The sequence below is a fragment of the Algoriphagus namhaensis genome, from assembly GCF_042649705.1.
GTDB classification, from domain to species: Bacteria; Bacteroidota; Bacteroidia; order Cytophagales; family Cyclobacteriaceae; genus Algoriphagus; species Algoriphagus namhaensis.
The window spans coordinates 1,956,691-2,014,361 of the sequence record NZ_JBHRZS010000007.1; the positions used below are offsets into that span (position 1 = coordinate 1,956,691).

The following is a 57,671-nucleotide window of genomic DNA, read 5'->3' on the forward strand; positions in this document are numbered from 1 at the left end:
TCGGGAGCTACCCAAAGCTTCTTCAAAATGGAACTTCGTCGTATCCTGAATGAGATTAAGATTAATTCACCTTACAAGGCTGTGCGATTCATCATCGATGTGGATCCCAACTAGGCTAATCAAGCTTTTCTACAAAGTCAAGAATATCATCAAACCCTTGAGACCAAGTCCAAAAGTACTGGGTGATCATGGGAATGTGCTTTTTCTTGGGGTGAAAACTGTAATCAATCGGAATCCCAAGTGAATCAGCTTTAGCTCTGAATCTGGCAACTGCCATTCGAATTCCTGGGTAGGTTCGCTCCCCCTCCAAAATCAATGTAGGTACTTCTGGGTTATCTAGGTAATAAATGGTGCTATACTTCTCCCAAACATCTGGCTGGTCCGTGAAGGCATTGTAATAGCGCTCTCCTTCTCCCGATTCCCTAGTCTCCTCTAAAAACCACTTCATGTCCAGTCCGGCAGGATCATTCAAAATCGCGCCTGCAATCGGGTTTCCCATACCAAGGGAGTCCCAAATTTCATCTTTCAGCGCCAAAAGCGACGCCAAATGCGCTCCTGCTGAGTGTCCATTCACAATGATCTTATCTGGATCGCCTCCATACTTTGCCACATTATATTTTGCCCAAAGTAAAGCCTCTACCCCGGCATTTTCCATATCATTGATCTGATAATCAGGAGCCAAAGGATAATCCGGAATCACTACCACCAAGCCTCTCCTCGCCAATCGACTCCCCATGAAGTCGTATATCTCCTTTTTCCCGCTCTCCCAACTTCCACCGTAATAAAAAATCAAGACTGGGTGATCAGTCCCTTTCTTAGGCGAAAAAACGTTCAACTCCTTCTGAGGCAAAGATCTATCCATCACCCCGTTGGTATAGGTGATTTCCTTGTCTCGAAGGATGGACCTGAAGGCGCAACTAGTGAAAAATAAAATGCTGATGAGGATAAGTAATGCTCGATTCATTCAATACTATTTCTTTGATAAAGTCAATTTTAGAGGCTAATGTTTTAGAAAATCGAAAGGAGAAAATAGTGCGAATTTATTTTCATTAACCGTGCAAAAATGATAATTATCACCAAATCTCTGTCGAATAATGTCTTTATTTGATCAAAGGATCAAAATCTAAGCATCGTGGATTATCTAAAGATTCGAAAACTATTTTTGCTTCCCCTTTTGGGTCTGATGGTGGTCAGCTGCGGCACCGAAGATGGGGAAACGACCTTTCCTCAGCGCGCTGATATCACCGAGTCGGTGTATGCTTCAGGTAGAATCAAAGCCGTGGATCAATACCAAAGCTATACTTCTGCGACTGGGCCTATTCAGGCTATTTTTGTAGAGGAAGGTGATACCGTAAGTGTGGGCCAGCCCCTTCTTGCTGTTTTTTCGGAGCGGGAAAAACTGAGTCGTGAAAATGCCGAAATCGCTAGCGCTTATGCTGACCTACAAGCCAACCAAAGTCGACTTCGCGATCTGGAGTTGAATATCAATTTTGCAAGAAGCAAAATGCAAAATGACTCCTCTCTCTATGCCAAGCAGCAAAATCTCTGGGAGCAGAATATTGGGTCCAAAATAGAATTGGAACAAAAAGAATTGGCCTACAAAAACTCCAAAACCACTTACGAAACAGCACTTTTGAAATACGAGGACTTAAAAAAGGAAATCGAGTTCAACGAAAAAAGTGCTCGGAAAAATCTGGCCATCAGCAGAGTTCTCGAGAGCGAGTATGTCCTGAAAAGCAAAATAGATGGAAGAGTTTATGCCATTCTGAAAGAAAAAGGCGAAATGGTCACCCCACAAACTCCTTTGGCTGTTTTGGGAAGTGCTGATGAATTCTTGCTAGAGCTGGTCGTGGATGAATATGATATCTCAAAGGTGAAGGTGGGACAAACTCTAGTCGTGACCATGGATAGTTTCAAAGGAGAAACCTTCGAAGCCATAGTCACCAAAGTTTATCCACTGATGGATGCCGCCACTAAAAGTTTTACCCTGGAGGCTAAGTTTACTAAAGAACCAAACCCTCTCTATCCCAACCTGAGTTTGGAGGCAAATATCATTTTAGCTCGTCGAGAAAATGTCTTGATTATTCCACGCACTTTCCTGATCGAGGACCAATTTGTCCTGAATGCCGATGGAGACACTCTTTCTGTAGAAATAGGAATTAAGAATTATGAGTCGGCAGAAATCCTTTCCGGTATTGATGAAAGCACCGAATTGATGAAACCTGGAAAATGAAAACAGGCCTAATCATAGAGATAGCAAGAGCCCTGATGTTTGCCCGAGTCAAGCAGACCTTAGTAGCAGCTGTGGGAGTCACCTTCAGCATTACCATGTTTGTCTCCTTGCTAGGCTTTATGAATGGGCTCAATTCACTTTTGGATGGCTTGGTATTGAACCGTACGCCCCACGTCCGTTTTTACAATCAGATTAAGCCTAATCCAAATCAACCCATCGATCAATCCGTACTTTTAGGTGGTGACTTTAATGTCATCCGATCCATCAAACCCAGCAACTCGCGGCTAGCCATATACAACTCAGAATCCATCATCAAGACCCTTTCAAATGACGAGCGGGTCAAAGGCATCAGCACCAAGGTTTCTGCACAGGTTTTTTATAATGTGGGCTCCATTGATTTGACGGGAATGGTCAATGGAATCGATCCGGAAAAAGAGAGTGAACTTTTCGCTTTTTCGGACTATGTCACCACAGGCAACCCTTTGGATCTGAATCAAACCAATAGTGTCATTTTGGGAAAAGGAGTGGCGGATCGAATGCTCGCCGATATCGGAGATGTGGTGCAAGTCACCACCGCCCAGGGAAACCGACTTCAACTAAAAGTAGTGGGCTACTACCAATCCGGTCTTGCCGAATATGACAATGTCAATAGCTTTGCCTCGATCAGCACGGTTCAGAAGATGCTTGGCGAATCCAATTCCTATCTTACCGATATTCAAGTCAAGCTCTGGGATTTCAACGAGGCTCCCATGTTTGCAAATGACTTCCGGGATATCTTCAATATCGAAGCCGATGATATTCAAACGGTCAATGCACAATTTGAAACAGGTTCGGACATTCGATCCCTGATCAGCTATGCAGTCGGGATCACCCTTCTAGTCGTCTCCGGCTTCGGGATTTACAATATTCTGAATATGATGATCTATGAAAAGCTGGATACCATCGCCATTCTGAAGGCCACAGGTTTCAATGGAACAGATGTCAAGTGGATTTTCATTACCATTGCTTTGTCCATTGGTTTTTTTGGAGGGGGTTTAGGATTGATTTTTGGCTACTTCACCTGTTTGGGCATAGATCAAATCCCCTTTGAAACCGAAGCCCTTCCCACGATTAAAACCTTTCCAGTGGATTACAGCCTGAAATACTACACCATCGGCGGAGTCTTCAGCATTATCACGACCTACTTTGCCGGATACTTACCTGCTCGAAAAGCAAGTGCTATCGATCCTGTGGACATTATTCGAGGAAAATAATCATGGAAAAGCAGGCCGTTCTCGAAGCAAAAAATATTGACAAATTCTTTCACGTCCCGAAGGAAACTCAAGTTCTGAAAGAAGTGAGTTTCACCATTAATCGTGGTGAGTTTGTCTCTGTTGTGGGTAAAAGCGGCTGTGGGAAATCCACTTTGCTGTACATTCTATCCACCATGGATACCGACTATAAAGGAGAGCTGATCATAGACCATGAGCTCATCACAGGCAAATCTGCCAATCACCTCTCTCGGCTGAGAAATGAAAAAATTGGCTTCGTTTTCCAATTTCACTACCTCTTAAATGAATTTTCCACCCTAGACAATGTCTTAATCCCTGGGCTGAAATTAGGCAAGCTCACACGAGAGGAACTGGAACATAAGGCTATGGAAAAGCTGAAAATCTTTGATATGCAAGATCATGCGCTCAAAAAGCCCAACCAGCTATCAGGTGGTCAAAAACAGCGCGTAGCCATTGCCCGGGCTTTGATCAATGATCCATTGCTCATCATGGGAGATGAACCTACGGGTAATTTGGATAAGAAAAACTCGGATATTGTTTTCGGTATATTCCAAGAGCTCGCGGCCGAGTTTCACCAGAGTATGCTCATTGTCACACACGATCCTGAGTTTGCTGCCGGCACCGACAGGACCATAGAAATGGAAGATGGTCGAGTGATTCGTCAGTAGCCCAGTTTTCAGAAGTAGTGGCAGTCATTAGCTCCGCAAACCCAGGGCAGTCAAAAAGGGGAAACGCCAGTTGAAATTTTTCAACTAAAAAAGATTGGCATTAGCAAAGGTTCCCCTATTTTAGTGAGGTAGATAAGAGGGAGCACAAGTATTTTTGAAAGCAAAAGCCGGAACTGGAAAACAATTAAAACCGATAAACCCGTTTTTAGCGATCCAAATGAAGAAAATAAGCAAGAAAAGCCCCTACATATAAACAAGCTCTATATAATAAAGCATGGATCTATACAAAAGCATTTGGCTTAATCCCAAAGCTACTTTTGAAGAATTGGCATCTAGAGAAAAGCAACCATTATTGGTTTTACCAATCATAGCAGCCGGTTTCATTTCCGGGCTGGACTCATATCCAGATATAGCCTCAATTTTTGATGAAGGAGAAAAAGTTTGGGCTTTCATTCTAGCAATGGCTTCAGGTATTGGATTTTCTTTCTTGATGCTTGGCTTAATTATCCCTGGACTTATTAAGCTATTTGGAAAGATTTGGAAAGGAGAATCCACCCTAAGAAAAATGGTAAATGTTTGCTCCCTTTCGTTATTCCCATTATGCCTAGTCCTAATTTATCAATTTTCAATTTTTGTTTTCGGAATTGAACCAAGTCTTGAAAATCTTAATTACGGAATCATTTATTTGGTCTGGCTTTGGTCTTTTGGTCTACTAATTATCGGAGTAGCTAAAATTCAACGATTTAATTATGGCATGGCTTTATTAAATGTTCTGGTAGGTTATTTACCGCTTTTAATTTTTGGATTGTTAAGAAGTTAAAACAGGCAAAATGTTCCTAACAAACTAAATTATTTGACCGATTTTGGGCCTTTTAATAGAGCTCGGTTCAAATCTAATCCAGCAGCCCCTACCTCCTCCGCCAATCTCAGGACTTCAGAATTCATCCTTAAAAACTGCCTCCTGAGAACTGCGACTGCCTACTGCCACTGCCTACTCTCTTGCTATTTCAGCCTTCATACTTTTTAAACCGCTGGTTCCTGCTGACTCAAACAGTGAAAAGACCCCAAGCCCCAAATAATATCTGTGCTGTCGATTCCAATTACCCGTCTGTCTGGAAAGCAATCCGTAAGGATATCTAGTGCTTTTTGGTCATTGTTATCCCGAAAAGTTGGTACCACCACCACGTCATTTCCAATGTAGAAATTGGCATAGGAAGCTGGAAGTCGCTGATCTTCCCAGATAACAGGACTCGGCATGGGAAGCTCCACGATATTGAGCTGCTTGCCGTTTTCTAGCCTCATTTTTTTAAGTAAATCCAGATTTTCGGCCAGTATTTCGTGATTCTCGTCGGACTTATTTTCCTCCACCACCGTCACCACGGTGTCGGCATTCACAAAGCGGGTGATATCATCGATGTGTCCATCGGTATCATCACCTATAATCCCATCTCCCACCCAAAGAATATTCGACACGCCATAATAATCACAAAGGTATTGCTCGATTTGAGCTTGGTTGAGCTGAGGGTTTCTATTCTTGTTTAGCAGGCAAGCAGTTGAGGTAAGGAGAGTTCCCTGCCCGTTGAATTCTACCGAACCTCCCTCCATGACGATTCCAGGTTTGAAATATGGAATCCCTAAATTCTCCGCAATACGAATCGGAATCTGATTGTCTAGATCGTACGGAGGGTATTTATCTCCCCAGGCATTGTAGTTCCATTTGACGATCGCCTTTTTTTGTTCCGCGTTTGGATTGATCACAAAAGCAGGTCCATGATCTCTACACCAAGCATCATTGGTGGGGAAAAAGTGAAAGAAAACCCGATTTAGATCCACTCCTGCTCGTTCTAAATGGCCCATCGCAAAGGCTTTCATGGCCTCATCGGCCACGTTGATATTTACCTTTTGTCCCTTGGCCACCTCTTTCACAAACTGTGCATAGGGGGCATAGATTTTCTCAATTTTACCTGGCCAAGACTCTTCCTTATGCGGCCAAGAAAGCCACATGGATTCCTGAGGGGCAAATTCGGCAGGGAAATGATACCCCAGTTCTACCGGAGTAGCTTCCCCATTTTTAGCTATCGCAAAGATGTCTTTCATACTCAGCCCTCGTCAAGAAAACGCTTGGTAATCGGCTCGTAAGAGTCTATTCTTCGGTCTCTCAAGAAAGGCCAATGGGTACGATAGCGATCCGATCCGGTCAAATCCAATTCCTCCACATGAATTTCTTCTTCGAGATGGGGGGCTTTATAGGTTACTCTACCAAAGGCATTAGAGACGAAGCTACCTCCCCAAAACTGCATGGGACCTTCTACTCCGGTACGATTCACAGAGACTACGGGAATACCATTGGCAACCGCGTGCGATCGCTGAATCGTTTGCCAAGCTCCATACTGCTCATCATTGGTGGCCTCATCTTGTGAATGCGCCCAACCGATAGCCGTGGGATAAACCAAAAAATCTGCTCCTTTCAAAGCGGTAATTCTTGCCGCTTCAGGATACCACTGATCCCAGCAGATGAGTACGCCGATCTTTCCAAATTTGGTAGGAAAAACTTTGTAACCGAGATCTCCAGGGGTAAAATAAAACTTCTCATAATATCCCGGATCATCCGGAATATGCATTTTTCTGTACTTGCCCAAATAAGAACCATCTGCATCAAGCACCGCTGTGGTGTTATGATAAAGTCCTTCGGCTCTTTTCTCAAAAAGTGAGGCAACGATGACCACTCCAAGCTCTTTTGCGAGAGCTCCAAGACTATCTGTAGATGGGCCTGGGATGGCTTCTGCTAAATTAAAATTGTCATAATCCTCCACATCACAGAAGTACAGCGAGCGAAATAGCTCCTGAAGTACCACAACCTGAGCTCCTTTGGCGGCCGCCTCACGGATGCCTGCGATGGTTTTTTTCATATTCTCAGCCACATCAGCTGAGCAACTTAGCTGTACGAGACCGACTTGGACAGTTTTTTTATTCATGCTTTTTGAGAGAAATTTCAAGCAAAGATAAATGAATTTGGACTAATGAAAATCAAAAACCCAAATGACTCCTGAGAGGAACTAAAAGGCAACTGAAACGTGTCCCACAGCATTCACTGTGACATTTAATCCTGAAGCCTTAAGAACTTCTGCTGCCTTGGTATTCAGCCCTGCATCATTCAATCCTTGAAGTAAACTTACAATCCCTCCCCACATGGCATGAGGGCCCATATTCGGGTCTGGTCCGCCGTAATAGCCATTTTCATCTCTTGCACAGATATTTAGTCGCTTTCTATCCGCATCGTGAAGGGCGTAAAACTCCTGCATGAAAGCATCATCGCTTCTGATCCTGCTTACATAATCCATGAGTTCCTTAGTCTGCGCATCATCATCATGATTGGCATACCAGGGTATTATCGCGAAAGGTGCAATGCAGTCCAAACTAAAGGCAAACTCTGATTTAATAAGTTTGCCTTTCAGCTTACGGTATATAGAATAATACGACTCCGATGAACCAGTCCAATTTGCACCGATCAGCAGCATACCTCCTTCTTTTAGATGGTCCGAAAACCAACTTAAGGCTCTTTCAAAAAAGGGATTATCAAAGTAAATCAGCACATTGAAGCAACGGATCACATCTTGGGGCTCAATATCCACTTGACCTATTCCCCCATTTTTAAATCTGAGTTTAGCAGTTTCATGTTGAAGGATAGGATTTATTTCCACCCTAGGCAAAGCATAGCGGCAAGTAGTTGGGTTTTGGAGTAGCTCTTCGAGCAAAGCTTCAAATCTTCGCTTGGTGCCTTCGTAGTCTGAAAGCAATTCATTCCAATTTTCTAGAGAAGGCAAAGCCGGTTGAAAATAAACCGTTTGTTTGTTTTCATCAAGGGTGGCATAGTTGCCCTGATCATCATAGAGCAAGTAAAGTGGCAGTGAAGGATCTACTCCTGTGATGTTCCAGTTCGGGAAGAGTTTTGCCGTATCCAAGGTAGTGTAGGGAGGAAAACCACAGCCAATATCGAGCATATCTACATTCTCCTTTTGACCAAACTCGGAGTTTTTCAAGAGCTCATCCATCGCAATATGCCTTCCAGGGAGGGTGACTGGCGGTACCTTCCCTTCCCAGCCTCCAGGCAAAATCCTAGCCATCAAGGTTCCAAGTGCCTGCGCTGTAATGAGAGAAATATCTTTTGCTGAAACCTTCCCCATGTGCATAAAACGAAAGGTACGCTCAACAAACTCCAAGACATCCTTCCGGTCTAATGGTAGCTGTTTCAGCTCGGTTTTAAATGGCGCAGATAATTGGTTTTGGAAAAAACGCTGATCTAAATCTGCTATATAATCTTCAATGCTCATGCTAAAAATGGTTTATCCCGCTAGCTAATCTCGCATCACGGAAAGTGGAAAAATAGAAGTCCAGAGGCCCCGTTGATTTGCTTAAGAAGATAACAATTTTTTTTCACTATTCACAAATACGTAATTCATTGACTATGAGACTACTTTGGGCGAAAAAAGCGTTGCCCCCATATTGCAATCCCCTTTAAAATTGAATTGCAAAGCCCTTTGGGATTCAAAACTCTCAGTTTGGCTAATGGAATTTAACAGCCAGGTAAGGTGAAGTTGGGGCTTGCCGTTGTAACTTGTGTACGTCAAAGTCAATGAATAACTTAGGCTGCTTCATATATTTCTTTAGGTTCTTATACCCATTTGAGGTGGATTGTATTTAGGAAATGCTTTCGGGAAACTGTCTAAAGGAATACCCGTGTATTTCATTTTGACCAAGCGATAATTAATGCTAAAATTCTTTAGAAATATCAGATTGAACTTACTTTCGGAAGGAAAAACCGGCAAACCTGCCCACCGAACTGTAAAGTATTTGAAATATGCTTTGGGAGAAATTATTCTCGTAGTCATCGGGATTTTGATCGCCCTGTCGATAAATAATTGGAACGAAAACCGAAAACTGGTCAATCAATCCAATCAGGCACTTCAGAATCTTGAAGATGAAATAGTAGAAGGCAAAACGGAATTAGAAGATGTAATTTCCTATCTAGAACAAAAAGTGGAGCAGCGAATTACCTTTTTAAATAACAAAGGTGAAAACCTTGCGGACTCTCAGAAGATTCAGAGGATTAATAGAATGATATTTTTTTATACCCAGGCCATTAAACTCCCCATCGTGGAGAGTGAATTAGGTCCAGAAAAGAAGATTATTCATTGGCCCGAATTAACAGAAAACATGCAAGATCTTGTCGAATCTATCGAATACTACAACAAGGGGTTAGATTATCTTGAGAACGACATGTACTCCAATGTCATCCCATACTCGGTCCAACAAGGACTTATCGTGGACATCATGAAAAGCGATGGCCTGATCGAATCTAAAGACTATCAGGCTGCCGACACCTATTCGAGTGAAAACTTTCAGAATGTAGTGGCCATAAGTACGCTAATGATAACAGATCTTCTGGAAGCAGCCAATAGAATAATGGAAAACTACGATCAATTGCTGCTTTCAATCAGAGAAAAAAATTGAACTATCCCTTGAAGAAGATCCTGATTTATTCAATTGGAGCCGTATTCCTTTTGCTTGCGGGATTTATAATTTTTAAAAAAATCTCACAAACCCTTGACGACAAAAGGCTGGAAGAGCGACTGGCTCAGATGGAATCCACAGCTTCACCAAATGTGCAAATCCTATCGAAGGCTATTCCAATCGACGCGCAAGATCAAAATAGAACTATAGCCGTTTATTTGCCTGCAAACTATGATGCCGACACCCTGCACTATTCAGTGCTCTACTTTTTGGATGGACAATTTCTTTTCGATCAAAAGATCTTTGGCGGGACCGAATGGCAATTGGACGAGGTCATGGATAGCCTAGGTGACAGACCCCAAGAGCAATCGATTATCGTTGGACTTTATCATTCGGATAACCGCGGGCAGGAATATAAACCCCTACCCTCATCGGAGTGGTTTTCAGACAATTCTTTTAGTGGAGACCAACATGCAAAATGGATCGTGGAGCAAGTCAAACCATGGATCGATCAGCGGTATAGAACCAAAAAAGACCCGCAATCCACAGTGATTGGCGGAGCTTCCTTTGGCGGGCTAATGTCATATTTTATGCTTATGAAATACCCAGACACCTTTGGTTCGGCTGTAGTCTTATCTCCTTCATTTTGGGTCAATGATGAGGTATACACCTTGCACCTTGAAAATGAAAATCTTCTGGATCAAAAAATCTATTTCAACGCCGGGGAACTAGAACCTTCTACCATTCAAAATATGGAAAAGATGAAGGAAACCCTCTTGAACCATGGGGTGCCCGAAAGCAATATCAGATCAAATGTGGTAAAGGGCCTTGGTCACTCTCACAGTGCTTGGCGTCTAGGTTTCAGAGATGCCTATCCTTGGATAATTCAAGCAGATAAGTAGGAGATTTCTAAAATCAAGGAGGCTTGTTTTGGCCTTAAACCCAAATAATTAGCGAAAAGCTGGGGACTCCTCAAGTTCTTGATCTACATCCTTGTGAGTGGAATACATGGATATGGAACGCATAAGAAATTTGTCCGAATTGTAGATTTCCCGATTCACCCGCAAAAGCGTGGAAACTTGTTCTTCATTAATCACTCCATCGCTAATGTCTTGATAAATCTGTTTTGTAAAAGACATATACCGACCCTTACTTTTTTGCATTAAGTTCTGAATATCTGTCCATTCTGCAGTCCGGTTTGCTTCAATCGAAATTCTATAGGCCTCATGGTAAAATTCCTCTTGGAACTGCTGGATTTCTATCAATTTATCTTGAATCGCTACTTTATCAATATTGTCCAGTTCATCAATATTATGAAGGATATCCTTCATGCTTTTTGCCGAATAAACCAAGTTGCGAATCCCACTCATGAGGTCTGCCAATCGTGTAGCCTCGGCTTCGTTGATGGGTTGCTTTTGGAGCTCCGCAAAGAAATGTAGAATCTCCACTTCAAGTTTTTTGACATCTTGATAAATAGAGATGAAACTTCTTTTTTCCATCCACTTCTTTTTCTTCCCCAATGGTAAACCCTCATTCTTTGGTTTCAAGATACCCTTCCCACTGAGTTGCAAAGCGAGAGCATTCAGCTGAATGACTATTTCCATCATGTGTTCCAATTCCTGCTCCAAAGCAACTATGGCCGCCTCTGCATCATTGGGAAGTAGTTGGCTGATATACTCCGCAACGGTTACACTTTTGTCTTTGACCATTCTTTCGAGCAAACGAGCAAATGGTTTGATGAAAGGAAGAAAAAGCGCAACACCTATCAGATTAAAAATGGTATGAAATGAGGTGAGCGCATAGAGTGGGTTCTCTACTTCTAAAATGTCTTGGATAAACCAGACCATCAAAGTCAAAATAGGAAAGGCAACGGCTGCAGTGATTATATTGAAGAAAAGGTGAGCAAATGCCACACGCTTTTTAGCCACCAGGCCCTTGCCCAAAGAACCGATAATGATCGTTACGGTGGTCCCCAAATTAGCCCCGATCACCAAGCTACCTGCTGCCGCAAATGAAATGAGTCCAGCATTCAATACACTTAGGGCTATGACGATAGTTGCAGAGCTGGATTGCACAATAGCCGTAAAAACCAAGCCTACCAAAAGAAATGCAAAATTACCATAACCAGTAAACTGTGTAATATCCAATTGAGCAGCAACTTCATCGATACTCGATTTCATATAGTCTAGCCCAAAAAACAAAAAACCAAATCCGGCGATCAATTGAAAAGTGCTGATCAATCGTTCATTACTTGTAGTGAAGGCTCTTCCTAGAGAACCCACAGCAATAAGCGGAAGTGAAAAGGCCTCGATTTTGAAAGAAAAACCAAAAATCGCCACCAGCCAAGCGGTGAAAGTGGTACCAAGGTTCGCTCCTAAAACAACTCCTATGGAGTTTTGAAAGGTGATAATCCCAGCTCCCACAAAAGCCAAGAGCATCAAAGTGACAACAGAACTACTTTGTAGTATGGCTGTGGAAAATGCACCGGTAAATACTGCATAAATGGGCTTATTGGTTGAAGTTCTTAGATACCTCCGGAAAGTTTTTCCACCCAAGACTTCTAAGCTAGTCTCCAACTCATGCATCCCAAATAGGAAAATGCCCAAGCCGGCCAAGAATTGCCAATGATCAAACAGTGCCCACATTACAGAAAAGTAACATTATGTTTATCATAAAGCAACCTGCCCCACACAAATAGATCCCAATGCAAAGGCTTCAAAAGTATAAGACATTGAAAGTCAGAAATAAGAACTATTCCAATTGAGCAAAACTAGAACCTTGATCTACTTCCTACACAACCGCTCCTCAAAAACAATTTGTACTCTGATCTGCTCTGCTTAAATTCCAACTTTAAGTCACTCAAATTATGAAAATCAAATCCCTCCTCCTTTTTGGAGCACTCATCCTATCCGGAAGCGGTTTTGCCCAAAAACTCACCAGTGAACTCCTTAACGGTCTTCCTCTCAGAAATATAGGTCCTGCCACCATGAGCGGCAGAATCGTGGACCTGGCTGTTTTGGAATCCGATCCCTACACTTTTTATGCAGCCACGGCAACTGGAGGCATCTGGAAAACTACCGACAATGGAATCTCTTTTGAACCAGTTTTTGAAAATGAAGCGACCCACTCGGTTGGCGCCATCGCTTTGCACCAAAATCATCCAAATATACTGTGGGTGGGTACTGGTGAGCGTGCCAATAGACAGAGTTCCTCCTGGGGAGACGGGGTCTACAAATCTCATGATGGCGGAAAAACCTGGAAAAATGTTGGATTAAAAGAGTCACATCATATAGGGAGAATAGCCCTACATCCTACGGATACGCTTGTTGCCTATGTGGCAGCCATGGGCCACCTGTGGGGTCCAAATGAAGAAAGAGGCTTATACAAAACTGAAGACGGTGGAGAGACTTGGGAGCGATTGATTTACGTGGATGAAAATACCGGCGTAGTGGACGTGGCTATGGATCCTGAAGATCCAAATATCCTTTATGCAGCTACTTACCAAAGAAGAAGAAAACCCTATGGCTTTCACGGCGGCGGACCGGGAAGCGGTTTGCATAAATCCACAGATGGAGGTAAGACCTGGAAAGAATTGAGCAATGGCTTGCCAGAAGGAGATTATGGACGAATCGGTATTTCTATTTACCGAAGCAACCCTGAAGTGGTGTTTATCTCTTTGGAGCAAGGATACCAATACAATGCCTCCACGGCTTATAATGAGCGAAGAGCAGGACTCTATCGAAGCAAGGACCGAGGCGAAAGCTGGGAGCTGATGAGTGACTGGAATCCTCGTCCTATGTACGCTTCTCAACCCCTCGTAGATCCAAGTGACGAGTCCAGAATCTACATGATGAATCAGTATAGCTATTCTAGCGATAGTGGACGTACCTTCACAGCTCCTCGTCAGTCACTTCATGGGGATGATAGAATCCTTTGGGTCAACCCAAAAGATTCCCGCCATGTGATCAAAGGTGACGATGGAGGTATCGGTATTTCGTACGACAGAGGGATCAAGTGGCTATTTATCAGCAATTTACCCGTAAGCCAATACTATCGAGTGGCGGTAGATAACGCCAAGCCTTACAATGTCTACGGAGGACTTCAAGACAACGGCAGCTGGGTAGGCCCAAGTGAAACCTACCGAGCGGATGGTATTCTGAATGAAGACTGGAAACGTCTTGGAGGTGGTGATGGCTTTTTGAATTTGGTAGACCGAAACGATCCAGACGTAGTATACACGGAATCACAATACCTGGGGCTTTCCCGTCTGAATATGAAAACCGGTCAGCGCCAAGATATTCGTCCAGGTGATCCCAAAGGCCGAATTGGTGCCAGAAGAAATTGGGATGCTTGGGGCCCCGGAATTCCTGAACCAGAATTGGGAAATGCCATGGCACCCGGCAATTGGGATGGGCCTTTCTTCCTTTCTTATCACGATGATAATACCATTTACGCGGGAACGAATGTCCTTTGGAAAAGCACCGATAATGGAGCCACTTGGACTTCTTTAGGCGATCTAACCACCAAAGTAAATCGAAGAGAACTTCTCATTATGGGCCAAAGGCCGGATGAAAATACCGCCTCCTTAGATGATGGAATTCCATACTACCCTACCCTTACGGCCATTGCTGAGGATCTCCATACTCCAGGAATGCTCTATGCCGGAACAGACGACGGACTCTTGCAGGTTTCATGGGATTATGGACAAACTTGGAATGATGTAACGAGCCAATTATCTGGGCTTCCTAAAGAGACTTGGATCAATACCTTTGAGCCGTCTTCTCATCAGGCCGGAAGAGCCTATGTTGCTATCAATAATTACCGAAACGATGATTTCAACAATTACATCTACCGAACAGATGACTATGGTAAAACCTGGAAATCTATAGCAGGTGATTTGCCTGCAGATCGTGTTGCAAGAACTTTAAGAGAAGACCCTAAAAATCCTGATTTGCTCTATCTCGGTACCGAATTAGGTCTATTTATCAGTATCGATGCTGGACAGCATTGGGTGGAGTTGCGCAGCAATATGCCTATGCTGCCTTTCAATGACCTGGTTATCCATCCTCGTGACAATGATCTGATTCTTGGTACGCACGGTCGTGGAGTTTGGATCTTGGATCACTTGAATGCACTTCAGGAAATAAGTCCAGAAGTTCTGAATCAATCAGCTGCTTTATTCTCCATTTCCGATGCCGAAATCATCAATTACTCCAGAGATGGAGCACATACCGGAGATATGTATTATCGAGGTGAAAATCCAGCGTTTGGCGCAGCCATAGATTACTATCTGAAAGATTCTGTGGCAACCGACGCAATCAAACTCCAAATCTTTGATGCCGCAGGGAAGCTCGTAGATGAAGTAAAACCCGAACAAGAGGCAGGAGTTCACCGCGTGATGTGGGATCTCAGACACCAAATCGAAACCGGCCCGAGATCGAGAATGCGCGGCCCATACGTGGTGCCGGGACTCTACACCGCTAGACTCGAGGTCAATGGAGCTGTGCAGGAGCAGAAATTCAGAGTAAGTGATGACCCTAGGCTAGATGTATCACTGGATGTGAGAAAAGAATGGACTGCCTCGCAATTCGAAATTTTAGCTTTATCCAATCAAATTTCAACAGACAGCGAGGATATTCAAAAGCTTGCTCAGCAACTGAATAAGCTTGAAAAAGACAAGGTAAGTTTGGATGCTAAGACTGTCGCTCCGCTCAAGGAGATCAGCAGAAAATATGGTGAATTATCCAGTCGTATCCGCTCGCTGTACTCTGAGGTGGGAGATTATATTGGTCCTTGGACTACTGACCAAAAACTACAATTTGAGTACTATACTTCAATGCAAGGGAAACTACTTACCGAGCGGGATTCAGTAATAAAAAACGCCCTCCCAAAAATTAACCGAGGACTTAAAAAAGATCAACAACTTAAATTAAGTGAATAGCCATGGCTTATGAATAGAAAGGCCGAGGCTAGATCAATTCATATTTACAATTAACCTATTAAACCCCAAGACTATGAACAAACGATTATTTCTCAGTGTATTCTTCCTTTGCGGACTGATTTTAAGTTCCAATGCTCAGGAAGCGCTCTTTGGAGGGCAAAATATTACATCACCAGAAGTCCACGAAGACGGGTCTGTTACCTTCAGGCTTTTTGCTCCGGAGGCAGATGTGGTGCAAGTCACTGGAGACTTTCTTCCTAGCGTTAAAATTGAAACCCAAATGGGGCCAATGGACGGTCCCGGTAAGGCTGATTTAACAAAAGACGATAAAGGAGTTTGGTCGTTTAAAAGCGAGCCTTTACCCTCGGAACTTTATGGCTACTCATTTATCATTGACGGATTTAAAACAACCGATCCTAATAACCCTTTTCTCATTCGTGATGTGGCTTCTGTGACCAATATCTTTATTGTGGGAAATGGTCAAGCCGATCTTTATCGCACGCAGGATGTTCCGCATGGCACTGTTACAAGAAGATGGTATGATTCTCCAGGATTGGGTATGGATAGAAGAATAACCATCTACACTCCACCTGGATACGAAACTTCAAAGGATGACTACCCTGTGCTTTATCTTCTACATGGAGCTGGGGGAGATGAGGAAGCTTGGATTTCTTTGGGCCGTACTGCTCAAATTTTGGATAACCTAATTGCAGAAAAAAAAGTAAAACCAATGATCGTGGTGATGCCGAATGGAAATGTAATTCAAGATGCGGCTCCAGGTGAAGGCAATAAAGGTTATTACAAACCGCAATTTATGGTTCCAAAAACCATGGACGGTACCTACGAAGGCGCTTTTGAGGATATTATCAAGTTTGTAGAAAGTAACTACCAAGTAAAGGCTAATAAAGAAAATAGAGCCATTGCGGGCCTTTCGATGGGTGGCTATCATTCTTTGCATATTTCCAGATACTACCCAAACACATTTGATTATGTAGGCCTATTCTCAGCCGCTATCATGGCTCGTGAAGATGCAACAGGCAAAGTCTACAGCGATTTTGACCAAACCCTCAAAACCCAAATGGATAATGGCTACAAGCTCTATTGGATTGCTATTGGAAAGACAGATTTTCTCTATGATGCCAACAAAGAATATAGAAGCAAATTGGATAGCATGGGTATGGAGTATAACTATGTAGAGAGCGAGGGTGGACATATTTGGAGAAATTGGAGAGTTTACTTGACCCAATTTACTCCAATGCTTTTCCAATGATCAGCAAATCAAAACGATCAATGTATGAATCGCAATCCTCTTAGGATTGCGATTTTTTTGTACCCCATCAACTCATCTTTCCCAAAGGATCTTTAACAAGATTTACTCTATGCTAATTCAAAATCCAACCGAATATGATATTAGCATAGAAAAAACAATGGTCAACAGACGTGCTAAACTCTAATTTATCGAAGTAGAATCGGCTGGGATTGAAAGCATATCATAAGTGATTTTAAAAATAGGATAGGCTCCAATATTTTCTGGAGCTTCCGGATCACCCATTTCAATTTTTATCTCCGTGGTGGGTTTTTCTTCTTTGAGATGATCGTTCACATATTTGAAGAGTAGATCAGTTCGAGCCCTTCGAATACTGTCAATATTTTGATCCTTCGTTAGGAATCTAATTGCCTCTTCAAACGACAATGAATCTGAACCTACCTTACCAATGACGAATTCTTGAAACTCCTCTTCATCTTTTTGATAGTCCTGTTTTTCCCCATTGAATTCTGCCCCGATTAGATTTTTTGCAATTGCTTCATTTTGAAGATCCTGATCTACATAGTAATTCAGGGTAATCGCCAAACCATCTTTTTTCTGTTCCAAATCAACCAACTTGGCAAGCTGTCTAAACTGTTTATTGCCAGGAATAGTATCGGTATAGTCGAATACAATTTCTTCAAGTTCCTTTGGGTCTCCGCCAACCAAACCCACCAAGAAATCAACAGGAGCCAAGACAACTTTGTCAATTACATTTTTGAAGGTATTCCAAATGATAGTACTCAGTTTCAAGGTTGGATCATTTAAGTCTCCACGTACCGGAATCTCTAAGTCTACATCACCATTGCGATCAGTCAAAAGGAAAAAGGCAAATTTCAACGGTAAACTATAAAGTCCCCCTTCTGTAGTCTCTAGCTTAGCATCCTTCACAAGAAGTCGATTCTCGCTAACGATCTGTCCGTCCACAATTTTTGAGTTGGAATAGTAATACATATCCCCTCTCACCACACTATGCCCCATATAGTAATTGGTATAGATATTCAGATCAGGTAGCAGGAATTTCTCAACAGTAATATCCAAATTGAGATTATCGTAGTCAGAAGGGTTGATCCCTAAAGCAGCGGTCAGATTGCCTCTCCCATTTAGAATCATGGTAGAATTGATCGTCAACCAATCGGAATCACTATTCAATTCCTTAGAATCTATCTCAATTTCCGTCAGCTTATATTCAAAGGGCTCACCTGTAAGATTATCCGTATAGTCTAGCGCTCCTTGATGCAGTATCAACTCACCTATCCGGTATTCAATACTTTCTTCAGTCTCTGCCTCTAGATTTCTACTGGTCGAATCTTGAGTACTTTCTTCATCCAAGCGGAAGATTCGAAAGAAATTATTTGACGCCGAATCCAGCTGGAAGAAGGTATAAGAGTTCAGGACTTCGATCTTATCGATCTGATAGAATGAGTTGTCATAATCTATCTTACTGGCCACGAAATGGGCTTCCTCGGCACCTAAAAATCTTTGATCAGTTGTATCTGTCATTTCAAAATCGAAAGCTCTCGCATCCACTGCCACTATAGTCTTTATGGGATCAAAGGCATTTCCAATCAAAGAAACCTTCGCATCCACATATCCCTCAAAAGAATTGATGTCAGCATATTCTTTCACGTATTCAAAGAAGGGATCCAAATAAAGCTTCGTCACGGTAACCTCCGCGTCAAAATCTCCAGATTCAGGATCAAAATTAAAACTGGATTGGAATGATCCGCCTCGATCTAATTCAAAAGCTATATCAGCATTACTTTTAGCATTTTGATCCCAGGCGATAAATGGAATTATCACATCGGCATCACGTATTTCGGTGACTTTTTCTACAGTTTTATCCTCAAACTTAAAATCGACATCCTTGAATTCTATATTTGAGATTTCATATTTAAAAGCCTCAGATTCTTCCTCTACTACGGTACTATCCTCTGCCAAATGGAAGGCTAAAAGATCATCAAAATTGAAGGAGGACTCCTCCATTACGATTTCACCAAAAAGTCCACTTACATAAAATTGCTCAATGGAAATCGTGTTTTGAAGAAACTTTAGTGGCTCCAAATCCAGCAACAGCGTATCAAAAGACACAAAAACATCCTCCCCATTTGCCTCAAACATTTTGAAATCATGAGCACGAACCGTACTGGTGAAATAATTATAGCGTAAATTTTCAAGCGCTACCTGGCGACCTATTAACTCAGGGCTATTTTTGACCACATATGACTTAATCAGAGTTGGTACAACTAATAAGGCAATTATCAGAACTAAACCAATACTGATAAAAATAATTTTTAACCGATTTAACTTCATCAAACTTCGGCGGGGATCTTCTTAAAAAAATACAATTTACAATTGTCGCATTGTAAAAAAAATCAAACTTTAGAGTAGGGCCTAAATTAGAAATAGTCAAAAGAGATTAAAGATCTTTCCTCTCCGCAGAATCAAAAAATTTAACGATGTAGATTGAACCTGAATTAATTCGAGTTTGTCTTTTCAAACCCCGCCTCAAAATCCTTAGTTTTATAATTGATGAATACAAAGCTGATCAAGCGCATTCTACTAGGGACCTTTGCCCTGACTTTACTTGTGATTTCTACTCTTTTGCTTGTGGCGTATACGAGACAAGATGCCATCGTGCAGTCTCAACTTGTGGAATTAAACAAGACTTACAGCGGGCAAATTAGTGTGGGTAAGGTTCATCTCGCACCATTTAAGAATTTCCCCTATATCTCAGTAAGAATAGATGATGTAGTCATAAGGGAAAATAAAGATCCTAATTCACCACTCATTTTAGATGTGAAGGATATCTATGTTGGCTTTTCCATTTGGGATTTGGCAGCAGGAAACTATGATATCCAATCCCTCATTATCGAGGATGGCTATCTGGATATTGTCCTACACACAGATGGTACAACGAATCTGGTAAATGCTATTTCAAGTCCTTCACAAAGTGAGAGTTCGCCTGCTTTAGATATCCATTTACGAAAAATTAGCCTCAAGAATTTAGACATCCATCAGCGAGAAGAGGCTACCAACCTAGATATTCAAACTTTGATTTATTGGGCAGAAGGCGGATTTAATTCTAATGATGCCCAGATCGCTGCACATGTGGATACAGAGTTTGAACTCAATGTGATCGATGATGGCGATACCACCTATTTCAAAGACAAGCATTTTGAGTTTCATACCGATCTTACTTATGACGAAAGTAGTGGCATGCTCAGATTTGAACCCTCAGGAATAACTCTAGAGCATGGTGATTTTGAGCTAGAAGGAAGCATAGACACCAAACAGGAGATGACTGTAGACATTTCGATAAAAGGCACTAAGCCCAGCTTTGATATGTTTATCGCTTTTGCTCCTACTGAGATCATCCCGGTTTTGGAGCGCTACGAAAATGCCGGAAACATCTACCTAAACGCCAGTCTGAAAGGTCCTACGACAAACGGTCGGCAGCCACTGATTAATGCCGAATTTGGGGCAAGTGAGGCCTATCTGGAAAACTCCTCTGTAAAAAAACGAATCAATGAAATGGGCTTTTCAGGTCATTTTACCAATGGAGAAAGCAGGGATTTCAGCACTATGGAGTTTTTGCTGGAAGGCATGAGTGCCAATTTGGAGCAAGGACAGTTTAAAGGCTCTCTCTTGGTCAAGAACTTTGAGGCTCCAGACATTGACATGAGCTTGGATGCAGATTTCGATTTAGGATTTATTGCAAGTTTTCTTGAGTTAAGTGGAATCCAAAATGCCAGCGGCCGTGTAGCGATGCAACTCAGATTTCACGATATCATCGATTTGGACTATCCCGAACGAGCATTGGATGAGCTAAATCAAGCCTATTTTGCAGAACTCAAAATCGAAGATCTTTCTATTGATTCTGATGAGCTTCCTGCCTCAATTTCGGATTTAGATGCTCATCTGATCATGAATGGAAATAAGGCAGAACTTGACCAATTCGACCTCATTTTGGGTAATTCAAATCTCTCAATCACAGGCTTTTTGTCTGATCTCCCAGCCATCGTCCATCATACCCCCAATCCAGTTAATGCGCATTTGGAAATCAAAAGTGACCTTCTCGATATCAAAGAATTGAGCAATTACAGTGAAAAAGACAGCTCAGGCATCGATGAACAAATCGAGAATCTGAGTCTGGCATTTTCATTTGATGCGCTGGGAAATGCTTTTACGGAGTATAAACACCTTCCTGTAGGTGAGTTTTTCATAGATGATTTCTATGCTGACCTCAAACACTATCCACACACCTTGCATGACTTTCATGCGGATATTTTGGTGAAAGATGAAGATTTAAAAATTGTGGACTTCAGTGGTTTTGTTGATGATTCCGATTTCCACTTTAATGGCTTGATCCGAGACTATAGCTTTTGGATGCAAGATCAGTTAAATGGTGATGTGGAGGTAGATATCACGCTAAAATCTAACCTACTGAGACTAAAAGACCTTTTTGCCTATCAAGGGAAAAACTATGTACCTGAAGACTATCAGCATGAAGAATTTGATAAGCTTGAGATTCATATGACTAGCAGGATGAATTACAAACAAAACACTCTTCAAGCAATTGATATACAGATGGATAAGCTATTGGGTAAAATGAAAATTCATCCCTTGCGATTCGAAGATTTTAGCGGCCGATTTCATTTTGAAGATGAGCAACTCAGAGTAGAAAATTTTCATGGAAAAATGGGAAAAACGGTCTTTGATATCTCCATGGATTATTACCTCGGTGAAAATCCCGAAAAAGCCCAAAGGCAAAACTCTTTCAGTCTGACTTCAGCATTTATTGACTTTGATGCACTCTCTAATTTCACTCCTGAGCCACCAAAGGAGAAAAATCCAACTGATGAAAGGAGCACTGAAGATGTGATTGAACATGCCGAAGCTTTCAATCTTTATGAGCTTCCCTTCTCGGATATGAGGTTCCAGTTGGACGTGGATCACTTCATGTATCATCGCTTGGATCTCAAAAATGTTGTTGGACAATTTCGAACGACAAGGGATCATTTTATCTATGTAGACTCACTTAGTTTGGATGCCGCAGGCGGAAATATTGCGATGAATGGCTATTTCAATGGGAGCGATCCCAAGCATATTTATCTCAAGCCGAATATGACCCTAACCAATGTAGATTTGGACAAGCTTCTATTCAAGTTTGAAAATTTCGGTCAGGACGCCATAGTCTCTGAAAACCTGCACGGTCAACTCTCCGCCGATATCACAGGAAATATTCGCGTCTATCCTGACTTTGTTCCTGACCTGGATCAATCCGAGGTGCATATGGATGTGAAAGTGGTCAATGGACGCCTAGAAAACTACGATCCCGTGATGATGCTTTCTGACTATTTTGGAGACAAGGATTTGACCAATATCCGGTTTGATACTCTTCAAAACCACATGGACATCACCAATGGGATCATCTCGATCCCCAATATGACCATCGCATCTACCTTAGGACAAATGGACCTTTCCGGTACTCAGGACATGAATAATACCATCGACTACTATGTGAGAATCCCCTGGAGTTTGGTCAAGCAAGCCGCTCGAAATAAAATTTTCGGAGTAAAAAAAGAGGATGGATCTCAACAAGATGAGATCATCGAACTCGATCCAAATAAGAAAGTGAGATACCTAAATCTGAATATAACGGGAACGCTAGACGAGTACGACATAAAAGTAAGAAAACCCAAAAAGTAGATGTGCGAATGGCAGGGAGTACAGTCTATCAGAAGATAAACATCTTAAAATAGACCGTTTTAATTAATTTACTTCAGAGTCACTAAGAATCAAGATGTTTTCTGAAAGAGCAAATCAAACTAATCACAGAATAAATCATCATGGAAAAGAAACTGAAAGTGCTTGAATTCAACAAAAAGCAAAAGCTGATAGATTATGTCAACAGCAATTCATACAAATTGGAAATTTTCACAATCACCACAAGTCAGTCTAACTCCTCCTTTCAACACTTTCTGTGGTATTATGATGCTTGATTCTATCCCATTTTATGTCAGCAAAACCTGATCTGTCCTAGATTTCGGGGCAGTTCTGAATACTTTCTGACTGGGATAGTATTTTAAGCTATTTTGAAGGCCCTAGCTTTCCTTCTGCCCCTTCCAATAATGTTTTGGAATCGAAGATTTTCCCTGCTTTGACTACGGTATGAACTGATCGAGTTCGATTGATATCTTCCAATGGATTTCCTTGGATAATCATCACATCGCCCCACTTTCCTGTCTCAATACTCCCCGCTCTATCCTCAATCCCAAATGCCTCCGCATTTTGTCGAGTGGCTAGGTATAGAACTTCCGCAGCAGGAATTCCAATCTCAACCATTGCAGCCATTTCTCTGTGAATAAAGAATCCACCGATCCCTCCACCTAAATAATTATCCAATAATAAGGGGCGATCGGTTCCCACAGTAATCAAACCACCAGCTTGATAATAGCGCAATAGCGTTCCCTGTTTTACGGGATAGATCAAGGCACAAAGTTCATTAAACGCGGATGGTTTTACATTCCCAATTACATTTTCAGTAAAGGGTGTGAAGTATTGATTTTCATTTGCCCAATCCTCAAAAATTGGAGAATCTATCATTCCAATCGCCCCATATGTTCCGAGAGTAGCATCGAAATACACTCCATTTTGGATATACAATTGAATAATTTCTTCCAATCTAGGGTCTGCTGGGTCTAGGTCTTTCAAACTAGTATAGGCGCTCATGGTAGGCACAAGTAAATCTCCTCCTAAAAAGTGTTCTACTCGATCTATACCTATTTTGATCGCATCCTGAGGATTCACTGAGTTTCTAAATCCAGAATCCAAATGTCCTGTGACGGTAAGCTTATGCTTATGAGCTTGATCAATTAGGATGGCGAGTTGTTCTTTTGTAACCCCTTTGGCTTTGAAACCGAGTGCGCCTCGCTTTGCCCAATAATCCACTCGATCTCGGATTTGCTGCTCCGTAAAATCAGCGTTCCAATCTGGTGCCGCAGTCCCAAAATACGGACCCGAATGAAGAATTCTTGGCCCAGGTCGTTCATTGGCATCGATAGCCTCTTGAAGGTCCCACATTTTCTCTGGCTCGATTTCTCCGGCTGGAAAAGTGCTGGTAATGCCATTGGCGAGAAAAATCTTGGGCATAGCTACCGTATCATCGAAGGCTAAGTTGTTATAACTAACCCGATAATGAGCATGTAAATCAATCAAACCGGGAAGGATATAATCTTCATCGCCTAGACTGAGAACTTCATGATTATTAGCTTCTGAAACTTTCACAAATAGACCATTTTCAATAAACACCCCGTGATTCTTTTGGAAGCTTTTGCTCTCCGTATCAAATACCCATCCGCCTGTGATATGTAAGTTTTGTGAGAAGGATTGAAAACTCACAAAAAGGAAAACAAGGGCAGTAAGAAAATGAGATTTTCTCATGTTATTAAAAAAGGGTTTGGTTGAAGTCAGTCCTGAAGATACTGATTTTCTTCGCCAGTTAATACCTTTGTAACTCTTGAATAATTGCACCGATAAAGCCTAATTCAAGCACTACTCAGTAAAAATAGGTACGCACAAAATATAAAAGGATGAGCTTCAAAAGCTCCGAAGAGAATTCTTAGAAGCTAAAACCATTCAACCAAGAATTTTAGAAATGTTGGGTCAAAAAATCTATTTAACCTGAGTCAATACATATCCTTTTTTATCGTACCCTTTGTTCAATTCATTGTATTTTCAACTTTTCTTAATTCTTTAGCGCTTACCATGAGCATTTTCAATATAATCACCATCCTGATCGTCCTGTCGGCGATCTTTGCTTTTATTAATACCAAGTATCTGAAGCTTCCATTTACCATTGGGCTGATGATTATCGCTATTGTATTCACTTTGGCAATAACCATCCTTGGGAGTTTCAATCCATTCATTCTCCAAGAGGCAGATCTTTTGATCAATTCGATTGACTTTGAAACGGTACTCTTAGACGTCATGCTGAGCTTTTTGCTTTTTGCAGGTGCGCTTCATACGAAACTAGATTCCTTGAAAAAGCAGCGGGGGCCGATTGCCCTTTTTGCTACTATGGGAGTGGTGGTATCCACTTTTCTGATCGGTACCATGATGTATTACCTATTTGGGCTTTTTGGTCATCCGATCAACTATATCTATTGCCTACTTTTTGGAGCGCTTATCTCCCCTACTGATCCTATCGCTGTTTTGGGTATTTTGAAAGATGCCAATGCTCCCAAAAAACTGGAGACCAAAATCGTCGGTGAATCCTTGTTTAATGATGGTGTGGGCGTAGTTGTATTTTTGGTGATTTTCCAGATTGCACGTCAAGGAATTGGCGCTGTGGATGCAGGGGATGTGGCAATTTTGTTTTTGGAAGAAGTTGTCGGAGGAATTGCACTGGGTCTGTTGGGTGGCTATTTGACTTTCAGGTTGATGAAAGTCATCGATCACTACGAAACCGAGGTAATGATAACGCTAGCCTTGGTCATGGGACTTTCTGTTTTGGCACATACGCTACACGTTTCTGGTCCACTCGCTGTCGTGGTGGCAGGGATTTTCATTGGAAATAAATCCCCTGAAATCGCTTGGTCGGGCACTACTCAAACCTATGTAGACAAGTTTTGGGAACTAATAGATGTCCTGCTCAATGCTATTCTTTTTGTACTAATCGGACTGGAGTTGTTGATCATCACTGTGAACAGCGAATATATTATGTTTGGCTTACTCGCGATACCGGTGGGCTTATTGGCTCGCTATCTGGCTCTGTCAGGTCCTGTAGCTTTGTTCCAAAAGAAGCTCGACTTTATACCAAAAACCACCACCATCATGACTTGGGGAGGAATCCGAGGAGGTATCTCGATTGCTTTGGCACTTTCGCTAGAAGCACAAATGGAACGAGAGCTGTTCCTTACGGTCACTTACATCGTGGTCGTATTTTCCATTATCGTTCAGGGATTGACTATAGGCAACTTGGTGAAGCGTGTGGTTTCAAAATCCAACCTTCAAGATTAAATCCAAATGCTCAGTGATACCGCCATCGTCGTTATAATCGGGATAATTGATCTTCATTTTTTGATTGGCTTTGGCTATCTGATTTATAAGATTTTTGGGAAGAAAGGCCCGAAATAATCCTTCACCCAGACTGAGTTCTGTTCCATAAACAGAATGTTAAATTTTCCGCTTGGCATATCGGATTACGAGAATTTATATTTACTTTGTAATTCAAAGTACTTTGAAAATGACAAACCCTCAACAAGAATTAGCTGAAATCAAATCCATGATGCAGCGGAGCTCCAAGTTTCTTTCACTCAGTGGCTCATCTGGGATATGGATAGGTCTTCTTGCATGCATCGCCACTGCTCTAGCCTATTACTGGATCTACTATCCCAATGCACCATGGGAAACTGTGACCATGGAACAGCTCCACCCTTCCATTGTATTGCACATGATTCTTCTGGCGTTCGCAGTGGCAATCATCTCTCTATTTTTTGCCTACAGGCTGACCAAAAAGAGAAGCAAAGTCTCATCGGAAAACCTGTGGTCACCATCCAGTCGCCGATTTCTATCCGCATTATTTTTTCCTATGGCTATCGGAGGCTTCATGTGTTTGGGCAGACTTTGGACGCAGGACTATGAATCATTAGCATCCCTTATGCTAATTTTCTATGGTTTAGGATTAGTCAATGCCTCTTATTTTACTCTTGGTGAAATTAAATATCTGGGGTTTGCTCAGATCATCTTAGGCTTGCTAGCTATGATCTTTCCCTCTTTTGGATTGATTCTTTGGGCGCTAGGCTTTGGCATTTGCCATATATTCTATGGAGGATTGATCCACTACAAATACGACAGATAAGGTGAAGGGAACTTACGATAAGGCCTTTGAAAATGTGATCCGGCTCCGTGTCATGTCCATTCTAATGGTGAATGAAAGTTTTGATTTCAATTCATTTAAGGAAGTGATGAAAGTGACTGATGGAAATCTATCTACACATCTGCGGAAGCTTGAAAAGGAAGGTTTTCTGGAAGTGGAGAAAACTTTCCTAGGGCGAAAGCCCCAGACCAACTATAAAGCCACAGTAAATGGAAAAAAAGCATTTCAGGCGCACCTGGATTTCCTGGAAAGTCTGATCAATGAAAATAAATCCTAAAAAATTTACTCCTTCCAAATGCCCTGAAAATATATACCCCACTTAACATGTTCGGCCCTACTAAAATCAACGCTTTATTCGTCCAAACCAGAGAAAACAAATGGCACTGGCTCTTTTATTGGTTTTGTAGGCTCTCCTTGGCCTTAGGTTTCTTCATTGCGGGTATGGTCAAAATCATGGATGAGCGATTTGCCAATGGACTCTCGGAAATCCATCCTATGGGCGCCTATCTGGTGGCACTTTTCCACACGGGTTATTATTACACCTTCATCGGTATAGCTCAGGTTTTGGCAGCGGCACTACTCCTGTTCAATCGAACGGCCTTACTTGGTGCTCTCCTTTATTTCCCCATTATCGTGAATATTTGGATTCTTTCCCTAGCTCTGCGATTTGATGGCTCTTACATTTCATCGACTTGGATGGTTTTTGCAAACATTTACCTCCTTGCTTATCATTTTGATAGATTACAGTTTCTGTGGATCAAGAAATCCGAAATACCCAAAACATCCCTTTTACTCACCAAACCAACAAGTTGGAAGTTTCCATTTCGTTTCGCCTTGATGAGTCTGACACTCATGTCTCTTCCGATGGTGATATTTCTGAAGGGCTATGAAGTTTTACCGAGAAATTCACTTGAAGCGTGCAAAGCTCAATTTCAAGGAAGCATAGAAGCTCCCGAGCAAAATTTCTGTTTATGCGTGCACCAGGAAGGATTACCGCTTAATTCCTGCCTAGAAAAATACGAGCAGCAAAAGTTCAACCCTTAGCCCTTCTTATAAAACCGCGACCCTTTTACCCAAATCCCAAGCATTATGAAAGAAGAAATCCTAAATCACATCCACCAGCCTGCAGAGCTCGAAAAGCTCTATCGAAGTCAAAAGGGGCAATTTAAAAGGGTTTTTGCAGAAATTTATCCAAGTATTCAAGATCAGCCGATTGCTCGCTTTTGGAACGAACGCTTGAATTTTGAGTCAGACGGAATTTCTTGGGGAAGTAAAACGGAATTCATTCTTGTTGTCAGCCTTGGCTTGATCGCCGGGCTTTATGCGAAGTTTCCAGCAATCTTTTCTATCGACGAAGAGTTTTTCTTTCCTAGAAATTTGAGCTTTCTGGTCTTCCCTTTCCTTGCCGTTTACTTCGCTTGGAAAAATCAAATTGCACCAAAAAAAATCATTCCGATTGCAGCGATCATTGGTATTTGTCTAGTCTACATCAATCTAATCCCTGATAATCAAAATGATATCACGCTTCTCATCTTCATTCATATGCCTCTTCTACTTTGGGGTGTGCTGGGCATGGCATTTTCAGGAGCCGAAATCAACAATTTAGACAGTCGTCTGGCTTATTTGCGATTCAATGGAGATGCCATAGTCATGGGTGCCGTGCTTTTTTTAGCAGGCGCAGTTCTCTCTGGACTTACCGTTGGGCTTTTTAATCTGATAGGGATCAATATCGAAGAATTCTATGCTAAGTATATTTTGGTGTTCGGAGCAGCTTCTATCCCACCTTTTGCGACATTTTTAACCCAAACCAATCCTCAGCTTGTCAATAAGGTATCGCCTGTAATCGCCAAAATCTTCAGTCCTTTGGTCCTTGTCATGCTCGTGACTTACTTGATCGCTATCGTGTACTCTGGGAAAGACCCTTACAATGACCGGGAGTTTCTTTTGCTCTTCAATATGCTTTTGATTGGCGTCTTGGCCTTAATTTTCTTTTCCATTGCTGAGAGCTCCGAAGAGCAAAAAATTTCAAGCTCTTGGGTTCTCACAGCGCTTTCTGCAGTCACCATTATTGTCAATGGGATCGCTTTATCTGCGATAGTATTTAGAATATCAGAGTGGGGAATTACACCAAATCGACTGGCAGTATTGGGAGTCAATGTCCTGATGCTTGTCCATTTGATAATGGTTTTTAGGTCTCTATGGATCGCTATAAACCAGAAGAAAAATATTTATATGGTGGGACGAACCATAGCAATCTATCTTCCAATCTACTTCCTTTGGACTGTTATTGTGGTTTTTGTCTTTCCATTTGTTTTTGGGTTTGACTAATACTTAAGTATAGCCACATTTTCGGTCCTTCAACTTTTTGTTTGTTGTGAGTACCATATAGGAAAATCCATAAAATAGCACAGCCTACTTATTAGGTAGGCTGTGCATGTAATTCATATTTCTCTTTGATACAAAACTGTCGTTAAAACTTTCAATGTTAGAATTGAATTTGTTATTCAGCTTCTGATAGCCAGGTTAAAATGAAAGTGGAAAGGCGACCCAGGATTAATACTATAAATCCAAAAAGCGGAGACAGAAGTGTAATTTTAACTCCTCCAGCGATTATTGCCGGCTCTGCACCGCCCGTAGCTTCCAAGGCATCAAACGCAGAAATCAACCCGAAAAGTGAATTGGCCACTGAAATCACCAGAGCCAGTAGAGCAATCTGATTCGTTAGTTTTAGAAATTTATTAAACTTTCCGATATCCTTCTTCAGATAAGAAAAAGCGCGAATACTGAAGAATACAGCCAGAATAAGACATATGAAAATCATTGTCATTCCCATAAAGCCTCCTTCTTCAAATCGAGCGAAAATATTCATGCCTAGGACTGAGGAGATCGTGTTCATAGTAAGGTCTGTGTACATTTTTTTGATTGTTTATTGATAGGTCAATTCTAGTAATTCTTTTTGCAGCCAAATATTTTTTGCGATAAGCGACCCGACTTAGGCCTAATATGACCGATTTATAATGGAATTCAGGAAATCCTAAACTTTACCTGCTGATCATCCCGCTAAACAGGTTACCCATCGCAAATCCTTTGCAAATACATTTATTTAAAAGACCTTAAGGTTGCGAAAGATGAATTACAAAGGTCTCATATCCGTATTGTTGAAAAAAATCCTCTTACAGGGAACGCTTGCTGTTGGGATTATTCTTTTTTTCACTTTTTATCTTGGTATCACCATTTCAGACTTATCCCCTTCATTCACCTTTAGTTTGTTTTTGGTCCCAATCACCCTGGCCCAGATCAATATTTTTAGTTTTTACCTCATTCCAAAATTCCTTTTTCAACAGCAGTATTTTTGGTTCACCGTCTATTCAGCCTACACCGCCATCATCTCTACTTTTTTTATTGTCCTTTCTTCCTTCTATGGATTCTTTTATGTGAATTCTCTTTTTGATTTAAGCAATCAATTTTTGCTACCCAAAAACCTTTATCTGATCATTATTGGCGTGTTTATTCTGGTCTTACTGGCAGCATTTTTTTCAGTTTCAAGAGAAAGTTACAAGACACAGCTGCGGAATAAGGAGCTGAATTATGAGCTTATAGGCCGTGAATTATTATTGAAGCAAGAGGAACTCTCCTATCTAAAAATGCAGATTCATCCTCACTTTCTTTTCAATACTCTCAATTCGATTTATGGTTTTGCTATTGCAAAGAAGGACCAGACTCCGGCATTGATCCTCAAACTCTCGAATCTTTTGGACTATATCCTTTTTCAAACTCCAAAAGCCAAAGTTGCTCTTCAGGATGAAATCAATCATCTCCAAGATTACATTGCTTTAGAAAAACTAAGACATGGAGATAAATTGAAAGTAAAGGTGTCATTTCCTCAAGAAGCTGATCATTTGATGGTTGCTCCAATGCTTTTTTTACCTTTTCTAGAGAACACCTTCAAGCATGGAAAATCTCAACGAAATGATGCTTTTATGGATTTGAAGATGATTACAAAGGGGAGTGACATCGACTTTATCCTCAGAAATTCCGTCGAATCCAAGCTGATAAAAAATGACTTTCTCTCTTCTGGGATCGGTCTACCTAATATCAAAAAAAGACTTAATCTGCTTTATCCTGAGGCCCATGAACTCACCATTAATCAATCGAGTAATGAATACATCGTTCAATTGAAAATCCAAACAGAAAAACTCAGGATCGTATGAATTGCCTAATCCTAGACGACGAACCCATAGCCCAAGATATTCTAAAAGAATACATCAGCAAGGTGGATTATCTTAATTTGGAGGGATGCTTCAGTAATTCAAGCGAGGCTTTTAATCATCTACAGAAAGTCCAACCTGACTTGATTTTTTTGGATATCAATATGCCTGGCATAGATGGAGTCTCCTTTGCAAAGATCATCCCTAAGGAAATCCAAGTGGTCTTCACGACCGCTTACAGGGAATATGCCCTCGAAGGCTTTGATCTACAGGCCAGCGACTATTTATTGAAACCAATTTCTTTCGATCGATTTTTAAAATCTGTATCTCGTGTCAAGGCCCTTCACGATAAAATGTCAGCCTCAATGCCGACTACTTCGCAAGATTTTGTATTTGTGAGAATAGAACGGAAAATGGAAAAAATCGCCCTTGCAGAAATCACCTATATCGAAAGCTTTGCTGATTATTTGAAAATCCATCAAAAAACACAGACCTCCGTGGTACGAGAGAGCCTCTCGAGTTTTGAGAAAAAACTTCCTCCGTCCCAATTCATCCGTATTCACCGCTCTTTTATTGCAAATTTGAATGCGATTACTTCCTACACCCATGAATATCTAGAAGTAGTTGGAAAAGCACTGACAATCAGTCGATCATATAAAGAAGAGGTCATAAAAAGACTTCGAGAATTCGAATAATTTTGATTCTATTTATTCACGAATCTTACGGTTAACAATTGAATAGAAAGGTTGCCAAGCCGTATTTGCCCTCCATATCATTTTGGAAGGAAATCTTGCACGATTTCTTTACCTTCACCCAGTCAAAAATATACCCTAAGATGAAGAAACAACTCAATCCCTATTTAATTCTATTGCTTTTTGTCCCTTTTTTAATCAGTTCTTGCAGCCAACCCGCTAGTAAAGAATCTGAAGAAGTGGAAATCGTGGAGCCTGAAAATTTCGGTGGCTTGGCCCTTTATACCGTGCGTGAGGCTATGAGCGCAGACGCAAAAGGCACATTGCAAAAAGTAGCCGATGCGGGCTATGCTTACGTAGAAGCGGCAGGATATTCCGAAGGTAAATTCTACGGAATGGAGCCTGCAGAATTCAAAAGCTATATGGAGTCCATCGGACTTACTGCACGTAGTTCCCACATGGGAATGGTAAATCTTGAAAATGCTGATCAACTCATCGCCGACACGAAAGCTGCTGGAATCGAATACTTTGTGATCCCAGTCCCGCCAATGGGGATGTTCACCTTTGGTCCGGATGGTATGGGCATGAAAGGTAGCCCAGAGGAGCTAGTTGAAATTCTAAATACCCTCGGTGAAAAATGTGCGGCTGCGGGCCTCAAGCTACTTTATCACAATCATGATTTTGAGTTCATGGAGAATGAAAATGGAGTTGTGGTGGCTGATTATATCCTAGAAAATACCGATCCAGCCCAAGTCAATTTCCAGATGGATCTCTTCTGGGTGACCAAAGCCGGAGCCAATCCCATGGAATACTTCGCTAAATACCCTGGACGATTCAAAGCTTGGCATGTGAAGGACATGAATCCTGAAGGCGAGTTTGCACCAGTGGGTACTGGAAGTATCAATTTTGCACAAATTTTAGCACAGAAAGAACAGGCCGGAATGGAGCTATACTTTGTGGAACAGGACAGAACCTTTGATCTTGATCCGCTTGAGGCCATCAAAATCAGCCATAAAGGAATCAAAGACTTTGGTTTCAATTAAGTCTAGGTCGTACTATTAAAAAAAGCGAGGCTTCAACCTCGCTTTTTTTATTGCTCAAAAGTAATTCCGTCTGGATTGGCTCCTAGTTTTTTCAAATGTCCACTGATGTCCTCCACCATTTTGTTTGGACCGCAGACATAAAATTCTTGATTAAAGTCCCCGATTTCAGATTTCAAAAAATCATAATCAATCAAGCCATGTTTGTGCTTTTCTGAATTTTCATCTGCAAGCACAGAAATAAAATTATCTCCCAGTAAATCCCTGAAATAAGACTCCATGATCACGTCCTTGCTTGTTTTATTGGCAAAGTAAAGTTGGTGACCAGATACATTATTCTCCTTTTCTAATTTCCTAAAAATTGAGATGAAAGGTGTGATTCCTGCTCCTCCCGCTATAAATACACCCTTTCCGTGATACTCTATGGCTCCCCAAGCATCATCGATAATCACTTCATCACCTTCTTTCAATGCTGCGATTTGCTTGGTAACCCCGTCATGACTTGGATAAGATTTGATCGTAAACTCCAAAAAGGGATCTTCTGGTAAAGAAGTGAAAGTAAAGGGACGTTTTTCATCTTTCCAGCCTTGTTTGTTTAGTGCTAATTCGGTCGCCTGCCCAGGAGAAAAAGTGTATCCATCTGGTTTCTCAGTGCGGAATTGGTAGACATCGTGAGTGATTTGGTTTAGTTGTAAAAGCTTTAGCGTATGCGACATTTATAACGTTGTTTTTATTTTTATAACTAATAAAGCATACGTTTTGTTTATCAAAAAGGCTACAAATTTGAATTTAGAGGTGCTTTATGGATTAGATTCTATCGAGTAGCATTTGCTTTAACTAATCATTAGACAAAAAAAAGACCTCGAATTCGAGGTCTTTAAAATTGTAGGATCTGCTTATTTTGCTGGGAGCACTTTGGCTTCTACTTCTCCAAAGCCCACCCGAATTCCGTCTTTTTCGCCGTAGCCTTTCATTATCACCGTATCGCCATCCTCAATAAACTTTCGTTCTTCTCCTGTTTCCAATTTGATCGGCTTGCTTCCTTTCCAGGCCAGCTCCAACATTGAACCGTAAGAATCCTCTGTGGCTCCTGAAATGGTACCTGATGCCATCATATCACCCACATTGATATTGCAGCCATTTACAGTATGATGTGCCAGCTGTTGGGCCACACTCCAATACATATACTTAAAATTCGAAGTACATACTTTGCTTGGCTTTTTACCATCGGGAGCGATAAATACTTCCAGATTGATATCGAAATTACTTGGCTGATCGAGTTTGAGGTAATCTAAAACCTCTGGCTGCTGCTCAGGACCCGATACCCGGAAAGGCTCCAAAGCCTCCAAGGTCACTACCCACGGAGAAATGGAAGATGCAAAGCTTTTGCCCAAAAAGGGGCCCAAAGGCACATATTCCCAAGCCTGAATATCTCTTGCTGACCAATCATTGAAGAGTACAAAACCAAAAATATAATCGTCTGCTTCCTGGGTTGAAACGGAGTCTCCCATTTTGGTTTCCTTGCCGGTAATGAAAGCCATTTCCAATTCGAAGTCCAATCTTCTACTCGGTCCAAAAGCAGGCATTTCCATATCTGCATCTTTAAATTGTCCTTTCGGTCTATGAATCGGCACCCCTGACGGTATTATAGATGAGGCTCGTCCATGATAGCCCACAGGAATATGCCTCCAGTTGGGCAAAAGTGCATTTTCAGGATCGCGGAACATTTTTCCCACATTTGTCGCATGCTCTATGCTGCTATAGAAATCGGTGTAATCACCCACCTTCACAGGCATTAGCATTTCGGCTTCTTTCCGATTCACCATGACTTTACCTCGGATCGAATGATCTCGAAGTTCTCCATTTTCGGCCAAAAGAAGCTCCTGAACCTTTTCTCTGACTTTTCTGGTCTTTGCTTTGCCGAGTGAGATAAACTCATTTAGAGAATCGCTGAGGAAAATTCCTTCTGGTAGAAACATCTCCGCAAAGAAACCTTCTTGATCCAAAACGCTCAAATCCACAATTTTTACCCCAATAGCCACCCCGATTCTGGGGCTGAGCCGTTTATTTTTAAAAATCCCGAAAGGCAAATTATAGATAGTGAAATCTGAATTTTTCGGTACCTCCACCCAAGTGGATAACGGTTGACTCGTGCTGTCGCTCATTAAAATTTAATCTTTGAATGGGCAAATTTAGAACTTCAAAATGAAATCAAAAGGAATAACTCATTAGATAAATGTTTGATTTCAGTCAATCGCTACCAATTACCCTTTGAAATGCTCCATTATCCGATTGTACACGATTGTGCTTGTGTTTTTGAAGGATTGATTATCTTCAAGAGAAACTTTTAACTAGTCTATGAAATCCCAAATCAAATTAATTTTAATTCTTACGCTGTTCTTTCTGAGTGCACTCAGTTATGCGCAGGAAAAATCCTTGATCGACCAACTCGAAGAAGTAGCAATCGTCGATCAGAAAGTAATGATGCCCATGCGAGATGGTATTCGCCTTGCAACAGACATTTATCGTCCCAAAGGCGAAGGAAAATACCCCATTGTTTTCTCCAGAACTCCATACAACTTTAATACTTGGGGAAATGGCGAAATGAACACCAGAACCTTGCAAACTGCCCTCTCTTGGGTAGAAAAGGGCTATGCTTATGTCGTACAAAATGAACGAGGTCGCTATTTCTCCGAAGGGGAATGGGACATTCTAGGCACCCCTCTTACAGATGGCTATGATGCCCTCGACTGGATGGCGAAGCAGCCCTGGTCTAATGGCAAGGTAGGTACAATCGGTTGTTCTTCTACAGCTGAATGGCAAATGGCTGTAGCTTCTCTAGATCATCCTGCTCTAGCAGCAATGGTACCGCAAGGTTTTGGAGCTGGAGTAGGTAAAATCGGCGATTTTTGGGAGCAAGGCAACTGGTATCGCGGTGGTGCGGGACAGATGCTTTTCACCAACTGGCTCTACAGTGTACAGCATGACCCCATGCGTCCAAGATTACCACAAGGAATTCAGCAAGAGGACTTGCTGAGATTACAGAGATTCTATGATATGTCGCCAGAATATCCTCGAATCGACTCCAAGGATGCATTGAATCATCTTCCCATCCAAGACATCATTCGAAATGTAAATGGTCCAAAAGGAATCTATGAAGAAATGATCACCAGGAAGCCGAATGATCCAAGATGGTTTCAAGGTGGATTATACCATGACAATATGCCTTTTGACAAGCCTAGCTTTTGGTTTGTGTCTTGGTTTGATGTATCCGCAGGGCCAAACATCGCGCTGTACAATCATGTCAGAGAAAATGCTGTCTCTCAAATGGCTAGAGACAATCAATACTTGGTGATTGCTCCGGTACTTCACTGCTCCTATACTCGAGCGACAGAAAATACCATGATTGGAGATTTGAGTGTGGGAGATGCTCGATTAAATTATGATGAAATGATCACGGCTTGGTTTGATAAGTGGCTCAAGGGCGATCAAGGCGAGGTAGTTCAAGCCATGCCAAAGGTTCAATACTATACCATGGGCTCCAATAAGTGGCAAAGTTCGGACGTTTGGCCTCCGGCCGAAGCGGAAATGACCACCATGTATCTTCACTCTGAAGGCAATGCCAATACCCGAATGGGAGATGGCAAACTTTCCCAAGAAAAACCCAAAAAAGATAATCCTGACACCTTCAAGTATGATCCCATGAACCCTGTGGAGTCCTATGGAGGGAATGTCTGCTGTACCGGAAATGCCGTTATGGGAGGATCTTATGACCAAAGCGAGATGGAAATGCGGGATGATATTTTGGTATATACCTCGGACGTCTTGGAGGAGGGCGTGGAAGTCTCTGGTTTTATTGAATCATATCTCTACCTTTCTTCCGATGTAAAGGACACCGATATCACCATCAAGCTAATCGATGTCTACCCAGATGGTAAGGCCTATAATCTGGATGAAACTATCCAAAGAGTGCGATACAGAGAGGGCTACGAAAAGGAAGTCTGGATGGAAAGTGGAAAAGTATATGAAGTGAAAATGACTCCTATGAGCACTTCCAATTACTTTGATAAAGGCCACCGGATTAGGATCGAAGTCAGTAGCTCAAACTTCCCCCGATTTGACAGAAACTTGAATACAGGAGGCAATATCTATGATGAAAGTGAGGGCGTAGTAGCCACCAATTCCATCCATCATGGCAGCAAAAATCTTAGCCGCATTGTACTCCCTATTGTGAAGTAGATGTCTAATCGAGTCCAACAAATTAAAAAAGGGAAGAATTGAATTCTTCCCTTTTTTGTGTTCAAAAATTTGACACAAAAATTTACGATTAACCAAGGATAATTCTCAGAATGACTACATTACTACACACCCGCAACTTGTATGGAAAGGGATTATAAAAATTTAGGCTTTGTTTTAATCCTCTTTATACCTGTTACGCTATTTGCATTCTACAAAACTTATTTTGGGCAATTTCCCGACTTTGATGAAAGCATAGATTTCTACATTCACCTACATACTCTTTTCGCATCAGTTTGGCTTGGAATGTTGATTGTACAACCCTTATTGATTCGCTACAGGAGGCCTGGATTACACAGAAAAATTGGCAAGGCTTCCTATATCGTTTTTCCGTTAGTGATTATTTCATTGATTCCCCAAATCATAAAAATTTATAATCAAGGAGATGATCTATTGCTCACATTCTCGAACATAACATTACTAGTTCTTTTTTACGTGTTGGCAATAGTGAATAAAAAGAATGTGGCCAAACACATGCGTTATATGATTGCGGTTTCATTGGTTTTTGTACAACCAACGGTAGCAAGGATTATGATATTTTGGTTCCAAAGTTCCTTTATCCCGACGATACACATCACATTTATTATCGTCAACTTAATTTTGTTGGGTCTGCTACTTTGGGACAGAGTCAACAACCGCACTTATCAGCCTTACTTAATTGCATTAGGATCCTTTGTCTCCTATCATTTTGTCTTTTTCATTTATTACTTGTAAAGAAATCGAATTGAATTTGGGTAATGCTTCTAACAAAAGCATGTGATGAATAAGGATAATTGAATTAGGATATTTTTTAACAGATAAGCTTATTCAAAGATCAGGAGCGAAATTATTGCTTCCTTTTCTTCAATCGAGGGAATGCAGGAAGCTCTCCTGATCCTTTCTGTATTTTGTTAATAATTCATTCGATTATCTGTAATTGATCTTCCAATTATACCTCCGAAATTGGCATTTTCCCCTATTTTTGCCCTTCAATAAAATTACCCACGAATGTCTATTGCCAGCAAATACGAACCGAATGCCACCGAGACCAAATGGTATGACTACTGGATGGAGCATAAGCTTTTTTCCTCAAAAGTAGATCACAGCAAGGAACCTTACACTATCGTAATTCCTCCACCAAATGTCACCGGAGTCCTTCATATGGGACATATGCTGAACAATACCATTCAGGATGTCCTGATCCGTCGGGCCAGAATGCAAGGAAAAAATGCTTGCTGGGTACCAGGAACTGACCATGCTTCCATCGCCACAGAGACTAAGGTCGTAAACATGCTGAAGGAGCAGGGAATCGATAAGAAATCTCTGAGCCGTGAAGAATTCCTCGCTCATGCTTGGGAGTGGAAGGAGAAATATGGCGGAATCATCCTAGAGCAACTCAAAAAGCTCGGGGCTTCTTGCGACTGGGATCGTACTGCATTTACCATGGATCCTGGTTTGAGCAAAGCGGTAATTGATGTTTTTGTAGACCTCCACCAAAAGGGTAAAATCTACCGTGGCATCCGCATGGTGAACTGGGATCCACAGGGAAAAACAGCGCTCTCTGATGATGAGGTAATCACCAAAGAAATAGCTTCCAAGCTGTATTATATCAACTATCAGATTGAAGGAAGTGAAAATGAATTCTTGACCATCGCTACAACTCGCCCTGAAACCATCATGGCGGACTCAGCGATCTGTATTAACCCAAATGATCCAAGATTCACTCACCTGAAAGGAAAGCGTGCGATTATTCCTTTGATCAATCGAAGTGTGCAAATCATCGAAGATGAGTATGTGGACATGGAATTCGGTACGGGCTGTCTGAAAGTAACCCCTGCTCACGACATCAATGACTACGAGCTAGGTATCAAGCATAAACTTGAGGTGATCGACATCCTAAATGATGATGGCACTTTAAATGAAAAAGCGCAGATCCTTGTTGGAGAAGATCGATTTGTGGCTAGAAAGATGATCGCAAAACGACTCAAGGAGTCTGGGAATCTTCAGAAAATCGAAGATTATACCTCCAATGTGGGGCATTCCGAACGTACCGATGCGGTGATCGAGCCTAAGCTTTCGCTCCAGTGGTTCCTGAAAATGGACGAAATCACTAAGCCCGCTTTTACCTCGGTGATGGAAGATGTGATCCAGCTCCATCCTGCCAAGTTTAAAAACATGTATCGGGCATGGATGGAGAATGTTCGCGATTGGTGTATCTCCAGACAGCTTTGGTGGGGCCATCAAATTCCAGCTTATTATCTCCCGAATGGGGAATATGTGGTAGCCAAGTCTAAGGAAGAAGCTTTGGCACAAGCCAATGAAAAATTCGGAACCAGCTACACTGAATCAGACCTAATCCAGGACGAGGATGTTTTGGATACCTGGTTTAGCTCTTGGTTGTGGCCGATCTCGGTTTTTGATACGGAAGTATTTTCTACTGGCAAGCCAAATGAAGAATTGAAGTATTACTATCCCACCAATGACTTGGTGACCGCACCGGAAATTCTCTTTTTCTGGGTGGCTCGAATGATCATTGCAGGCTATGAATACACGGGGGAAAAGCCTTTCAAGAATGTTTACCTTACAGGAATCGTTCGGGATAAATTGGGTAGAAAAATGTCCAAATCTCTGGGCAATTCTCCTGATCCACTGGAACTGATCGCACAATACGGCGCGGACGGGGTACGTACGGGTATGCTTTTCTCCTCCCCTGCGGGAAATGATTTACCATACGATGACAAGCTCGTGGAGCAAGGAAGAAACTTTGCCAATAAAATCTGGAATGCCTTCCGTCTGGTACAAGGTTGGGAAATCGATCCTAAACTTGATGGCGCTCATAATGAATCCAGTATCGCTTGGTTTGAAAGTCGCTTCAATCAGGCATTAGTTGAAATCAATGGACATTTCGAGAAATTCCGAATTTCCGATGCGCTGATGACCACCTATAAATTAGTCTGGGGAGACTTCTGTTCTTGGTACTTGGAGATGATCAAACCGGAATATCAGCATCCGATCGATCAGGCAACCTACGATCGCACCATATGCTTATTCGAGGATATTCTTCGCATCCTTCATCCGTTTATGCCATTTATTTCAGAAGAAATTTGGCATTTGATCAAAGAAAGGTCAGTGGAAGAGTCTCTCATTTTGGCTTCATGGCCAGAGGAAAAAACTTTTGATGATCAAATTATTGCAGAGGCAGCACAGGTCTTTGAGGTCGTTTCTCAAGTGAGAAATCTTAGAGCCTCAAAGGGTATGTCACCAAAGGAGGCACTCGAACTAACCATCAATGCAAAGAACGAAGCACTTTATTCACGCTTTGAATCCGTCTTGGTAAAGTTAGCCAACCTTTCTTCCCTCAACTTTGGAGACAAAGTGGACAATGCCATGAGTTTTGTAGTGAAAGCAGACGAATGTTTTATCCCAATGGGTGACTCGGTGAATGTGGAAGAGGAACGAGAAAACCTTACCAAGGAATTGGAGTACACCAAAGGATTTTTGAATTCAGTAATGAAAAAGCTTAGTAATGAGCGCTTTGTCTCTGGAGCTCCGGAAAAAGTCATCGAAATGGAGCGCAAAAAGCAAGCGGATGCCGAGGCCAAAATCAAGACTTTGGAGGAAAGTCTAGCAAAGTTGGGTTAAATCTGAAACTAAAATACTAAAACCGAAGTCAATACTTCGGTTTTTTTTAAAGTTCACGGATCCAGATTTCTCGAAATAATACCCCTTGACCTTCGCTCTGAAGTCCGATGTAGCCACCAGTGAGTGGCTTCCCATCAATTTTGATTCCCGGATCAAAGCGATTCGCAACTCCTCCCCCGATTTGTGGTTGAGTATAGGTCAACACTGTCTCGCCATTTACCAAATGGTGAACGATAGAGTCTCCATAGACGATCAGCTCTGCTTTCACCCATTCATCCCATTTGAAGGTGGCTGAGCTGGAATTAATGCAATGCCGCTCGTCAATTTTCCCTTCGAAAACCACATCTGTTCCCGGCGAGCACATATTTCCTGTTGGTCTAGGCTTTCCTTCCTCCTCTTCTGCCAGCATCTGATACTCTACAGATATCGGCCAATCCTGCTCAACTAAAATACTCTCTGGCGATTGAGAATGAAACATCACTCCGCTATTGCGATATGTATAAGTTTGGGCATCTGTAAGCCATTCCTCAGTAAAACGATACTCCCATTTCAAATGAAATGAACCAAAAGGTTTTTCATAAAACAGATGCCCATACCGATCATTGAAGCCGTCGTATTCGGAATAATCAACTACTAATATCCCATCGACAACCCGAAAGGTATTTGCATAATTGTCTCCAGTTTCATGATGATGGATTTTTGGAATCCAGCCCGTCAAATCCTTTCCATTGAATAGACTTTGCCAAACCATATCATGCGAAGTGGTACTTTTGGATGAATTACCACCACATGAGGTGGCAAAAAGTAGGATTAGTAAGCAAAGGATGCCGGGGTGGTTTCTATATACTATCATACCTGATTACATTGAGTCATGGAATTCATGCAATCTAATTTAAATTTTATAGTCTATCATACGCTCAATAAGTCCGCGAGGCAGCTGAACTTATGATTGAATTTTACTTTCTTTGATATACCCAAGAGTACTAACCCATCAATGACCCTGGACCTAAGTCTATACAATTTTCTCTACCTCTGTGCTACATTACTCAGCCTGATCTTAGGTGTGGTGATGATTTCCTTCGGGGTGAAAGAGAATAAATGGAACATCTTGATGGGGCTGGCATACCTCTTCCTCGCTCATGGGATCTTTTTGGTTCTTTTGATTGATTCGGGATTAATGCCCAACTTCCCTTCCATTTACAGAACCGGAAACCTAGCAGGCTTGGTCTATGTCCCTTTGACCTATCTCTATTTTCGAGGAATGCTTTTCAACAAGAAGCTAAAGGCTTGGGATTTGGTCTTTTTCTTACCAGCTCTGATCTTTTTTGCAGATTTTCTTCCAATTTATTTATTGGATTCTGACGAAAAACTAGCACTTATTTTAGCAGAAATTAAGGACCCCAACTTGTTTGTAGAATACAATCAAAGCCGCTTTTTTCCGAGTAATTTTTATACAGGATTTAGAAGTGTTTTTAGCACTATTTTATGGTCAATGTCAGTATACCTTGTACTGCGATTTAAAAGAAATTCATCCTTGGTTGATTCCCAAGGTCAAATGATCAAGTGGGTGCTAGGATATCTATTTTTCCAAATTTTGCTCTTCGCACCATTTTATTTTACTTATTTTATTGATAATCAAAGAATTATTTTTCGTGTTACGCACTTTGCTGCAGCACTACTTTGTTTGTTTTCTTCGGTGTATTTACTCTTTTTCCCAAGAATATTATATGGATTATCTCTGAATGAGGATAGGTCAAGAAAGTCAGACCAACTCCAGAGCTCTAAGCAAGACCAAAGCAAAAAAATCCAAAAGAATAAGGACCAACTTGAGCCAGAAAAAGTTTTTGAAATAGAACAAATGCTCCAGCGGCTAATGCTTGAGAAAAAGGTCTATTTGACCAAGGGGTATACCTCACACGATTTGGCCAAGGACGCAGAAATCCCTTACTACGTACTGACTAACTATCTCAATCATGCCGTAGGCTCCTCCTTTCCTGATTACATCAACAGGCTCAGAATTCAACATTGTGTAGCACTGATCGAATCAGGTGAGGTAGACCATCTCACGCTAGAGGGAATTGGTGAAACATGCGGTTTCAACAACAGAAATTCCTTCGGAGTAGCCTTCAAAAAGACAATGGGACAATCTCCCTCCGAGTTTGTGAAAAGCCGAAAAGTGGACTAATTGGGCAATAAAAAGCGATTTATTGGAAAGATCAAAAGAATTTGAGCAGACGACATCTCGATTTTTGGACATTTCTGCGTTGCAAAAGCCGAATTATTAATATCTTAGATAGAATTTTGGTGTATCAAATCATATTGATAAAAAGTTCATAACGCATTCACCTTATTTGTTTTACTTAATTAATTTTTAAATGAAAAAAAATTCAACTATGACACTCTCAAAACTAGTCTTGTTGGTCACACTATCCTTTTTGATGGGATTTGGATCCAACGATGTTTTGGGTCAGGAAAAGAAACCCAACATCCTCGTGATTTGGGGAGATGACATTGGTACCTGGAATATTAGCCATAATAACCGGGGAATGATGGGGTACAAAACTCCAAACATTGACCGAATCGCAAAAGAAGGATTGGGATTTACTGATTATTATGCTCAGCAGTCGTGTACAGCAGGTCGTGCTGCCTTCTTAGGAGGAAACGTTCCAGTTCGTACTGGTATGACAAAAGTAGGAATGCCAGGTGCCAAAGAAGGTTGGCAAGAAAGTGACATCACCATCGCAACTGTGATGAAAAATCTAGGGTATTCTACTGGTCAGTTCGGGAAAAACCACCAAGGTGACCGTGATGAGCATCTACCGACTAATCACGGATGGGATGAGTTTTTTGGAAACCTTTATCACTTGAATGCTGAAGAAGAGCCAGAGAATGAAGATTACCCTTCTGATCTGGTACTTGCTGATGGCAGAACTTTTAAAGAGGCATATGGCCCTAGAGGGGTGATTCACTCTTGGGCAGATGGTAAAGGTGGCCAGCGTATAGAAGACACTGGTGCTTTGACCAAAAAGCGTATGGAAACTATCGACGATGAAACTGTGGCAGCTGCAAAGAAATTTATTCGTGAGCAGGTAGAAGCTGGAAAACCATTCTTCACCTGGTGGAATGGAACCAGAATGCACTTCAGAACCCATGTGAAAGAAGAGCATAGAGGAATCTCTGGTCAGGATGAATACAGCGACGGTATGGTAGAACACGACATGCACGTTGGTGAATTATTGGATCTATTGGACGAATTAGGAATTGCTGATAATACAGTTGTAATGTATTCTACTGATAACGGCCCTCACTACAATACCTGGCCTGATGCAGGAACTACACCTTTTCATGGGGAGAAAAACAGTAGCTGGGAAGGTGCATACAGAGTACCTGCTTTCGTAAAATGGCCTGGTAAATTCCCTGCTGGAGAAACCCTCAATGGAATAGTATCTCATGAGGATTGGTTACCAACTTTCGCTGCTATTGGTGGTGATCCAAACGTAGCCGATAAAATCATGAAGGGTGTAACAATGGGTGGACGTACCTATAAAAATTACATCGATGGAGTAAATCAACTAGATTACTTTATGGGTAAAACCGAAGAGTCCCCTAAGAAAGGTTTCATCTATGTGAATGATGCAGGAGAGATTGCAGCCTTGAGATATACAGATTGGAAAGCTATGTTCCTAGAGAATAGAGCCGATCAGCTTCAGATTTGGCTTGAGCCATTCGTAGAACTAAGAGCACCTTATCTTACGAATCTTAGAAGAGATCCTTTTGAAAAGGCTCTAAAGGGTTCAAACACATACTATGACTGGTATATCGACCGTGCCTATATTTTGATCGCTATGCAAGGATATGCTTTTAGATTCCTGAGCACATTCCAAGATTATCCACCTAGCCAAACAGCTGGAGACTGGAGTTTGAGCAAGGTTCAGAAACAGATAGAAAATATGACAACAGGTCAGAATCAATAAGAATTTTAAGCATCAAAAAAGCCGAACGAGAATATCGTTCGGCTTTTTTATTTTATTTCTCTTTTTCATTAATGGCTCCAATCATACCCATCCACATGCTCCAGGCAGGCTTTAAGTAGAGCTATTGAACCAGCAATATCGTCTTTATGAGCCATTTCAATCACCTGATGTAAATGTCTCGTTGGAATAGAGATAGCCCCGGCAATAGCACCTTGCTTGCCCATTCGCTGTACTCCAGCTGTATCAGTTCCTCCAGCCGTAAGGATTTCAGGTTGCCAAATAATTTTCTTTTTATCAGCAGTTTGTTTCATGAAGTCAACCATTCTATAATCACAGATAGTCATTGCATCCATGATTTTAATGGCTGTACCTTTTCCTAGTTCGGTTACTTTTTCGTGAGCCTGTGCTCCTGGCACATCAAAAGCAATAGTCGTATCCAAGGCGATTCCAAAGTCAGGATTTATAGAATGCGCAGCCACATTAGCTCCTCGAATACCCACCTCTTCTTGCACGGTAAAAGTAGCATAGACATCGTAAGCAGGATTTTCCAATTGCTTGAGCGTCTCGATCAAAATGAAGACAGCAACTCGATTATCAATTGACTTGCAATTGACGCAATCCCCCATTTCGATGAGTTCTCGCTCCCGAGTCACCGGATCCCCTACTTTCACATATTTTTGTACTTCCTCTTTGGACATTCCCAAATCGATAAAAAAATCTGTCGTTTTTGGTAGCTTGGTTCTTTCCTCCTGACTCATTACGTGAATAGGCTTAGAACCCATTACTCCAACAAGGTCCTTTTTGCCATGAACGATCACACGCTGTGCCGTAAGAGTTTTAGGATCAAAACCTCCAAGGGTATGAAATCTCAAAAATCCATTGTCATCGATATGAGTAACAATAAAGCCAATTTCATCGAGATGGGCGGCAACCATCACACGCTTGCCGTCTGGATTTCGCTTTCCTCTTTTTATAGCAATGACATTGCCTAGATTATCGACCCTTAATTCATCCACCAGCGGAGTGACTTCCCTAACCACTAAGTCTCGAACTCGCCTTTCAAATCCTGGAGCCCCCGCGATTTCACATACTTCTTTGAGCAATGGAACATTGATAGCCATAGCAATTATTGATTTTTTATTAATTGAAGTTTTTAAGATTTATACAAAAAAGGGCTTTAATAAGCCCTTATTGTTTTGCCTTCCATAAAGTTGACAAAGGACTTATTCACCACTCGAGTACCTCCCGTAGTCGGATAATCTCCTGTGAAATACCAATCGCCAAGATGATTAGGAATACACCTGTGCAAGCACTCAACTGTCTGGAAAATGACTTGTACCTCAGCTTTGATCTCAGGGGTGGTTACGATTTCTCCCACTTTTGCAGATAACTCTTCATAGGTAAAATGATCATAAATTCGCTTGACATAATTCTCGCTAGCAGCGGGATTGGCTTGGCAAAGCTCATACACCTCTTCAAGCACATTATCCATTTTTCGTTCCTTCAACAATTGTAAGGCAGCTCTGAAAGCAATGAATTCTTTCATTTTTGACATATCAATGCCATAACAATCAGGGAATCGAATCTGAGGTGCCGAGGAGACGATAATAATTCGTTTAGGATTTAATTTATCCAGAGTAGTCAAAATACTCTTTTCTAGGGTAGTACCACGTACAATACTGTCATCGATAACCACCACAGTATCTACTCCGGGCTTGATCACCTCGTAGGTCGTATCATAGACACTGGAAACCATAGTATCTCGTTCGTCATCGCTCGTGATGAAGGTCCGAAGCTTAACGTCCTTGCTGACCAGTTTCTCCACCCTAGGGCGGAAATTTAGTAATTCTTCCAAGTCACCAACATGTGGTTTGGCATCCACAAAAACCTCCCTCCTTTTGCTAGAAAGGTAATCTTCCAATCCCTCAATCATACCCAAAAAGGCTGTCTCTGCTGTATTTGGGATATATGAAAAGACGGTGTTTTTCAGGTCAAAGTCTATCGCCTTTAGGATGGAAGGAATCAGTGCTTTGCCTAGATTTTTTCTCTCTTGATAAATATCAGGATCTGTACCTCGGCTAAAATAGATTCGCTCAAAACTGCAGGATTTTTTCTCTCTGGCAGGCATAATTTCAGACTCCGCGTAGGATCCATCTTTATTGATCACTAAGGCATGACCAGGCTGAATTTCCTTTATAGCCTTAAAATCAATATTGAAAGCAGACTTAATGGCAGGCTTCTCGGAAGCTACCACGATCACCTCATCATCTGCATAGTAAAAGGCCGGCCGGATTCCTGAAGGATCACGGACAACAAAAGAAGAACCATTGCCAATCAGGCCTGCCATGGCATATCCGCCATCAAAATCCCGGCAGGATCGTCTTAAAATTCTAGCTACATTCAATTCGTCCTCGATGAGATGGGTGATCTCCTCGTTTTCGTATTGATGCTTATATTTTTCAAATATTCGTTGATTTTCCTCATCCAAAAAGTGGCCGATTTTTTCCATCACTGTGACGGTATCGGTTTTTTCTTTGGGATGCTGCCCGAGCTCGACAAGCTTACCAAAAAGCTCTTCCACATTGGTCATATTGAAGTTGCCAGCCATGACCAAGTTTCTACTTCTCCAGTTATTCTGCTTCAAAAATGGGTGACAGGTCTCAATACTATTTTGCCCATGAGTTCCATAACGCAAATGTCCGAGCCAAACTTCACCAGAAAAAGCGATGTTTTCCTTAAGCCATTCGCCATCAGACAGTGCATCGTGCCCGCCGAGCTTCTTAGCCTTTCGGTACTTTTTGTTGATTTTGTCAAAAATGTAATTGACAGCAGAAGGTTCAATCGATCGATATCTACTGATATACCGTGTACCAGGCTTCGTGTTAATCTTCACATTGGCGACACCTGCTCCGTCTTGACCTCGATTGAGCTGTTTCTGCATAAGGACATAGAGCCTGCTTGCTGCAAAATTAGGAGTACCGTATTTGTCAATGTAATATTGAACTGGCTTGCGAAGCCGGATCATTGCTATACCACACTCATGTTTGATCGCGTCACTCATATAGACTAGGGCAAAAGGTTATTTTGAGTATTCAAAGATAAGTGAATTAAGAAGAATAATTTCCCCAAAAAAGTTCGTAAAACCTCCTTTCTGTTCGGTTTTTTGAACCTAAACAACTCGTAATCTTTAACCCAGCCAACTCATTTGGCCATAAATCATGGCTATCTCCGTTGGATTGCCTTTTTTTAGAATTTTAGCAATACATAACCCTGAGGCACGTAAGTAGTGATGGTGGTCATCGCAGAATGTGCAATCTGCACGCCTGGCCACAAATCATCTTTCTTGAGACCCCTTGCGATTAGAGATTGACCACAGACATAAATATCAGCATCAGCTTCAGCCAAGGCTTCATATACTTCGAGATTAGGGTTATTCACCTTGTTTCTACCTTGATATTTTTCATCATTGAGAAGAGTGAAAACCGCACCGCCGTGCACCACCACCTTCACATGAAGTCTGTCCTTAGGTACACCGGCAAGGCCATGCAAATTCATTAAGCGAGCAATATTATCCACCCATCTACTGATTTCGGCGGGATTGTCTGCCCCGGAGGTCATATCTACAATGATTTTATATTCCTTGGATGGGTCAGGTCTTTCTGTGGCATCTTTGATTTCATAGATACCTCCATGACCCTTGACTATGGGAAACTGAGGAATAGGGGTCTGAGAAAAAGAGAAATGAGCTGAAAACAGCAAAACGAGGAAAAGTCCTCCTTTGAGTATGTTCTTCATAGTATTAGAATTGATGCGAAAAAGTAGGGAATAAATCGGAAACCGCTAATCCGCTAATAAAAAAAGCTCTGAAAAAATTCAGAGCTTTTGTGCGCACGAGAAGATTCGAACTTCCACACAACTTAATGCACCACCCCCTCAAGATGGCGTGTCTACCAGTTTCACCACGTGCGCGGTTAGGGTCAGCAAAAGTAGAGAGTAAGGATTTTTTATACAAACCTAATTTCAAGCTTTTGCAAATATTTTATCCGTACACCTTCTTTTCAGCAGAAAGCAGCGTGTTGTAAAGCAAAGATGCAATGGTCATAGGACCTACACCACCAGGAACAGGTGTGATAGCGGATGCCTTCTCAGCTACTTCGTCAAACTTCACATCACCAATTAACCTAAAGCCAGATTTTTTAGTCTCATCTGCGATTCGATGAATCCCAACGTCAATCACCACTGCTCCTGGTTTTACCATATCTGCGGTAACGAACTCAGGTTTACCCAAAGCCACGATTAGGATATCTGCTGTTTGTGCAATCTCGGCTAGATTTTTTGTTCGGCTATGCGTCAAGGTCACCGTTGCATTGCCTGGATAGCCATTTCTTGCCATCAAAATACTCATTGGGCTACCTACAATGTGGCTTCGCCCAATTACAACACAGTGCTTGCCAGAGGTCTCTATTTCGTATCGTTTTAGAAGCTCCACAATTCCATAAGGTGTAGCCGCCACATAGGCAGGCCAATTCAAGGCCATTCGACCCACATTAGCCGGAGTGAAACCGTCTACATCTTTTTCAGGCTTGATTTTATTGGTCACCTTTTCAACAGAAATATGCTTAGGTAAAGGTAACTGCACGATCAGTCCATCGATATCGGGGTTTTCGTTGATCTCTTCCACTTTCTGAAGTAATTCCTCTTCAGAAACATTCTCGTCCATCCTCACCAGAGTCGACTCAAAACCCACATATTCACAAGCCTTAACTTTAGCTCCTACATAAGTTTGGCTTGCACCGTCGGAACCCACAAGAATCGCTGCAAGATGAGGAGTTTTACCACCATCAGATTTAATTTCCTCTACGCGAGCTTTTATTTCTTCTTTGATTTGTGATGAAGTAAGTTTTCCGTCTATGATTGTGGGCATATCTTTTTGTTTTTATTATTTCAAAATTAGAAATTCGGATTTTAGTCCAGCTTGAGCACCGCCATAAATGCCTCTTGAGGGACCTCTACATTTCCGACTTGCCTCATTCGCTTCTTACCTTTTTTCTGTTTTTCTAGAAGCTTACGCTTACGCGAAATATCTCCCCCGTAACACTTAGCCAAAACGTTTTTCCGCAATGCCTTCACAGTTTCTCTGGCAATGATTTTCGTACCAATAGCTGCTTGAATCGCGATTTCAAACATTTGACGGGGAACGAGCTCTTTCAATTTTTCGCAGAGTCGCTTGCCCCATTCATAAGCTTTGTCCCGGTGAACAACAGCAGAAAGTGCATCCACAGGTTCTCCATTCAACATCACATCCAGTCTCACCATGTGTGAAACTTGATAGCCAATTAATTCATAATCCAGGGAGGCATATCCCCTTGAGATCGTTTTTAATTTATCAAAGAAGTCAAAGACAATCTCAGCTAGGGGCATATCGAAAGTCAATTCGACACGATCTGCAGTCAAGTAAACCTGATTCTTGATTTGACCGCGCTTATCCATACAAAGGGTAATGACAGCCCCGACATATTCGGCTGCGGTAATGATAGATGCCTTCACATAAGGCTCCTCTATATGTTTCATCCGAGTAGGATCAGGCATATCAGATGGAGCATTGATGACTTGATAAGTATCATTGGTCATCAAAGCCTTAAACTGAACAGAAGGTACCGTTGTGATCACGGTCATATCAAATTCCCTTTCCAGGCGCTCTTGGATGATCTCCATATGAAGCATTCCTAAAAACCCACAACGAAATCCAAAACCCAAAGCCACTGAAGTCTCTGGCTCCCAAACTAAGGAAGCATCATTCAGCTGAAGTTTTTCCATGGATGCACGCAGCTCTTCGTAGTCCGTTGTTTCTACGGGATAAATCCCCGCAAACACCATAGGTTTTACGTTTTCGAAGCCTTGAATGGCTTTCTCGCAAGGGCGCTTGATATGAGTTATGGTATCCCCTACTTTAATTTCTTTAGCCACTTTCACTCCAGAAATGAGGTAACCTACATTTCCAGCACTCATGGTTTTTTGAGGAATTTGATTGAGGCCTAAGATCCCGATCTCATCCGCCTCATATTCTCTTCCAGTGTTGACAAATTTAATTTTATCTCCTTGGCTAAATGTGCCATTGAATATTCGGAAAATGACCTCCACTCCGCGAAATGGATTATAGACAGAGTCAAAAATCATGGCCTGCAAAGGCGCTTCTGGATCTCCGGATGGAGCAGGAATACGAGTAACCACGGCCTTGAGGATGTCATCCACGCCTATACCCGTTTTGCCGGAAGCCAAAATAATATCCTCTCGATCGCAACCAATCAAATCTATCACCTCATCAGCAACTGCTTCAGGATCCGCTCCGGGAAGGTCAATTTTATTCAGTACTGGAATGATTTCAAGATCGTGCCCCAAAGCCAAATATAAATTTGAAATAGTCTGAGCTTCAATACCTTGAGACGCATCCACAATAAGCAAAGCTCCCTCACATGCGGCGATAGATCTGGACACCTCATATGAAAAATCCACGTGTCCTGGAGTATCAATCAAATTCAAGGTATACTCCTGCCCCTCATGGGTATATTTCATCTGGATGGCATGAGACTTAATCGTGATCCCGCGCTCCCGCTCCAAATCCATATTATCCAGTAACTGATTCTGCATATCGCGATCAGCGACCGTATGGGTCTCCTGCAGGAGTCTATCCGCTAGTGTACTCTTCCCATGATCAATATGGGCGATGATACAGAAATTTCTAATGTTTTTCATAGTCATTCAGGGCGCAAAAGTAGTAAATAACTGCCAGAAATAGCGCAAAGGACCGCTAGTCTTTGCCTTCCTTTGAGAGATCTGACTCAATGATCCTTTACATCAGAAAAATCAATTGTTTAACTTTGATGTTTGAAGCAATCATCATGAAAACTACCGCAGAGAGTAAAAAGGCACAAAATATTGCTGAATACATCATCTATCTCTATCAGCAGGAAGATTTGATCCGATCCTTTCAGGGTAATTTGCCAGAAATCAGGCAGTATGTCGTCTCGCATTTTCCGGTGGATGATAAAGAGAAAGAAGAAATTTTCGTATGGTACAAAAGTCTCCGAGATCAAATGGAAAAGGAAGGGATTTTGGAGAAAGGCCATTTGACTGAAGCGACGAAATTGGTCAAGCAGCTTTCCGAACTTCACTGGAGCTTACTCAAAACGGACAAAACCTATTTTGAAACCTATCAAAAAGCCAAACCCCATATCATCCAAGCTGTGTTGGATGCAGAAGGTCAGGACTTGGGTTCTGAGGTGCAAATTTGCCTGAACGGGGTTTATGGACTTTTACTTTGCCGTCTGCTTGGAAAAAAGGTTTCTGATGAACAATTGAAATCTGCCGAGGCATTTGGAGAAATTTTAAGCCTTTTGAATTTGGTATTTCAACAAGAAAAGGTCCAAAGCAACTAGTATCAAGCTTCACTGAAATAGCTATTCCATAGACTCCCAAACACTTCTATACGCTCCCTTTTCCTCGAAATAGCCCAAAAGAGAATCGAAGAAAGGATTTACGGCCAAGGTGCTGCTATCCCCGATCAAAACCAGTTTGCGCTTGGCACGCGTCAGAGCAACATTCATCCTACGCTCATCCGCCAAAAAACCTATCTCTCCACGGTCATTGGACCGAGTCAACGAAATAATCATCAAATCCCGCTCCTGACCCTGAAATCCATCTACAGTGTCTATGGTCAGAAGATCTGCAAAAGCTTTAAGGTTTGGATAGTCAAAGGTTTCGAAGATCAAATGTCTCAGATATCTGACTTGTGCCGAGTAGGGAGCAATCAATCCTACAGTCCACCCATTTTCTTTAAACTTCGCAAATCCGATGCGCTTCATCAGCTCATTGAGATGCTTACAGGTAAAAATAGCTTCCTCAGGATTAAAGGTACTTAGACTCTCCTCTTCCTGACGATCCGTGTAGCCAGCGCCGGCGGTGTCGACCCACTCCAAAACAACTTCTCCTTCGAATTGATGTGATTTTGTATTCTCAGATGCCTCTAATTTTCCCATGTAAAAATACTCATTGGAAAAGCCCATAATATCAGCTTGCATCCTGTATTGAACACGAAGCAGCTGAGCCACCGAGGGTTTCTTTCGGATCACTTTTTCCATGAGCGTCTCAGCCAATCCACTTTTCGCAGCTTCAAAGGACTTGATCGTGGGTGGAAGTTGTAAATGATCTCCCGCAAAGACCACTTTTTTAGCTTTCAAAATGGGTATCCAAGTAGCAGCTTCCAGCCCCTGAGCCGCTTCATCGATGAATACCACATCGAAGGTCATACCCTTCAAATGATGTGACGATGCCCCAACCAAGGTGCTGGCAAAAACCTGGGTTTTCTGAAAGATATCAAAAGAAATATACTCCTCCAGATGCTTGGCCGCTTCCCGAATTCGGGATACTTCGTCAAATAAAAGCTTTCGTTGACGGCGTTCCTCTGGTCCAAAGTTCCTTTTGTATTGCTTGGCCAGTTTAAGGTATTGATCTATTTGCTTTCGTAGCTTCTTTAAGTCCCGATAGCTGTCATGAAAAGCCGTTTTGGCATCCATGGTTTGGTTGAGGATTTTCTCCTCTACCCGAGCTGGATGTCCTAGCCTCAGCGTAGCTATTCCTCCGTCTGTGAGTTTTTCCACCAGCAAATCGACGGCTGCATTACTTGGCGCACAAACCAAGATAGAAAGGCCTTTTGCCGTGGCCTCGGTGATGGCCCGTACGAGAGTGGTAGTTTTACCCGTGCCAGGAGGACCGTGAATAATAGCTACGTCTTTTGCCTGAGCGATTTTCTCGCAGGCCAGATTTTGGGACTGATTTAGGTCCAGGCTTTCCTCACGATTCTGCCCACTAAAGCTAGCCGGTCGGTCACCAAGTAAAGTCTCTCGGAGCTCTCTTAGCCGGAGGTTTTCTGTGTCCATTACCCGCTTGAGGGCAAACTCCATCTCCCGATAACTAGCCTCATCAAATAACAAATCCACCCCCAGACGTGAGCTATCCATCCATTCGGGAAGTTCGTCAACTTGAAGTGTCACCACCATGTGATCCTTTTTCACTTGGTTGATTACTCCATTGATCCGATTTTCTTGGCTCGAGTAGCCCTCTTGGGTAGAAAAAAAGGAAACAGATTTACCTGAATGGAATGCAGAGTTTTGGTTTGGGTCCAACTTTTCTATTTCGACCAAAAGTCGTTCACCCATTCCAATTTTCGCTTTCTTTACTAGTATGGGGTGCCAGGTGATTCCTTCTTTTTTCTTGTCTGCAAGACTAGTATTGAGAAACTTCTTTTTGTATTGGGCTAGGTCTTCCTGCCATTCTTGCTTCAAAAGTTTCAGTCCTTTTTTTAATTCCTCGGTGACTTTGTCCATGTATCCTTAACTTGGGATCGAAACTAAGCAACTCCCGTATAGTTTTCAATCCTGAACTGAAGATGAACTATCTCGCACATTCTTTTTTGTCCTTTGGCCAGGAACAGGTTCTGGTGGGAAATTTCATAGGGGATTTCATCAAAGGAAAAACATTGCAAGACTATCCCGAGGGGATTCAATGTGGAATTTTGCTACACCGGGAGATAGATGCCTTTACCGATTCTCATCCGCTGGTCAGAGGAGGGCAAAGCTATCTTAAGCCTACCTTTGGGAGATATTCTACCGTGATCACAGATATTTATTTTGATTATTTCCTAGCCAAAAACTGGGATTTGTATTCAGAGCAAAGCCTCGAAGACTTTATCCAACAGACTTATAGAAGTATTCAAAAGTACCGAGACATCCTGCCCGAGAGATTTTTGAGAATGTTCGGCTACATGAAAGAGCAAAATTGGCTACTTCACTATCGTGAAAAAGAAGGAATCCAGCGATCTCTCACGGGGCTTTCGAAGCGAACACGTTTTGAAAGTAAAATGGAACTGGCGCATCTAGCCCTTTCAGAATTTGAGGCAGAATTCGAGTTGATATTTTTCGCTTTTTTCAGAGAATTGAGCAGTTTTGCCCAAGTTAAACTGCAAAAGATTCAAGCTAGCTATGGTCCTTATTAAACCAAAAATTTCTACTTATTTCTCCCTGAGCCTGATTGTGGTGTTTTTGATTGCAGGCTTAGTCTTCATTTTAAGAGATTTTGCTTATAAAGGAAGCTACGGATTGTGGTTTTACTTAGTGTCTTGCACATTGATTACCCTTGTTCTCCTCATGCTATTAGTGAAAATGCTCGCAGGATATCGATTTATCACGGCAGGACGGGATCAGATTATCGTCAAGCTTCCTTTGAGAGGCTATCGCAAAGTTTATCCCATTCAGCAGATTTTGGCTTGGGAAGAGGAAATCATTGTTGCTAATAAAAAAGAATTCAAGCAGTTAACCATTGCCTTTTCGGACCAGCAATCTATTTCGGTCTCTAATCATGAACATGAAGCCTACACAAGTCTGGTAGATTATTTGAAAAAGAAAGCACCGAAGAAAAAGGTAAAAAGTAAAAAAGCCTGATTGCTCAGGCTTTAGTATTATCGTTGATTTCTAAAGTGTCGGTCGTACATGTCTATACTTTCTTGGATGATCCGCATAGCGTCCTCTTTCCCTAGAAAGTCCTCTACTTTCACTTCTTTATTTTCAAGCTTTTTGTAATCCTCAAAAAAGCGATGAACTTCTTTCATCAAATGTGGTGGCAGGTCGTCGATATCATTGATATAGTTAACTGACTGATCTCCTGCCGCTACTGCGATGATTTTGTCATCAGCCTCTCCTCCATCAGTCATTCGCATCACGCCAATAACTTTGGCCTCCACGAGCGTCATAGATGGAATATCTATTTGGGATATAATCAAAATGTCCAGTGGATCGTGGTCTTCACAGTAGGTCTGAGGAATGAAGCCATAGTTTGCGGGGTAGTGAACTGCTGAGAAAAGTACTCGGTCAAGCATCAGCATCCCGGACTTCTTATGCAACTCATATTTTCCTTTGCTCCCTTTTGGGATCTCAATCACTCCCATTACTACTTCAGGAGCATTTTTCCCAATGTTCACATCATGCCAAGGGTTAATCATAACTTAGTTATTTGAAATTTTCTAAAAGTTGAGACACAAAGGTACTAATTCACTTCAGAAATATCCTTTGGGAGGCTAGGAAGAGTCACCACCACCTTGGTCCATTCGTCCAGTTTGGAGTCGATCTGAATGTCTCCACCGAGAAGCAAGACAGCCTCTTTCACCATATACAAGCCTAGGCCGGTCCCCACATTTCTTTGAGTAGCGCGAATGAAAAGATTGAAAACGTCCTTGATATATTTCTCATCTATCCCTATCCCATTATCTTGAATAACTATTTGAGCTTGACTTTCACTAACGTGGATATCGAGCTTAATAATTTTCCTCTCCTGGGTCTGAGATTGGAATTGAACGGCATTGCTGAAAAGGTTATTCAGAATCACCCGGATTTTGGAATCATCGGAAAAGAATTCTGCACCTTGATCTAAATTAAAGCTGATATCAAAATTCTGAAGATCAAACTTTGACTTGTAAGCAGCCATCTGTTGATCCATAATCTGCTTGAAATCTATCGCAGTAACCTTGTGGTCAATTTTGGTAGAACGATAAAAATCCAGCATTTTGAAGATATAGTCGTCCAATTTCTCCGTCGAACTTTCTATCATATCAAAGTACTCGATTGTTTTGGGTTGGTCAATCTCCATTTTTGCTAATTTGGCCACCCCAGAAATACTCATCAAAGGACCTCTCAATTCATGAGATAGGCTATATACAAACTGGTTCATTTCAGATTGAAGTTTCTCCAGCTTCTTATTTTTCTCTTTTAATTCGCGTCTCATAAAGAAGAGGTCAGCGGCATTTTTTATGGAGTTTTTGATCTGCTCTATATTCCAAGGCTTGTCGATGAATCGGTACACCTCACCCTTGTTAATCGCGTCGATCACACTACTGATGTCCGAATATCCAGTCAATAGAATCCGAATGGGATCCGGATTGATTTGAATCATTTTTTCAAAAAATTCAGTTCCCGTCATTCCTGGCATTCGCTGATCTGCAATCACTACATGCACTTCCTCATTTCTAGCGATTTCTAATCCGGCTTCTCCATCTATTGCGGTAAATACATTGAAATCCCTTCGAAGCGTTGCCCGAAAGGACTTGAGGTTATTATCCTCATCATCAATGTACAATACATTAATTTTACTCTTCATTCTTCTGAGAACTTTGATTTATAGGTAAGTTAATTGAAAAAGTGGTTCCTACCCCGATCTCAGAATTAACTTCTAAGGTTCCATGATGATTTTCAATAATAGAATAAACAATTGATAGTCCCAAGCCTGTGCCTTTACCCACAGCTTTGGTGGTAAAAAATGGTTCGAAAATTTTATTCTTAACAGATTCAGGCATTCCAGGTCCATTATCCTCGATTTGTACAAGGACCGAATCTAGGGTAGCCTTTGTCCTGATGGTAATCTTTGGATCTTTATTTTCTTCTATTTGATCACTCAATGCATGAATAGCATTGTTGATGATATTCATAAACACCTGATTGATCTTACCTGCAAGGCACTCCACTAAAGGTAATTCTCCGAATTCCCTAACGATGCGGATTTTTGTCGGCATGGAGCTATTCAAAAGAATAATGGTACTGTTGATTCCATCGTGAAGATCCACCTTTTTCACATCCTGCTCATCCACTCTGGAGAACAGCCTCAGGCCCTTCACAATATCGACGGTTCGTTTGGCCCCATCATCCATTCCTTTGAGCAGCTGTTCCACCTCCTCCAGGACGTAATCAAGTTCCAAATCCTCTTCTAGCTGGGCAGCCTCCTTTTTCAGTGCTTCAGGGAATTGTTCATTGGCATTTTTCCTATAAAAATCCACTACTTCCATTATATCAGCAATATCCCGTTTCAATGGTGAAATATTAGAACTCACAAAGTTGATAGGATTATTAATTTCATGAGCAATACCTGCTGTCAACTGTCCAAGGGATGCCATTTTCTCCTGATTAACCAATTGGCTTTGAGTCTC

Annotated in this window: 46 protein-coding genes and 1 tRNA gene (2 of these 47 only partly in view); 26 read left to right on the top strand and 21 right to left on the bottom strand. The window is 41.7% G+C overall.

What is annotated here, in order from left to right; all coding sequences use genetic code 11:
- Positions 1 to 114 carry the 3' portion of a replication restart helicase PriA gene (gene priA, locus ACFOSV_RS16810; protein ID WP_377907210.1) on the top strand. 2,406 nt of this gene lie to the left of the window's left edge, so only the last 114 of its 2,520 coding nucleotides appear in the window; its start codon lies off the left edge, out of view; it ends in the stop codon at positions 112 to 114.
- Between the two features lies 1 nt (position 115).
- Here the strand turns inward: priA and ACFOSV_RS16815 are convergent, their stop codons facing one another.
- The gene (locus tag ACFOSV_RS16815; protein WP_377907211.1) at positions 116 to 964 is read right to left on the bottom strand and encodes an alpha/beta hydrolase; all 849 of its coding nucleotides are present in this window, start codon (positions 962 to 964) and stop codon (positions 116 to 118) included.
- Positions 965 to 1,132: 168 nt separating this feature from the next.
- Between ACFOSV_RS16815 and ACFOSV_RS16820 the strand changes: the two genes are divergently transcribed.
- The 4 genes from ACFOSV_RS16820 (at position 1,133) to ACFOSV_RS16835 (ending at position 4,992) form a co-directional block, all read left to right on the top strand.
- A complete protein-coding gene (locus ACFOSV_RS16820) occupies positions 1,133 to 2,233 on the top strand; it encodes an efflux RND transporter periplasmic adaptor subunit (RefSeq protein WP_377907212.1) in 1,101 nt (366 codons plus the stop codon).
- Positions 2,230 to 3,486: an ABC transporter permease gene (locus ACFOSV_RS16825; protein ID WP_377907213.1), complete on the top strand. Its 1,257-nt coding sequence runs from the start codon at positions 2,230 to 2,232 to the stop codon at positions 3,484 to 3,486. Before ACFOSV_RS16820 ends, ACFOSV_RS16825 begins: the two co-directional genes overlap by 4 nt.
- Positions 3,487 to 3,488: 2 nt before the next feature.
- Complete coding sequence (locus ACFOSV_RS16830; protein WP_377907214.1) at positions 3,489 to 4,172, top strand: ABC transporter ATP-binding protein; 684 nt, start codon at positions 3,489 to 3,491, stop codon at positions 4,170 to 4,172.
- 274 nt (positions 4,173 to 4,446) lie between these two features.
- The gene (locus ACFOSV_RS16835; protein ID WP_377907215.1) at positions 4,447 to 4,992 is read left to right on the top strand and encodes a Yip1 family protein; all 546 of its coding nucleotides are present in this window, start codon (positions 4,447 to 4,449) and stop codon (positions 4,990 to 4,992) included.
- 203 nt (positions 4,993 to 5,195) lie between these two features.
- On the opposite strand, the gene ACFOSV_RS16840 is transcribed toward ACFOSV_RS16835, so the two are convergent.
- The 3 genes from ACFOSV_RS16840 to ACFOSV_RS16850 form a co-directional block, all read right to left on the bottom strand.
- Positions 5,196 to 6,269: an agmatine deiminase family protein gene (locus ACFOSV_RS16840; RefSeq protein WP_377907216.1), complete on the bottom strand. Its 1,074-nt coding sequence runs from the start codon at positions 6,267 to 6,269 to the stop codon at positions 5,196 to 5,198.
- Between the two features lie 2 nt (positions 6,270 to 6,271).
- On the bottom strand, positions 6,272 to 7,147 hold the full coding sequence (locus tag ACFOSV_RS16845) for a carbon-nitrogen hydrolase (RefSeq protein ID WP_377907217.1): 876 nt from the start codon (positions 7,145 to 7,147) through the stop codon (positions 6,272 to 6,274).
- Positions 7,148 to 7,228: 81 nt separating this feature from the next.
- Positions 7,229 to 8,503, bottom strand: coding sequence for a CheR family methyltransferase (locus ACFOSV_RS16850; RefSeq protein ID WP_377907218.1), 1,275 nt, complete (start codon positions 8,501 to 8,503; stop codon positions 7,229 to 7,231).
- Positions 8,504 to 8,939: 436 nt separating this feature from the next.
- Here ACFOSV_RS16850 and ACFOSV_RS16855 point away from each other — a divergent pair, with 436 nt between their 5' ends.
- On the top strand, positions 8,940 to 9,683 hold the full coding sequence (locus ACFOSV_RS16855; protein ID WP_377907219.1) for a DUF6090 family protein: 744 nt from the start codon (positions 8,940 to 8,942) through the stop codon (positions 9,681 to 9,683).
- A gap of 8 nt (positions 9,684 to 9,691) precedes the next feature.
- Positions 9,692 to 10,585 carry an alpha/beta hydrolase gene (locus tag ACFOSV_RS16860; protein WP_377907220.1) on the top strand — a complete coding sequence of 298 codons (894 nt, stop codon included), beginning with the start codon at positions 9,692 to 9,694 and terminating at the stop codon, positions 10,583 to 10,585.
- Between the two features lie 48 nt (positions 10,586 to 10,633).
- Here ACFOSV_RS16860 and ACFOSV_RS16865 read toward each other — a convergent pair whose 3' ends face one another.
- Positions 10,634 to 12,328, bottom strand: a complete 1,695-nt coding sequence (locus ACFOSV_RS16865) for a Na/Pi cotransporter family protein (protein WP_377907221.1) — start codon at positions 12,326 to 12,328, stop codon at positions 10,634 to 10,636.
- Positions 12,329 to 12,549: 221 nt separating this feature from the next.
- Here ACFOSV_RS16865 and ACFOSV_RS16870 point away from each other — a divergent pair, with 221 nt between their 5' ends.
- Both ACFOSV_RS16870 and ACFOSV_RS16875 read left to right on the top strand, forming a co-directional pair.
- A complete protein-coding gene (locus ACFOSV_RS16870) occupies positions 12,550 to 15,624 on the top strand; it encodes a VPS10 domain-containing protein (protein ID WP_377907222.1) in 3,075 nt (1,024 codons plus the stop codon).
- Between the two features lie 73 nt (positions 15,625 to 15,697).
- On the top strand, positions 15,698 to 16,894 hold the full coding sequence (locus tag ACFOSV_RS16875; protein ID WP_377907223.1) for an esterase: 1,197 nt from the start codon (positions 15,698 to 15,700) through the stop codon (positions 16,892 to 16,894).
- Between the two features lie 180 nt (positions 16,895 to 17,074).
- Here the strand turns inward: ACFOSV_RS16875 and ACFOSV_RS16880 are convergent, their stop codons facing one another.
- The gene (locus ACFOSV_RS16880; RefSeq protein WP_449224153.1) at positions 17,075 to 19,243 is read right to left on the bottom strand and encodes a DUF748 domain-containing protein; all 2,169 of its coding nucleotides are present in this window, start codon (positions 19,241 to 19,243) and stop codon (positions 17,075 to 17,077) included.
- A 219-nt stretch (positions 19,244 to 19,462) separates the two neighbouring features.
- Between ACFOSV_RS16880 and ACFOSV_RS16885 the strand changes: the two genes are divergently transcribed.
- Positions 19,463 to 22,642 carry an AsmA-like C-terminal region-containing protein gene (locus tag ACFOSV_RS16885; protein WP_377907225.1) on the top strand — a complete coding sequence of 1,060 codons (3,180 nt, stop codon included), beginning with the start codon at positions 19,463 to 19,465 and terminating at the stop codon, positions 22,640 to 22,642.
- 381 nt (positions 22,643 to 23,023) lie between these two features.
- Here the strand turns inward: ACFOSV_RS16885 and ACFOSV_RS16890 are convergent, their stop codons facing one another.
- On the bottom strand, positions 23,024 to 24,376 hold the full coding sequence (locus ACFOSV_RS16890; protein ID WP_377907226.1) for an amidohydrolase family protein: 1,353 nt from the start codon (positions 24,374 to 24,376) through the stop codon (positions 23,024 to 23,026).
- Between the two features lie 324 nt (positions 24,377 to 24,700).
- Between ACFOSV_RS16890 and ACFOSV_RS16895 the strand changes: the two genes are divergently transcribed.
- The 5 genes from ACFOSV_RS16895 to ACFOSV_RS16915 all read left to right on the top strand — a co-directional run bounded on the left by ACFOSV_RS16895 (position 24,701) and on the right by ACFOSV_RS16915 (position 29,141).
- Positions 24,701 to 25,954 (top strand): cation:proton antiporter, encoded by a 1,254-nt coding sequence (locus ACFOSV_RS16895; RefSeq protein ID WP_377907227.1) that lies wholly within the window; start codon positions 24,701 to 24,703, stop codon positions 25,952 to 25,954.
- Between the two features lie 226 nt (positions 25,955 to 26,180).
- A complete protein-coding gene (locus tag ACFOSV_RS16900) occupies positions 26,181 to 26,795 on the top strand; it encodes a hypothetical protein (protein WP_377907228.1) in 615 nt (204 codons plus the stop codon).
- A 1-nt stretch (position 26,796) separates the two neighbouring features.
- The gene (locus ACFOSV_RS16905; protein ID WP_377907230.1) at positions 26,797 to 27,090 is read left to right on the top strand and encodes a winged helix-turn-helix domain-containing protein; all 294 of its coding nucleotides are present in this window, start codon (positions 26,797 to 26,799) and stop codon (positions 27,088 to 27,090) included.
- A gap of 47 nt (positions 27,091 to 27,137) precedes the next feature.
- Positions 27,138 to 27,857, top strand: coding sequence for a DoxX family protein (locus tag ACFOSV_RS16910; RefSeq protein ID WP_377907231.1), 720 nt, complete (start codon positions 27,138 to 27,140; stop codon positions 27,855 to 27,857).
- A 45-nt stretch (positions 27,858 to 27,902) separates the two neighbouring features.
- A complete protein-coding gene (locus ACFOSV_RS16915; protein WP_377907232.1) occupies positions 27,903 to 29,141 on the top strand; it encodes a hypothetical protein in 1,239 nt (412 codons plus the stop codon).
- A 172-nt stretch (positions 29,142 to 29,313) separates the two neighbouring features.
- On the opposite strand, the gene ACFOSV_RS16920 is transcribed toward ACFOSV_RS16915, so the two are convergent.
- Positions 29,314 to 29,727, bottom strand: coding sequence for a hypothetical protein (locus ACFOSV_RS16920; RefSeq protein ID WP_377907233.1), 414 nt, complete (start codon positions 29,725 to 29,727; stop codon positions 29,314 to 29,316).
- A 214-nt stretch (positions 29,728 to 29,941) separates the two neighbouring features.
- Here ACFOSV_RS16920 and ACFOSV_RS16925 point away from each other — a divergent pair, with 214 nt between their 5' ends.
- The 3 genes from ACFOSV_RS16925 (at position 29,942) to ACFOSV_RS16935 (ending at position 32,756) form a co-directional block, all read left to right on the top strand.
- Positions 29,942 to 31,024: a sensor histidine kinase gene (locus ACFOSV_RS16925; protein ID WP_377907234.1), complete on the top strand. Its 1,083-nt coding sequence runs from the start codon at positions 29,942 to 29,944 to the stop codon at positions 31,022 to 31,024.
- On the top strand, positions 31,021 to 31,716 hold the full coding sequence (locus ACFOSV_RS16930) for a LytR/AlgR family response regulator transcription factor (protein ID WP_377907235.1): 696 nt from the start codon (positions 31,021 to 31,023) through the stop codon (positions 31,714 to 31,716). Before ACFOSV_RS16925 ends, ACFOSV_RS16930 begins: the two co-directional genes overlap by 4 nt.
- 140 nt (positions 31,717 to 31,856) lie before the next feature.
- Complete coding sequence (locus ACFOSV_RS16935) at positions 31,857 to 32,756, top strand: sugar phosphate isomerase/epimerase family protein (protein ID WP_377907236.1); 900 nt, start codon at positions 31,857 to 31,859, stop codon at positions 32,754 to 32,756.
- A 47-nt stretch (positions 32,757 to 32,803) separates the two neighbouring features.
- On the opposite strand, the gene ACFOSV_RS16940 is transcribed toward ACFOSV_RS16935, so the two are convergent.
- Positions 32,804 to 33,469 (bottom strand): FAD-binding oxidoreductase, encoded by a 666-nt coding sequence (locus ACFOSV_RS16940; protein WP_377907237.1) that lies wholly within the window; start codon positions 33,467 to 33,469, stop codon positions 32,804 to 32,806.
- Positions 33,470 to 33,649: 180 nt separating this feature from the next.
- Positions 33,650 to 34,918, bottom strand: a complete 1,269-nt coding sequence (gene fahA, locus ACFOSV_RS16945) for a fumarylacetoacetase (RefSeq protein WP_377907238.1) — start codon at positions 34,916 to 34,918, stop codon at positions 33,650 to 33,652.
- 193 nt (positions 34,919 to 35,111) lie between these two features.
- Here fahA and ACFOSV_RS16950 point away from each other — a divergent pair, with 193 nt between their 5' ends.
- The 3 genes from ACFOSV_RS16950 (at position 35,112) to ACFOSV_RS16960 (ending at position 40,670) form a co-directional block, all read left to right on the top strand.
- Entirely contained in the window at positions 35,112 to 36,992 is a 1,881-nt protein-coding gene (locus tag ACFOSV_RS16950) for a CocE/NonD family hydrolase (protein WP_377907240.1), read from the top strand.
- A 141-nt stretch (positions 36,993 to 37,133) separates the two neighbouring features.
- Positions 37,134 to 37,763 (top strand): hypothetical protein, encoded by a 630-nt coding sequence (locus ACFOSV_RS16955; protein WP_377907241.1) that lies wholly within the window; start codon positions 37,134 to 37,136, stop codon positions 37,761 to 37,763.
- Positions 37,764 to 38,036: 273 nt separating this feature from the next.
- Positions 38,037 to 40,670, top strand: a complete 2,634-nt coding sequence (locus ACFOSV_RS16960; RefSeq protein ID WP_377907242.1) for a valine--tRNA ligase — start codon at positions 38,037 to 38,039, stop codon at positions 40,668 to 40,670.
- Positions 40,671 to 40,716: 46 nt separating this feature from the next.
- Here ACFOSV_RS16960 and ACFOSV_RS16965 read toward each other — a convergent pair whose 3' ends face one another.
- Complete coding sequence (locus ACFOSV_RS16965) at positions 40,717 to 41,523, bottom strand: 3-keto-disaccharide hydrolase (protein ID WP_377907243.1); 807 nt, start codon at positions 41,521 to 41,523, stop codon at positions 40,717 to 40,719.
- A 141-nt stretch (positions 41,524 to 41,664) separates the two neighbouring features.
- Between ACFOSV_RS16965 and ACFOSV_RS16970 the strand changes: the two genes are divergently transcribed.
- Together ACFOSV_RS16970 and ACFOSV_RS16975 are read left to right on the top strand one after the other, a co-directional pair.
- Positions 41,665 to 42,855, top strand: a complete 1,191-nt coding sequence (locus ACFOSV_RS16970) for a helix-turn-helix domain-containing protein (RefSeq protein WP_377907244.1) — start codon at positions 41,665 to 41,667, stop codon at positions 42,853 to 42,855.
- A gap of 190 nt (positions 42,856 to 43,045) precedes the next feature.
- Positions 43,046 to 44,644: an arylsulfatase gene (locus tag ACFOSV_RS16975; RefSeq protein WP_377907245.1), complete on the top strand. Its 1,599-nt coding sequence runs from the start codon at positions 43,046 to 43,048 to the stop codon at positions 44,642 to 44,644.
- A gap of 68 nt (positions 44,645 to 44,712) precedes the next feature.
- Here ACFOSV_RS16975 and ACFOSV_RS16980 read toward each other — a convergent pair whose 3' ends face one another.
- From ACFOSV_RS16980 to lepA, 6 genes are all read right to left on the bottom strand, one after another.
- Entirely contained in the window at positions 44,713 to 45,765 is a 1,053-nt protein-coding gene (locus ACFOSV_RS16980) for a M42 family metallopeptidase (protein WP_377907246.1), read from the bottom strand.
- Between the two features lie 56 nt (positions 45,766 to 45,821).
- On the bottom strand, positions 45,822 to 47,705 hold the full coding sequence (locus ACFOSV_RS16985) for an amidophosphoribosyltransferase (protein WP_377907247.1): 1,884 nt from the start codon (positions 47,703 to 47,705) through the stop codon (positions 45,822 to 45,824).
- Positions 47,706 to 47,890: 185 nt separating this feature from the next.
- On the bottom strand, positions 47,891 to 48,439 hold the full coding sequence (locus ACFOSV_RS16990) for a DsrE family protein (protein ID WP_377907248.1): 549 nt from the start codon (positions 48,437 to 48,439) through the stop codon (positions 47,891 to 47,893).
- Between the two features lie 90 nt (positions 48,440 to 48,529).
- Positions 48,530 to 48,613 (bottom strand) — tRNA-Leu (locus ACFOSV_RS16995).
- Between the two features lie 70 nt (positions 48,614 to 48,683).
- Positions 48,684 to 49,568, bottom strand: a complete 885-nt coding sequence (locus ACFOSV_RS17000; protein ID WP_377907250.1) for a bifunctional 5,10-methylenetetrahydrofolate dehydrogenase/5,10-methenyltetrahydrofolate cyclohydrolase — start codon at positions 49,566 to 49,568, stop codon at positions 48,684 to 48,686.
- A 41-nt stretch (positions 49,569 to 49,609) separates the two neighbouring features.
- Positions 49,610 to 51,397: a translation elongation factor 4 gene (gene lepA, locus ACFOSV_RS17005; RefSeq protein ID WP_377907251.1), complete on the bottom strand. Its 1,788-nt coding sequence runs from the start codon at positions 51,395 to 51,397 to the stop codon at positions 49,610 to 49,612.
- Positions 51,398 to 51,543: 146 nt separating this feature from the next.
- Here lepA and ACFOSV_RS17010 point away from each other — a divergent pair, with 146 nt between their 5' ends.
- Positions 51,544 to 52,080 carry a DUF4924 family protein gene (locus tag ACFOSV_RS17010; protein ID WP_377907252.1) on the top strand — a complete coding sequence of 179 codons (537 nt, stop codon included), beginning with the start codon at positions 51,544 to 51,546 and terminating at the stop codon, positions 52,078 to 52,080.
- 21 nt (positions 52,081 to 52,101) lie between these two features.
- Here ACFOSV_RS17010 and ACFOSV_RS17015 read toward each other — a convergent pair whose 3' ends face one another.
- On the bottom strand, positions 52,102 to 54,027 hold the full coding sequence (locus ACFOSV_RS17015) for an AAA domain-containing protein (protein WP_377907253.1): 1,926 nt from the start codon (positions 54,025 to 54,027) through the stop codon (positions 52,102 to 52,104).
- 62 nt (positions 54,028 to 54,089) lie between these two features.
- Between ACFOSV_RS17015 and ACFOSV_RS17020 the strand changes: the two genes are divergently transcribed.
- Both ACFOSV_RS17020 and ACFOSV_RS17025 read left to right on the top strand, forming a co-directional pair.
- On the top strand, positions 54,090 to 54,695 hold the full coding sequence (locus ACFOSV_RS17020) for an acyl carrier protein phosphodiesterase (RefSeq protein WP_377907254.1): 606 nt from the start codon (positions 54,090 to 54,092) through the stop codon (positions 54,693 to 54,695).
- Positions 54,682 to 55,140 carry a hypothetical protein gene (locus tag ACFOSV_RS17025; RefSeq protein WP_377907255.1) on the top strand — a complete coding sequence of 153 codons (459 nt, stop codon included), beginning with the start codon at positions 54,682 to 54,684 and terminating at the stop codon, positions 55,138 to 55,140. The genes ACFOSV_RS17020 and ACFOSV_RS17025 overlap by 14 nt, the downstream gene beginning before the upstream one ends.
- A gap of 17 nt (positions 55,141 to 55,157) precedes the next feature.
- On the opposite strand, the gene ACFOSV_RS17030 is transcribed toward ACFOSV_RS17025, so the two are convergent.
- The 3 genes in view from ACFOSV_RS17030 to ACFOSV_RS17040 are tightly spaced (at most 44 nt apart) and all read right to left on the bottom strand, a layout consistent with a single transcriptional unit that may run on beyond the window.
- On the bottom strand, positions 55,158 to 55,697 hold the full coding sequence (locus ACFOSV_RS17030) for an inorganic diphosphatase (RefSeq protein ID WP_377907256.1): 540 nt from the start codon (positions 55,695 to 55,697) through the stop codon (positions 55,158 to 55,160).
- Between the two features lie 44 nt (positions 55,698 to 55,741).
- Complete coding sequence (locus tag ACFOSV_RS17035; protein WP_377907257.1) at positions 55,742 to 56,848, bottom strand: hybrid sensor histidine kinase/response regulator; 1,107 nt, start codon at positions 56,846 to 56,848, stop codon at positions 55,742 to 55,744.
- Positions 56,838 to 57,671, bottom strand: partial view of a 7TM diverse intracellular signaling domain-containing protein gene (locus ACFOSV_RS17040; protein ID WP_377907258.1) — the 3' portion only. 1,275 nt of this gene lie beyond the right edge of the window; only the last 834 of its 2,109 coding nucleotides appear in the window; the start codon falls outside the window, past its right edge; its stop codon occupies positions 56,838 to 56,840. Before ACFOSV_RS17040 ends, ACFOSV_RS17035 begins: the two co-directional genes overlap by 11 nt.

What these genes read in the sequence shown, in the direction of transcription:
- ACFOSV_RS16815 (WP_377907211.1), bottom strand. Translation starts at nt 964, where the DNA reads ATGAATCGAGCATTACTTATCCTCATCAGCATTTTATTTTTCACTAGT.
- ACFOSV_RS16825 (WP_377907213.1), top strand. Translation starts at nt 2,230, where the DNA reads ATGAAAACAGGCCTAATCATAGAGATAGCAAGAGCCCTGATGTTTGCC.
- ACFOSV_RS16830 (WP_377907214.1), top strand. Translation starts at nt 3,489, where the DNA reads ATGGAAAAGCAGGCCGTTCTCGAAGCAAAAAATATTGACAAATTCTTT.
- ACFOSV_RS16835 (WP_377907215.1), top strand. Translation starts at nt 4,447, where the DNA reads ATGGATCTATACAAAAGCATTTGGCTTAATCCCAAAGCTACTTTTGAA.
- ACFOSV_RS16840 (WP_377907216.1), bottom strand. Translation starts at nt 6,269, where the DNA reads ATGAAAGACATCTTTGCGATAGCTAAAAATGGGGAAGCTACTCCGGTA.
- ACFOSV_RS16845 (WP_377907217.1), bottom strand. Translation starts at nt 7,147, where the DNA reads ATGAATAAAAAAACTGTCCAAGTCGGTCTCGTACAGCTAAGTTGCTCA.
- ACFOSV_RS16850 (WP_377907218.1), bottom strand. Translation starts at nt 8,503, where the DNA reads ATGAGCATTGAAGATTATATAGCAGATTTAGATCAGCGTTTTTTCCAA.
- ACFOSV_RS16855 (WP_377907219.1), top strand. Translation starts at nt 8,940, where the DNA reads ATGCTAAAATTCTTTAGAAATATCAGATTGAACTTACTTTCGGAAGGA.
- ACFOSV_RS16865 (WP_377907221.1), bottom strand. Translation starts at nt 12,328, where the DNA reads ATGTGGGCACTGTTTGATCATTGGCAATTCTTGGCCGGCTTGGGCATT.
- ACFOSV_RS16870 (WP_377907222.1), top strand. Translation starts at nt 12,550, where the DNA reads ATGAAAATCAAATCCCTCCTCCTTTTTGGAGCACTCATCCTATCCGGA.
- ACFOSV_RS16875 (WP_377907223.1), top strand. Translation starts at nt 15,698, where the DNA reads ATGAACAAACGATTATTTCTCAGTGTATTCTTCCTTTGCGGACTGATT.
- ACFOSV_RS16880 (WP_449224153.1), bottom strand. Translation starts at nt 19,243, where the DNA reads ATGAAGTTAAATCGGTTAAAAATTATTTTTATCAGTATTGGTTTAGTT.
- ACFOSV_RS16885 (WP_377907225.1), top strand. Translation starts at nt 19,463, where the DNA reads ATGAATACAAAGCTGATCAAGCGCATTCTACTAGGGACCTTTGCCCTG.
- ACFOSV_RS16890 (WP_377907226.1), bottom strand. Translation starts at nt 24,376, where the DNA reads ATGAGAAAATCTCATTTTCTTACTGCCCTTGTTTTCCTTTTTGTGAGT.
- ACFOSV_RS16895 (WP_377907227.1), top strand. Translation starts at nt 24,701, where the DNA reads ATGAGCATTTTCAATATAATCACCATCCTGATCGTCCTGTCGGCGATC.
- ACFOSV_RS16900 (WP_377907228.1), top strand. Translation starts at nt 26,181, where the DNA reads ATGACAAACCCTCAACAAGAATTAGCTGAAATCAAATCCATGATGCAG.
- ACFOSV_RS16910 (WP_377907231.1), top strand. Translation starts at nt 27,138, where the DNA reads ATGTTCGGCCCTACTAAAATCAACGCTTTATTCGTCCAAACCAGAGAA.
- ACFOSV_RS16915 (WP_377907232.1), top strand. Translation starts at nt 27,903, where the DNA reads ATGAAAGAAGAAATCCTAAATCACATCCACCAGCCTGCAGAGCTCGAA.
- ACFOSV_RS16920 (WP_377907233.1), bottom strand. Translation starts at nt 29,727, where the DNA reads ATGTACACAGACCTTACTATGAACACGATCTCCTCAGTCCTAGGCATG.
- ACFOSV_RS16925 (WP_377907234.1), top strand. Translation starts at nt 29,942, where the DNA reads ATGAATTACAAAGGTCTCATATCCGTATTGTTGAAAAAAATCCTCTTA.
- ACFOSV_RS16930 (WP_377907235.1), top strand. Translation starts at nt 31,021, where the DNA reads ATGAATTGCCTAATCCTAGACGACGAACCCATAGCCCAAGATATTCTA.
- ACFOSV_RS16935 (WP_377907236.1), top strand. Translation starts at nt 31,857, where the DNA reads ATGAAGAAACAACTCAATCCCTATTTAATTCTATTGCTTTTTGTCCCT.
- ACFOSV_RS16940 (WP_377907237.1), bottom strand. Translation starts at nt 33,469, where the DNA reads ATGTCGCATACGCTAAAGCTTTTACAACTAAACCAAATCACTCACGAT.
- fahA (WP_377907238.1), bottom strand. Translation starts at nt 34,918, where the DNA reads ATGAGCGACAGCACGAGTCAACCGTTATCCACTTGGGTGGAGGTACCG.
- ACFOSV_RS16950 (WP_377907240.1), top strand. Translation starts at nt 35,112, where the DNA reads ATGAAATCCCAAATCAAATTAATTTTAATTCTTACGCTGTTCTTTCTG.
- ACFOSV_RS16955 (WP_377907241.1), top strand. Translation starts at nt 37,134, where the DNA reads ATGGAAAGGGATTATAAAAATTTAGGCTTTGTTTTAATCCTCTTTATA.
- ACFOSV_RS16960 (WP_377907242.1), top strand. Translation starts at nt 38,037, where the DNA reads ATGTCTATTGCCAGCAAATACGAACCGAATGCCACCGAGACCAAATGG.
- ACFOSV_RS16965 (WP_377907243.1), bottom strand. Translation starts at nt 41,523, where the DNA reads ATGATAGTATATAGAAACCACCCCGGCATCCTTTGCTTACTAATCCTA.
- ACFOSV_RS16970 (WP_377907244.1), top strand. Translation starts at nt 41,665, where the DNA reads ATGACCCTGGACCTAAGTCTATACAATTTTCTCTACCTCTGTGCTACA.
- ACFOSV_RS16975 (WP_377907245.1), top strand. Translation starts at nt 43,046, where the DNA reads ATGAAAAAAAATTCAACTATGACACTCTCAAAACTAGTCTTGTTGGTC.
- ACFOSV_RS16980 (WP_377907246.1), bottom strand. Translation starts at nt 45,765, where the DNA reads ATGGCTATCAATGTTCCATTGCTCAAAGAAGTATGTGAAATCGCGGGG.
- ACFOSV_RS16985 (WP_377907247.1), bottom strand. Translation starts at nt 47,705, where the DNA reads ATGAGTGACGCGATCAAACATGAGTGTGGTATAGCAATGATCCGGCTT.
- ACFOSV_RS16990 (WP_377907248.1), bottom strand. Translation starts at nt 48,439, where the DNA reads ATGAAGAACATACTCAAAGGAGGACTTTTCCTCGTTTTGCTGTTTTCA.
- ACFOSV_RS17000 (WP_377907250.1), bottom strand. Translation starts at nt 49,568, where the DNA reads ATGCCCACAATCATAGACGGAAAACTTACTTCATCACAAATCAAAGAA.
- lepA (WP_377907251.1), bottom strand. Translation starts at nt 51,397, where the DNA reads ATGAAAAACATTAGAAATTTCTGTATCATCGCCCATATTGATCATGGG.
- ACFOSV_RS17010 (WP_377907252.1), top strand. Translation starts at nt 51,544, where the DNA reads ATGAAAACTACCGCAGAGAGTAAAAAGGCACAAAATATTGCTGAATAC.
- ACFOSV_RS17015 (WP_377907253.1), bottom strand. Translation starts at nt 54,027, where the DNA reads ATGGACAAAGTCACCGAGGAATTAAAAAAAGGACTGAAACTTTTGAAG.
- ACFOSV_RS17020 (WP_377907254.1), top strand. Translation starts at nt 54,090, where the DNA reads ATGAACTATCTCGCACATTCTTTTTTGTCCTTTGGCCAGGAACAGGTT.
- ACFOSV_RS17025 (WP_377907255.1), top strand. Translation starts at nt 54,682, where the DNA reads ATGGTCCTTATTAAACCAAAAATTTCTACTTATTTCTCCCTGAGCCTG.
- ACFOSV_RS17030 (WP_377907256.1), bottom strand. Translation starts at nt 55,697, where the DNA reads ATGATTAACCCTTGGCATGATGTGAACATTGGGAAAAATGCTCCTGAA.
- ACFOSV_RS17035 (WP_377907257.1), bottom strand. Translation starts at nt 56,848, where the DNA reads ATGAAGAGTAAAATTAATGTATTGTACATTGATGATGAGGATAATAAC.